Raw genomic sequence first — 44,371 nt, 5'->3', positions numbered from 1 at the left:
CTCCGGGTCGGCGGGGGGGGGGGGGGGGGGGGGGGGGGGGGGGGGCGGCCCCCCCCCCCCCCCGCGCGCGGGGGGGGGGGGGGGGGGGGGGGGGGGGGGGGGGGCGGGGGGGGGGGGCGCCGCCGCCCCCGGGGGGGGGGGGGGGGGGGGGGCCCCCCCCCCCCCCCCCCCGGCCGGCTCCGAACTACCGCTCCCTCACCTGCCGTTGCGCAGCAGGGTGCGGATCACCCGCATGGCGACGGAGAGGCTGGACAGCTCGTAGTTGCCCGAACCCCTTATGTCGTCGAGGGTGGTGCGGGCCCGGCTGAGCAGGGTGCTGTTGAGGTCGGCCCAGGCCGTGTAGCGCTCGTCGGTGCCGGAGCCGGCGGGCCCGGCGGCGAGCACGTCGGCGGTGAGGGCGGCGTGCGCGGCGAACAGGTCCTCGCGGATCGCGGCGCGGGCCATCGAGGACCACCGGTCGGTGCGCGGCAGGTCGATGATCCGGTCGAGCAGGTGGCTGATCTGGAGCCGGTCGCCGAGGTCGTAGTACAGCTCGGCGACCTCCATCACGTCGGCGTCCGAGCGGTCCGCGACGCCGACGATGTCGAGGGTCGGGAACGCGGAGGACAGGCCGGCGATCCGGGTGGCCAGGTCGTCGGGGACGCCGGCCTCGGACAGCTCGCGGTGGACGGACTCGAACCAGGCCAGGTCCTCGCCGGCCAGCGGCTTGGGCAGCGCGTCCCAGACCTGGTTGACCCGGTCGTGGAAGAACGCGATGGTGTCGGCGATGTCCAGCGGCTGGCGGTTGTTGAGCATCCACCGGGTGGCGCGCTCGACCAGGCGGCGGGCGTGCAGCCGCATCCGGGTCTGGACCCGGGCGGCGACCTTGTTGTCGAGCCGCTCGACCTGGTCCCAGATCTGCTCCAGGCCGAAGACCGCGCGGGCGGCGGCGTGGGTGCGGGCGATCTCCTCCATGGTCGCGCCGGTCTCCTCGCGGAGCCGGAACGCGAAGGTGCAGCCGCCGCGGTTGATCGTGTCGTTGACGATCAGGGTGGTGATGATCTCGCGGCGCAGCGGGTGGTGGTCGATCTGCTCGGCGAACCGGGCCCGCAGCGCGCTGGGGAAGTACTCGTGCAGCACGTCCCGGAAGTACGGGTCGTCGGGCAGGTCGGTGGCGAGCAGCTCGTCGGCCAGGGTGATCTTGGTGTAGGCGAGCAGCACCGACAGCTCGGGCTGGGACAGGCCGCGGCCGGCCTGCTGGCGGTCGCGGATCTGCTTCTCGGTGGGCAGGTACTCCAGGGCCCGGTCGAGCTGTCCGTTGGCCTCCAGCCGGTTGATCATGCGGGAGTGCACGTTGACCATGCTGGCGGCCTGGGCGACGGCGTTGGCGAGCACCACGTTCTGCGCGTAGTTGTTGCGCAGCACGAGGTGGCCGACCTCGTCGGTCATCTCGGCGAGCAGGGCGTTGCGCTGCTTGACCGTCATGTCGCCGTCGGCGACGACCTGGTTGAGCAGGATCTTGATGTTCACCTCGTGGTCGGAGGTGTCCACGCCGGCCGAGTTGTCGATGGCGTCGGTGTCGATCCAGCCGCCCTCGCCGCGCGGGCCGCCGGTGGAGGCGAACTCGATCCGGCCGAGCTGGGTGCAGCCGAGGTTGCCGCCCTCGCCGATCACCCGGGCCCGGACGTCGCCGCCGTTGACCCGGATCGCGTCGTTGGCCTTGTCGCCGACCTCGGCGTTGGTCTCGGTGGCGGCCTTGACGTAGGTGCCGATGCCGCCGTTCCAGAACAGGTCGACGGGGGCCTGCAGGATGGCCTTCATCAGCTCGGCGGGGGTGAGCTTGGCGGTCTCGATGCCGAGCCGCTCGCGGACCTGCGCGGAGAGCTGGACGGACTTGGCGGAGCGCGGGTAGACGCCGCCGCCGGCCGAGATCAGCGACCTGTCGTAGTCGTCCCAGGAGCTGCGCGGCAGGTCGAACAGCCGGCGGCGCTCGGCGAAGGAGGCCGCGGCGTCCGGGTTCGGGTCGAGGAAGATGTGCCGGTGGTCGAAGGCGGCGACCAGTCGGATGTGCTCGGAGAGCAGCATGCCGTTGCCGAACACGTCGCCGGACATGTCGCCGATGCCGATGACGGTGAAGTCCTCGGTCTGGGTGTCGACGCCGAGTTCGCGGAAGTTGCGCTTGACGGACTCCCAGGCGCCGCGGGCGGTGATGCCCATGCCCTTGTGGTCGTAGCCCGCGGAGCCGCCGGAGGCGAACGCGTCGCCGAGCCAGAAGCCGTACTGCTCGGCGACGCCGTTGGCGATGTCGGAGAAGGTCGCGGTGCCCTTGTCGGCGGCGACCACCAGGTAGGTGTCGTCCTCGTCGTGGCGCACCACGTCGAGGGGGTGCACGACCTCGCCCGCGACCAGGTTGTCGGTGATGTCGAGCAGCGCGGAGATGAAGGTCTTGTAGGAGGCGACGCCCTCGGCGAGCCAGGCGTCCCGGTCGACCGCCGGGTCGGGCAGCTGCTTGGCGACGAAGCCGCCCTTGGCGCCGACCGGCACGATGACGGTGTTCTTGACCATCTGGGCCTTGACCAGGCCGAGGATCTCGGTGCGGAAGTCCTCGCGCCGGTCGGACCAGCGCAGGCCGCCGCGGGCGACCTTGCCGAAGCGCAGGTGGACGCCCTCGACCCGGGGCGAGTACACCCAGATCTCGAAGGCGGGGCGCGGCGCGGGCAGGTCGGGGATGGCCTTGGGGTCGAACTTCATCGACACGTACGAGTGCCAGTGGCCCTCGCTGTCGTGCTGGAAGAAGTTGGTCCGCAGGGTGGCCTTGATCAGGTGCAGGAAGGAGCGCAGGATGCGGTCCTCGTCCAGCGAGACGACCTCGTCGAGGGCGCCGGTGAGCTCCTCCAGGATGCCCTCGGTGAGCTCGTCGCTGCCGGACCGGTGGCTGGGCGAGAGCCGGGCCTCGAACAGGTTGACCAGCAGCCGGGTGGTGTGGGTGTTGTTGCGGAGCGCGTCCTCCATGTAGTCCTGGGAGAACGTGGAGCCCGCCTGCCGCAGGTACTTGGCGTAGGCGCGCAGCACCACGGCCTGGCGCCAGGACAGCTTGGCGGTGAGGACGAGCTCGTTGAAGGCGTCGTTCTCGGCCTCGCCGCGCCAGGTGGCGGCGAAGGTGTCCTGGAAGCGCTCGCGGTCCTCCTCGTTGAGGTCGGTGCCCTCGCGGAGCCGGAGGCCGAAGTCGACCACCCAGGCGGTGCTGCCGTCGGTGCGGCGCAGCGCGTACGGGTGCTCGTCGAGGACCTCGACGCCCAGGCGCTGGAGGACGGGGAGCACCTCGGTGAGCGAGATCGGGCCGCCGACCCGGTAGATCTTGAAGCGGCGCTCGTCGTCGCCGGCGCCGACCGGCTGGTACAGGTTGAGCCGGAAGTCGCCCTCGCCGGTGAGGGACTCGATCTGCTTGAGGTCGGCGACGGCGGTGCGCGGCGGGAAGTCGGCGCGGTAGCCGTCGGGGAAGGCGGTGGCGTACTTGTGGGACAGCTCGGCGGCCCGCTCCTCGCCGAACTCGCTCTGCAGCTGGTCGTTGAAGCCGTCCATCCAGAACCGGGCGGCCTCGGCGAGCCGGTTCTCGATCCGCTCGACGTCGGCGTCGGACAGCTGCGGCAGCTCGGTGCCGGGGGCGACCCGGATCACGAAGTGCAGGCGGGTGAGCACCGACTCGGTGGCGTACACCGTGTAGTCGATGGTGTCGCCGTTCAGCTCGCTCTTGAGGATGTCGGTGAGGGCGAGCCGGATCCGGGTGGTGTAGCGGTCGCGCGGCAGGTAGACGTACGCCGAGTAGTAGCGGCCGTACTCGTCCTGGCGCAGGAACAGCCGCAGCCGGCGGCGCTCCTGGAGGTAGAGGACGCTGGTGGCGATCGACTGGAGCTCGGCGGCGGCGGTCTGGAACATCTCGTCGCGCGGGAAGGTCTCCATGATCTGGAGCAGGTCGCGCCCGTCGTGGCTGTCGCCGGAGAAGCCGGCCCCGTTCATCACCTCCTGCACCTTGCGGCGCACCACCGGGATCCGGGTGACGGACTCGGTGTAGGCGGCGGAGGAGAACAGGCCGAGGAAGCGGCGCTCGCCGATCGGCTCGCCGGAGGCGTCGAACTTCTTCACGCCGACGTAGTCGAGGTAGGCGGTGCGGTGCACGGTGGAGCGGCTGTTGGCCTTGGTGAGGACCAGCAGCTTCTTCTCGTGCGCCTTGGCCCGGACCGGGGCGGAGAGCCGGCCGAACGCCTCGGAGACCGGGTGGTGGTCGCTGTCGTGGCTGAGCGGGTCGGCGCGCAGCACGCCGAGGCCGGTGCCGGCCACGGCCTTGAGCACCTCCTCGCCCTCGTGCTCGACCAGGTCGTACTCGCGGTAGCCGAGGAAGGTGAAGTGGTCGTCGGCGAGCCAGCGCATCAGCTCCCACGCCTCGCCCACCTCCTGCTCGGGCAGGTGCGCGGGGGGCTGCTCGGCGAGTTCGTCGGCCAGCCGGAGCGCGGAGTCGCGCATCTTCGACCAGTCCTCGACCACCTCGCGGACGTCGCCCAGCACCCGGCGCAGGCCCGCCTCCAGGGTGCGCAGGTCGTCGCGGTCGGTCTCGCGGTCGATCTCGATGTGCATCCAGGACTCGACCACGGCGTCGGCGGGCCACTCAGTGCCGGCGGCCTGCGCGCGGTTGCACGCGTCGGTGTCGAGGATCTCCAGCAGCTTGCCGGTGATGTCGCGGCGCACCGCGAGCTGCGGGTGCACGACCAGGTGGATGGCGCGGTCCAGGCGGGTCAGCTCGTTGGTGACCGAGTCGACCAGGAACGGCATGTCGTCGGTGACGACCTCGACCACGGTGTGGCCGCAGGACCAGCCGTTCTCCTCGACGCTCGGGGTGTGCACCCGGACCTCGGCGGTGCCCTGCGGGCGCTTGAGGCCCAGCCGGTAGTGCGAGGCGGCGGCCCCGTACACGTCCACCGGGTCCCGGTTGACCACGTCCTCGGGGGCGGTGTGGAGGTAGTAGTGGTGCAGGTAGGCGGCCAGAGCACCGTTGCTCAGGCCCTCCCCCGGCGCCGCTCCCCCCACCTGGCTGTTCTCAGCGGCTGCTGCTGCTTTCCTGAGCAGGTCGGCCTTGGCTGCGTCCAGCTTGGTCTGCATGGCTGTTTCGGCTCCCGTCGCGCGCCGTTGCGTGACTCGGTGATGACTGTGGGTGCACCGCCGGGCCCCGTCGGCAATCCTCCCGTACGCGTGGGGTGAAAAGCGCTCAAGGCACGCATGAGTCGCGTTCCGCCCGGGTACGACAGTACGTTTGGCCTGCCTGACCGATAACCGGCGACGTCGTCAGCCTAGCCTGACGAAACGAAGGTGTCAGGGGACACTGAGGAGCAAACCTGCAGGAAGATCGGGCCTTCCTGGACACCTTGTCCAACGCATGCCCACTCCGCTGTCCGTCATTCGGGTGACCACTCCATGTGCGGGTGGACGTAGTCGGTCGGCGGGGTGAACGTCTCCCGGATCGAGCGGGTGGAGGTCCAGCGCAGCAGGTGCTCGGCGGTGCCCGTCCCGGCCGCGGCGGACCGGCCGCCGGACGGCCACCGGCCCGCCGGGCCGGCCGGCTCGTCGTTGACGTGGAAGTCGCCCGCGGCGAACCGCAGCCGCTCCACCGCCCGGGCGATCGCCCGCCGGTCCCGGGCGACCACCGAGCCGCTCAGGCCGTGCGGCGCGCCCCGGCCGATCCGCTCCAGCGCCTCCTCCCAGCGGAGGTCGTCGTAGACCTGCACGGCCAGCAGCGGGCCGCCGTACGCGGTGGAGAAGATCTCGCCGTCGCGGTCGCCGCCGAGCAGCACGGTGGGCCGCACGAACCAGCCGATCGCGTCGTCGTACTGACCGCCCGCCAGCAGTTCCACCCGCGGGTCCGCCTTGGCCCGCTCGATCGCGCCGGTGACCTTGGCGAACGCCCGGGCGTCGATCAGCGCGCCCATGAAGTTGCCCGGGTCGGTGGCGTCGCCCACCGCGAGCGCGTCCACCTCGCCGAGCAGGTCGTCCTTGATCCGCCGCCACAGGCTCCGCGGCAGGTACGCCCGGGACAGCGCCGAGCAGCGCTGGCCCTGGTACTCGAAGGCGCCGCGGATCAGCGCGGTGCGCAGCACCGCCGGGTCGGCCGAGGGGTGGGCGACCAGGAAGTCCTTGCCGCCGGTGGTGCCGACGATCCGCGGGTAGGTGCGGTAGCGGGCGATGTTCACCCCGATCTCCCGCCACAGCCGCTGGAGGACCTCGGTGGAGCCGGCGAAGTGCAGCCCGGCCAGCGCCGGGTCGCGCAGCGCCACCTCGGTGAGGGCCTGCCCGTCGCCGGTGACCAGGTTGACCACGCCGGGCGGCAGCCCGGCCTCCTCCAGCAGCAGCACCAGCAGGTGCGCGGTCAGGGTCTGGGCGGGCGCGGGCTTCCACACCACGGTGTTGCCCATCAGGGCGGGCGCGGTGGCCAGGTGCCCGGCGACCGCGGTGGAGTTGAACGGGGTGACCGCGCAGACGAAGCCCTCCAGCGGGCGGTGGTCGGCGCGGTGCCAGCCCCCGGGCGGGGAGGGCGGCTGCTCGGCCAGCAGCCGGCGGGCGCGGTGCGCGTCGAACCGCCAGGAGTCGGCGAGTTCGCACACCGCGTCGGCCTCCGCCTGCCACACCGGCTGGGACTGGCCCAGCACGGCGGCGGCCACCAGGGTTTCCCGCCAGGGCCCGGCCAGCAGGTCCGCGGCCCGCAGGAACACCGCGGCCCGGTCGTCGAACGGGAGTTGCCGCCAGCCCTCGGCCGCCGCCAGCGCCGCGTCCACCGCGGCCCGCACGTCGGCGGCCGTCGCGTTGCCCAGCACGCCGAGCCGCGCCGCGTGGTGGTGCGGCTGCACCAGCTCGGTGCGCTCGCCGCCGCCGAGCCGGCGCTCCCCGCCGATCACCATCGGCAGCGAGGTGTGCCGCCCGGCCAGTTCGGCCGTCCTGCGCTCCAGCCGGGCCCGTTCGGCGCTGCCCGCCGCGTACCCGCGCGGCGGCTCGGTGACGGGCGGGGGGACGTTGGTGACCGCGTCGATCGGCATGGTGCTGAGGTGCTCCGTAAGGGTGCTGGTACCTGCTGGGACTTCCCCAGCCTGGACGCGCCTGCCCCCGCCGCGCGCCGTGACACGCCTACCTGTCGTACCCGGCGAGTTCCTCCGCCACCGCGACGGCCTCGGCGAGCGAGTCCACCACCGGCACGCCCAGGTGCGTCAGCTTCTCCCGGGTGTGCGAACCCCCGGTGTAGAGCACCGACTTGATGCCCGCCGCGAGCGCCGCCTCGGCGTCGTCCGCGGCGTCCCCGATCAGCACCGTCCGCCCGCGGTCGATCCCGTCGCCCAGCGCGTCCAGGTGCACCGCCAGGTGGCCGGCCTTGCGCCCGCCGGACTCGCCGCGCCGGCCGTCCACCCGCGCGAAGTGCGGGGTCAGGCCGAACGCGTCCACCGCGGGCACCAGCTGCTCGTGCGCGTACATCGACAGCACCGACTGGCTGCGCCCGCCCGCCGCCCACCGCGCCAGCAGCGCCTCGACGCCCGGGGTCAGCCCGCACCCCGGGAACAGCTCGGTGTACTTGACGTGGAACGCGTCGTCCAGCGCCAGCCACTCCGCCGGGCTGGGCGCCCGCCCCAGCAGCCGCTCGTAGAACCGCGGGATCGGGATCTCGTACTGCGCCCGGTACTCCTCCAGCGTCAACGGCGGCAGCCCGACCGTCGCGAACGCGGCGTTGCTGGCCCCGACCACGGCCGCCATGTCGGACAGCAGGGTGCCGTTCCAGTCCCAGACTATGTGTGTGCGCACCCGGCAAGGGTACGCGGGGCTAGGCCCTGTCCGGTCGGTCTTGCCGGATCAGCGCGCGGCGTCGGGGGCCCGGCTGGGAGTGCCGGCGGAACGCCCTCGTACTGGATGTACTCGGGTGTTTCGCCGGTGCTTCCAGGCGGGATGCCCGGCGTCGCGCGCCCGGCAAGACCGACCGGACAGGGCCTAGTCGGCGGCCCGGCGGAAGGTGCGCAGGCTGAGCCAGGCGGTGCCGGCCAGCAGGGCGGCCAGCCAGAGGGCCGCCACCAGGTGGGGGTGCTGGCCGGGGAAGCCGCCGTCCGGGACGTAGGGGTTGCCCCAGAGGCGGCGGCAGGAGTCGGAGACCGCGCTGATCGGGTTCCACTGGACCACCGGGTGGAGCCAGGACGGCATCGCCTCGGCCGGGAAGACCGCGTTCGACAGGAAGGTGCAGACCACCAGGACCAGCGCGCCGATCGAGTCGATCGACTCGACGTTGCGCACCACCAGGCCGATGGTGATGCCGACCCAGACCATCGCCAGCACGAACCCGGCCGCCACCGCGAAGCCGGCCAGCACCGACAGCGGGCTGCCGTGGGTGCGCCAGCCGACGGCCAGGCCGGCCGCGCAGACCACGGCCAGGACGGCGAGGCTGACCAGGAAGTCGCCGATCGCGTGCGCCACCAGCACCGAGGCGCGTGCGATCGGCAGCGAGCGGAACCGGTCCATCAGGCCGGCCTTGAGGTCGAGGGCGACGCTGATCGCGGTCGGGCCGATGCTCGCCAGGCCGACCTGCATCGCGATGCCCGCCATCAGGTACTCCTGGTAGCTGCCCCCGGCCGGGGCCTTGATCGCGTTCTTGAACAGGTAGCCGACGGCCAGCAGCATGACCATCGGGTTGAGCACCACGCCGATCAGCCGGCCGGGGGCCCGGCGCAGGTGGCGCAGCCGGCGTCCGGCCAGGGCGAGTGTCTCGACGGCGGAGCCGCCGATCGGGGCCGCGGCGAGCGGTCCTGCGGCGAGAGTGCTCATGAGGTCCTTTCCGAGCGGGGGTTCCGGGCGAGCCGGCGCAGCCGGGCGTCGACGAGGGCGCCGATCTCGGCCTGCGGGGCCGGGTGCATCAGGTATTCGTGGGCGTGGTCGATCCCGTGGACCACCACGCCGCCCGCCACGTGCGGGGCCCAGCGCCGGGCGGCGTCGGCGACCTCGCGGGCGGTGCGGCCGGCCGTCGCCACGAACAGCGTCATCTCGCCGTCGAAGCGGCCCGGGGTGAAGCGTTCGGCGAGTTCCACGTGGTGGCGCATGACGGCGACCAGCCGTTCCACGTCGGCCTCGGTGAGGGTGGCGAACGGTCCGCCGTGCCGGGACAGCACCCGGGCGACGGCGGCCGGGTCGACCGCGTCCGCGGCGGCCGCGGCCTGCTCCTCGCCGAGGTACTCCAGGAAGCTCGTCAGCAGCCCGTCGCGGCCCGGCATCTCGCCGTCGAGCGCGCGGTCGTACGGGAAGGCGTCCAGGTTGGCCAGGTAGGCCACCCGCTCGCCCGCGGCCCGCAGCCGCACCGCCACCTGGTGGGCCAGCAGCCCGCCGAAGGACCAGCCGAGCAGGTGGTAGGGGCCGTGCGGCTGGATCGCCCGGATCCGGGCCAGGTACGCGTCGGCCTGCTCCTCGAGGCTCGCCGACGGCCCGCCCGCGCCGCTGACCTGCGGCGCCTGTAGGCCGATGACCGGCCGCCGCTCGTCGAGGTACCCGGCCAGGCCCAGGTAGGGCAGGCTGGTGCCGAGCCCGCCGTGCACGCAGAACAGCGGCGGCAGTTCGCCGGTCGGGCGGATCGGCAGCACCGGGCCGAACGGGTCCGGGTCGTCGGCCAGGCCGCTCGCGCGCAGCTGGCCGGCCAGGTGGGCGGCGCCGTTGGGCCGTTCGCCCCGGTGGTCGAGCAGCGCGCCGAGCGCGGCGGGGGTGCGCTGGGTGAAGACCTCCGTCACGGCCAGCCGCAGCCCGCTCTTGGCGGCCCGGGCGACCAGTTGGACGCTGCCGATGCTGTTGCCGCCCAGGGCGAAGAAGTCGTCCTCGGCGCCGACCGACGCGCGGCCGAGCACCTCGGCGAAGGCGGCGGCCAGCGCCCGCTCGGTCGCGGTGGCCGGGGCGCGCCCGGGGCCGGCCGTCCGGTCGGGGGCGGGCAGGGCGTCCCGGTCGAGCTTGCCGTTCACCGTCACGGGCAGTTCCGGCAGCGTGATCAGCACCGGCGGCACCATGTAGTCGGGCAGCCGCCGGGCCAGCCGGCTGCGCACCTCGGCGGGGTCGACCGCGGCCCCCGGGGCGGGCACCAGGTAGCCGGCCAGGGTCTGCAGGCCCGGGTGGTCCTCCCGGGCGACCACCACGGCCTGGTCGACCAGCGGGTGCTCCAGCAGCACGCTCTCGATCTCGCCGAGCTCGATCCGGAAGCCGCGCACCTTGACCTGGTGGTCGGTCCGCCCGAGGTAGTCCACCGTGCCGTCGGGCCGCCAGCGGACCAGGTCCCCGGTGCGGTACATCCGGGCGCCGGGCGGGCCGTACGGGTCGGCGACGAAGCGTTCTGCGCTCAGCGCGGGCCGGTTCAGGTAGCCGCGGGCCAGGCCGGTGCCGCCGAGGTAGAGCTCGCCGGTGACGCCGACCGGCACCGGGGCCAGGGCGGCGTCCAGCACGTACGCGCGGTGGCCGGCCAGCGGGCGGCCGATCGGCGGGCGGCCCGCGGTGACCCGGTCGCTGACCAGGCAGACCGCGGTGGTCTCGGTCGGGCCGTAGATGTCGTGCAGCCGCACCGCCGGGCCCCAGCGCTCGACCAGTTCGGCGGTGACCGCCGCGCCGCCGACCGTCATCACCAGGTCCGCCGGGAGTTCGGCGTCGGCGGGGAAGGCGGCCACCACCACCGGCGGCAGCAGGCAGAGGTCGATCCGCTGCCCGGTCATGAAGTCGGCCAGCGGCCGGCCGGCCCGCAGCTCGTCGGGGACCTGCACCAGGGTGGCGCCGGCCAGCAGCGAGCAGCACAGCTCCCAGACCGCCGCGTCGAAGCTGAAGGTGGCGAACTGCAGCACCCGGGTGTCGGGGCCGATCGCGAACCGCCGCCGGTGGTCGGCCGCCAGCTCGGCCACCGTGCGGTGCACGACCAGCACGCCCTTGGGCTGGCCGGTGGAGCCGGAGGTGTAGATCACGTAGGCGGGGTGGTGGTCGCGCAGCGGGCCGCGGCGCTCCCGGTCGGTGAGCGGCGCCGGGGAGCGCCCGGCCACCCGGGCGGCGGTGGCCGGGTCGTCCAGCAGCAGCACGGCGGTGGCCCGGTCGGCGGCCCCGGCGGGCAGCGCGCCGGCGGGCAGCGCGCCGGCGGCGAGCGTCCCGGTCGAGGTGAGCAGCAGCCGGGCGTCCGCGTCGGCGAGCATGTGGGTGATCCGGTCGGCCGGGTAGGCCGGGTCGACCGGCAGGTAGGCGGCGCCGGACTTGAGCACGGCCAGCAGGGCGACCAGCAGCTCCTCGGAGCGGGGCAGCATCAGGGCGACGATCGCCCCGGGGCCGGCGCCCCGGTCGGCGAGTTCGCGGGCCAGCCGGTTGGCCCGGGCGTCCAGTTCCCGGTAGGAGAGGGTGCCGCGGGCGGAGACGAAGGCGGGGTGCCCGCCGCGGCGGGCCGCCCAGCCCTCGAACAGCTCGGGCAGGGTGGCGCCGGTCGGCGCGGCCGGGGGGAGGGCCGGGACGGCCCAGTCGTCCAGGATCTGCCGCCGCTCGGCCTCGTCGAGCACCGGCAGGCCGCTCAGCGGCGTCCCGGGCGCGTCGACGGCCGCCGCCAGCAGCCGCAGGAAGCGGGCCGCCATCCGCTCGGCGGTCGCGCGCCCGTACAGCTCGGTGGCGAACTCCAGCCGGCCGGCCAGCCCCTCGCCGGGGCCCTGCTCGGTGAACTCGAAGACCAGGTCGAACTTGGCCGCGGTGCTGCCGGTCTCCCGGAAGGAGGAGCGCAGGCCGGGCAGGTCGAACCGGGGGGCCTCGGTGTTCTGGAAGGCCAGCATCACCTGGAACAGCGACTGCCGGGCGAGCGAGCGGACCGGGGCGAGCGCGTCCACCAGCCGTTCGAACGGCAGGTCCTGGTGCTGGAAGGCGGCCAGGTCGGTGTCGCGGACCCGGTGCAGCAGCTGCTGGAAGGTGGGGTCGCCGCCGAGGTCGGTGCGCAGCACCAGGGTGTTGACGAAGAAGCCGACCATCGGGTGCAGCGCCTCGTCGGCGCGGCCCGCGACCGGCACGCCGATCGGGATGTCGGCGCCCGCGCCGAGCCGGCCCAGCGTGGCGGCCAGCGCGGCCTGGACCACCATGAACGGGCTCACCCCGGACGAGCGGGCCAGCCGCACCAGCCGCCCGTGCAGGTCGGCCGGGACGGCGAAGCGCACCACGTCGCCCCGGTAGCCGGCGATCGGCGGGCGCGGGTGGTCGAGCGGCAGGCCGAGCTCCTCCGGGATGCCGCGCAACGCCTCGGTCCAGTAGGCCAGTTGGGTGTTCTGCAGGCTGTCGGGGTCGTCCTCGGCGCCCAGCATCCGGCGCTGCCAGAGCGCGAAGTCGGCGTACTGGAGCGGCAGCGGCTCCCAGTCGGGGAGGGTGCCGGCGGTGCGGGCCCGGTAGGCGAGGGCCAGGTCCGCGGCGAGCACCGGGGTCGACCAGCCGTCGAAGGCGATGTGGTGGACGACCAGCAGCAGCACGTGCTCCTGCGGGCCGAGCGCGAACAGCCGTACCCGCAGCGGCAGGTCGCGGGCCAGGTCGAAGGTCCGGTCGGCCTCCTCGGTCAGCCGCCGCTCCAGGTCGGCGCCGGCCACCGGCTCCGGCTCGGGCGCGGGGCGGGCCTGCTCGGCGGCGAGCACCACCTGGCCCGGCTCGTCCCCGAGGTCGGGGAAGACGGTGCGCAGGATCTCGTGCCGGTCGGTCAGGTCGCCCAGGGCGGCGCGCAGCGCGACCGGGTCCAGGGCGCCGTCCAGGTGGACGGCCAGCGGGACGTGGTAGCCGCCGGCCTCCGGGTCGAGCCGGTTGACGAACCAGAGCCGGCGCTGGGTGTGCGACAGCGGCAGGAAGTCCGGCCGGTCGGCGGCCCGCAGCGGCGGGCGGGGGGCCGCCGGGGCGGCGTCCAGCCGGGCCGCCAGCGCGGCGGGCGTGGGGTGCTCGAACAGGGTGCGCACCGACACCTCGGCGCCGAGCGCGCCGCGCACCCGGCCGGCCAGCCGGGTGGCCAGCAGGGAGTGGCCGCCGAGCTCGAAGAAGTCGTCCTCGGCGCCCACCGCGGCCAGGCCCAGGACGTCGGCGAACAGCCCGCAGAGGATCTCCTCGACCGGGTCGGCGGCCTCCCGGCCGGGGGCCGCCGCCGGGTCGGGGGCGGGCAGCCGCGCGCGGTCCACCTTGCCGCTCGGGTTGAGCGGGAAGGCGTCCAGCCAGACGAACGCGGAGGGGACCATGTACCCGGGCAGCGTGCCGCGGACGCCCTCGCGCACCGCCGCGGTGTCCGGCGCGGCGCCGGGCGCGGCCACCAGGTGGGCGACCAGCCGGGTGTCGCCGGGGGCGAACTCGCGGGCCGTCACGACGGCCCGTTCGACCTCGGGCCGGGAGGCCAGCGCGCTCTCGATCTCGCCGAGTTCGATCCGGTAGCCGCGCACCTTGACCTGGTGGTCGGTCCGCCCGAGGTAGTCCAGCGCGCCGTCGGGGCGCCAGCGGACCAGGTCGCCGGTGCGGTACATCCGGGTGCCGGGCGGGCCGTACGGGTCGGCGACGAAGCGTTCGGCGCTCAGCGCGGGCCGGTTCAGGTAGCCGTGGGCCAGGCCGGCGCCGGCGATGTGGAGTTCGCCGACCGCGCCGACCGGCACCGGGCGCAGCGCGTGGTCGAGCACGTACACCCGGGTGTTGGCGATCGGGCGGCCGATCGGCGGGGCGCCGGCCGGGGTGTCGTCCAGCCGCTCGGCGGTCGACCAGATGCAGGTCTCGGTGGGCCCGTAGACGTTGAACACGGCGCCCGCGCGGCGGCGCAGTTCGGCCGCCAGGGGTTCGGGCAGCGCCTCGCCGCCGACCAGCACCCGCAGCCCGGCCAGGCTCTCGGGGGCGGTGGCGACCAGCGCCTGCCAGTGGCTCGGGGTGGCCTGCATCAGGGTGGCCCGGCCGGTGGTGACGGCCGCCGCCAGCGCGGCCGGGTCGACCGCGGTGGCCCGGTCGGCCAGCAGCAGCCGGGCGCCGGCCAGTTGCGGGACGAACAGCTCCAGCATCGCGATGTCGAAGCCGAAGGTGGTCACCGCGAGGAAGCGGTCGTCCTCGGTGACCCGGAGCCGGCGGCACATGTCGTCGACCAGGTTGGCGAACGCGCCGTGCGGGACGACGACGCCCTTGGGCCGGCCGGTGGAGCCGGAGGTGTAGATCACGTAGGCGGGCAGCGCGGCGCTGAGCGCGGCGCCCCGTTCGGCGTCGGTGAGTTCGCCGTCGGGGAGCAGGGCGCGCTCGGCCTCGGCCACCGGGTCGTCCAGCAGCAGCGCGGTGCCCGTCCAGCCCAGTCCGGCGAGGGCGGGCGCGGTGCTCAGCAGGACGGCGGGGGCGGCGTCGGCGAGCATGTGGGCGATCCGGTCGGCCGGGTGCTCGGGGTCGACGGCGAGGTAGGCGGCGCCGGTCTTGAGCACCGCGAGGGCGGCCACCACCAGGTCGGCGGAGCGCGCCAGGGCCAGGCCGACCACGCTGCCGACCCGGGTGCCGCGGTCGATCAGCTGGCGGGCCAGCCGGTTGGCCCGGGCGTGCAGTTCGCCGGCGGTCAGCTGTTCGTCGCCGCACTGCACCGCGACGGCGCCGGGCCGGGCGGCGGCCCGGTCGGCGAGCAGCCGGGGCAGCAGCGCGGCGGGCGCGGGCGCCTCGGTGCGGTTGCGGGCGTGCAGCAGTTCGTCGCGTTCGGCGGGTTCCAGCAGGTCCAGCCGGGCGAGCGGGAGGTCGGCCGCTTCGGCGATCCGTCCGAGCAGGGCGGCCAGCCGGTGGGCGAGCCGTTCGGCCTCGGCGTCCGCGAACAGGTCCGGGCGGTACTGGACCCGCAGTTCCAGTTCCCGGCCGGGCAGGGCGACCAGGCTCAGCGGGAACTCGGTGGCGTTGCGGATCTCGGAGCCGTGCAGGGTCAGGCCGGTCAGCTCGGCGAAGGCCGTCGCCGCGGGCATCGGGTAGTTCTGGAACATCACCGCGGTGTCGAACAGGCCGCCGAGGCCGGTGAGTTCCTGGATCTCGGCGAGGCCCAGGTGGCGGTGCGGGAGCAGCTCGGCCTGCTGGTCCTGGAAGTCGGCGAGCAGCTGCGCCACCGTCCGGGCCGGGTCCGGCCGCAGCCGGGTGGGCAGCGTGTTGGCGAACATGCCGACCATCGACTCGACGCCGGGCAGGTCGGCGGGGCGGCCGGAGTCGACCACGCCGAAGAGCACGTCGGAGCGGCCGGTCAGCTGGCCGACCAGCAGGCCCCAGCAGCCCTGCACCACGGTCCCGAGGGTGAGTTGGCGGGCGCGGGCCCACTCGGCCAGCCGGGCGGTGTCCCGCGGCGCCAGCGCGGCGACCGCCGTCCGGGGCAGCAGCGCGGCCCGGGCGGCGTCCGGCAGGACGGTGTGGGTGGGCTCCTCGACGCCGGCCAGCGCGGCGCGCCAGGCCGCCCGGGCCGCCGCGCGGTCCTGCCGGTCCAGCCAGGCCAGGTACTCCCGGGGGTGCGGGACGGGCGCGGTCGGCGCCGGGCCGCCCGCGTACCGGGTGAAGAGCTCCTCCAGCAGGATCGGCATCGACCAGCCGTCCAGCACGATGTGGTGGACGGTCAGCAGCAGGCGCAGCCGGCCGCCGCCGAGCCGCACCAGGGTGGCGCGCAGCAGCGGGGGGCGGGTCAGGTCGAACGGCTCGACCCGGTCGGCCTCGGTCAGCCGCTCCAGCGCGGCGGCCCGCTCGTCCCCGGCCGTCCCGGACAGGTCGTGCTCCCGCCAGGGCGGTTCGACGGCGGCGGGCACCACCTGCACCGGCTCGCCGGAGCGGCGGGCGCGGAAGCAGGCCCGCAGGCCGGCGTGCCGCTCCAGCAGGCCGGACAGCGCCGCCCGCAGCCGCCCGGCGTCCAGGTCCCCGGCGAGGTCGGCGACCAGTTGCAGCACGTGGACGTCGACGCCCCGCTCCACGAAGTCGGCGTGGAACACGAAGCCCTGCTGCAGCGGTGAGAGCGGCAGGAACTCGCTCGTGCGGCCACGTCCCACGGTGCGTCCCATCATGACTCCAGCTCGATGTCGAGTTCGTCCATCTCGTCCTCGCTCAGCTCCAGCAGCGGGGCGGGCGCGGCGGCGCGGGCCGCTTCGGCCGGCGCGGCGGCGGCCACCGCCGCGAGGGCGGCGGGGGTGCGGTGCCCGAAGACGTCCCGGGGGGTGATCCCGAGGCCGCGGGCCCTGGCCTGGGCGGCCACCCGGATGGAGCTGATCGAGTCGCCGCCCAGGGTGAAGAAGTTGTCGTCGACGCCGACCTCGGCCAGGCCGAGCACCTCGGCGAACACCTCGCACAGCACCCGCTGCGCCCCGGTGGCCGGCCGCCGGCCGGCGGCGGGCGCGGCCTGGTCGGGCGCGGGCAGCGCCTTGCGGTCGACCTTGCCGTGCGCGGTCAGCGGCAGGGCCGGCAGCGGCACCCAGGCGGTGGGCACCAGGTGGTCGGGCAGCACCCGGGCCAGCTCCTCCCGCACCCCGGCCGGGTCGCCGCCGCCCACCACGTACCCGACCAGCCGGGTGGCCCCCGACCGGTCCCCGACCGCGGTGACGGCCGCGTCGGTGACCCCGGGCAGGGCGCGCAGCGCGGCCTCGACCTCGCCCAGCTCGATCCGGTGGCCGCGCACCTTGACCTGGTGGTCGCGCCGCTCGACGAACTCCACCTGCCCGTCGGGGCGCCACCGGACGTGGTCGCCGGTGCGGTACATCCGGGCGCCGGGCTCGTCCGGGTCGGCGACGAACGAGGCGGCCGTCCTGACCGGGTCGTGCAGGTAGCCGCGCCCGACGCCCGCGCCGCCCACGTACAGCTCGCCGACCGTGCCCAGCGGTACCGGCCGCAGGTCGTCGCCGAGCACGTACAGGCGGGTGTTGCGCACCGGCGCGCCGATCGGCACCCGGACGTCCACGCCGTCGCCCGGCCGCAGCACGGCGTGCGTGACGTCGTCCGAGCACTCGGTCGGGCCGTACGCGTTGACCAGCGGAATCTCCGGGCAACGCGCCCACCAGCGGTGGCAGAGGTCCGGCGGCATCGCCTCGCCGGTCACCACCAGCCGCCGCAGCCGGCCGGCGGGGGCCGTACCGGCCGCGTCCCAGGCGTCCAGGGCGGCCCGCAGCAGCGAGGGGACCACCTCCAGCACCGCCGCCCGGTCGGCCTCGGCCACCGCGAACAGCGCGTCCGGGTCGGCGGCCGTCGCCCGGTCGACCACCCGGACGGTGCCGCCGACCAGCAGCGGCGCGAGCATCTGCCAGACCGACACGTCGAAGGTGACCGGCGCGTTCTGCACCACCGTGTCGCCCGCGGCCAGGTCCAGGTCCTCGACCTTGGCGAGCAGGTGGTTGGCCATCCCGGCGCGGTGCACCATCGCGCCCTTGGGCTTGCCGGTGGAGCCGGAGGTGAAGATCACGTAGGCGAGGTCGTCCGGTCCGCCCAGCGGCTCGGCGAGCCGGTCGAGCGGGACGGCGCCGGTGCTGAACTCCCCGTCCAGCGACCGGACACGCGGTGCGGTGCCGCCGGTCGGGGCGGCCCGGGCGGTCAGCTCGACGGTCAGGTCGGCGGCCAGGTCGTGCTGTCCGGGGCCGACCAGCAGGTGGCCGACCCGGGCGTCGGCGAGCAGCGCGGCGGTCCGGGCGGGCGGCGCGTGCACGTCCAGCGGCAGGTAGGCCGCGCCGCTCTGCAGCACGCCCAGCACCGCGCCGACGAAAGCGGTCCCGGGTTCGGCCAGGACGCCGACCAGGGTGTCCGGGCCGACCCCGTCGGCCGCCAGCGCCACGGCGAGTTCGTCGGCCCGGCCGACCAGTGAGGAGTAGGAGGCGGCGGTGCGGCCGTCGCTCACCGCGAGCGCCGCCGGGGTGCGCAGCGCGAACTCCCGCACCTGCTCGACCACTCCGGCGCGGATCGCCCCGGTGGCCGGGCGGGCGGTGTCGTTCCACTTGCGCAGCAGGCCGGTCTCGTCCTCGGTCAGGACGTCCAGCTGCCCCAGCCGTGCGGCGGTTCCGGCCGCCAGGTCGAGCAGCAGCCGGCGGAACCGGTCGGCGATCACCGCGACCTGGTCCTCGGTCAGCAGGTCGGGGGCGTAGTCGAAGCGCACCTCCAGCCGTCGGCCCGGCAGGACCACCAGGCTGAGCGGGTAGTGCCGGGCGTCGCGGGCGGAGACCTCCTCGATGCGCAGGCCGGTGCCGTCCGCGGCGTCGGCGGCCCCGTCCACCGGGAAGTTCTCGAACACCAGGGCGGTGTCGAAGGGTTCGCCGAGGCCGGCCAGCGCGGGGTTGCCGTCGAGCATCTCGGCGAGCCCCAGGTGGTCGTGGTCGCGCAGCGCGGCCTGCGCGTCCTGGACCCGCTGGAGGTGGGCGTCGACCGGGTCGGCGGGGTCGAGCACGGCCCGGACCGGCAGGGTGTTCAGGAACGGGCCGACGATCTCCTCCACCCCGGGCAGCGCGGCCGGGCGGGTGGAGACGACGGAGCCGAACAGCACGTCCGAGCGGCCGGTCAGCCGGCCCAGCAGGATCGCCCAGCCGCCCTGGAAGACGGTGTTGACGGTCAGGCCGCGGCGGGCGGCGAAGCCGGTGACCGCGGCGGTCTCCTCCTCGCTCAGCAGCAGCGGCAGGCGGGCGGGCGGGGCCGGGCGCCGGTCGGGGGCGGCGGGGCGGAGCAGGGTGGGCTCGGCCAGTCCGGCCAGCGCGGCGCGCCAGGCGGCGCGGGCCCGTCCGCGGTCCTGGCCGGCCAGGTGCGCCAGGTAGCCGCGGAACGGGACGGCGGGGGGCAGCGCGTCGGCCGCGCCGCCGTGCCGGTAGCAGGTGAGCAGTTCGCGGACCAGCAGCGGCATCGACCAGCCGTCCACCAGGATGTGGTGGAGGGTCCAGATCAGCCGGTGCCGGTCCTCGTCCAGGCGCACCAGCGTCCAGCGCATCAGCGGCGGGCGGGACAGGTCGAAGCCGCGTGCGCGCTCCCGGTCGGCCAGCCGGTCCAGCGCGGCCGTCCGCTCGGCCGTGCCGAGCCCGGAGAGGTCGTCGGCGGCCAGCGGCACCCGGACGCCCGCGCGCAGCACCGCCACCGGGGCGCCGGCGGGCCGGTGGTGGAAGGCCGCGCCCAGGTGGGGGTGGCGTTCCAGCAGGGCGGCCAGCGAGTCCTCCAGTGCCGTCCGGTCCACCGCGCCGACCAGGTCGGCGGTGACCTGGAGGGTGTACGGGTCGGTGCCGTCCGGGTCGAACTCGGCCTGGAAGAGCAGGCCCCGCTGGAGCGCCGTCAGCGGCAGCACGTCGGTGACCGGGCCGCCCTCGCCCCGTTCGATCTGCTCGATCTCGGGCTGGCCGAGCGCCACCAGCGGCAGGTCGGACGGGGTGCGGCCGCCCGCGCCGGGCGTCGCGGCGTGGTCGGTCAGGGCGCGCAGCACGGCGAACCAGGTCTCGGCGAGGTCCCGGACCTCGGCCCCGGTCAGCACGCCGTCCGCCCAGAGCCAGTCGGCCACCAGGTGCGGGCCGTCGGCGCGGTCCTCGGTGACGGGGGTGACCGCGAGGGGGTGGCGCAGCGGCATGTCGGGGTGCACGCCGGTGCCGACCACCGCGCTGCCGCCGTCCAGCGTCCACGGGCCGGTGCCGCCGTCGACCCGGAACCGGCCCAGGTAGTTGAAGCCGAGCGCGGGCGCGGGGGCGGCCGCCAGCAGGCGGGCGGTCTGCGGGTTGAGGTGGCGCAGCAGGCCGAAGCCGATGCCGCGGTCCGGGACGGCGCGCAGCTGCTCCTTGACCCGCTTGACCGCGGCGCCGAGCGCCGGGCCGCCGGCCAGGACCTCCGCGCGGTCGTGGCGGCCGGGGTCCAGCCGGACCGGGAAGACGGTGGTGAACCAGCCGACCGTGCGGGCCAGGTCCGCCTCCTCGGCGATCTGCTCGCGGCCGTGGCCCTCCAGCTCGATCAGCACCGGCGCGCCGCCGTCGGCCCCGTGCCGGGCGCGCCAGTCGGTGACGGCCAGGGCGAGCGCGCCGAGCAGCACGTCGTTGATCTCGCCGTGGAAGGCCGCGGGCACCGCGGTGAGCAGCGCCGCCGTCCGGTCGGCGGGCAGTTCCAGGCGCAGCCGGCCGGCCGTGCCGTAGGTGTCCCGGGCCGGGTCGGGGGCGCGCCGCCCGAGGAGCGGCTGGTCGTCGGTCAACTGCTCTCGCCAGTAGGGGAGTTCCGCGATCCGGGCGCTGCTGCGGGCCTGTTCGCCCAGGATCGCGGCCCAGCGCCGGTAGGAGGTCGGGACGGGCTCCAGGACGGGCGGGCGTCCGGCGGCCAGGGCGGTCCAGGCGCGTTCCAGGTCCGCGACCAGGATGCGCCAGGAGACCCCGTCGACCACGGTGTGGTGGCCGAGCAGCAGCAGTCGGCCGTCCCTCGCGGGGCCGCCGTCCAGCAGCACCGCCCGCAGCGTCCCGGCCTCGGCCGGGACGAGCCGGGCGCGGGCGGCCCGGACCTGCTCGGCGACCAGCGCGTCGAGCGCGGCCGGGTCGCCGAGCGCCCCGGTGGCGTCGACCGCGTCGACCAGCCGGGCGGCGTCGACGGCGCCGGGCGGCCGGGTGCGCAGCGTCCAGACGCCGGGCGCGGTCGCGGTGACGGCCATCCGGAGCGCGTCGTGGCGGGCGAGCAGGGCCGCCAGCAGCTCGGTGAGCCGTTCGACGGTCAGCCCGGGCGGCGTCCTGACCACCACGTACTGGCTGAACTCGCTTGCCGGGCCATCGAGTTCGCCGAGGTCTTCGGTGAGCTGGGCGATGATCGGGGTCGGCTCGACCTCGCCGACGCCGTCCTCGGCGTCGGCGTCGGGGCGGACGGTCCGCCCGGCGGTGGGGCCGGCGGCGGTCGCAGCCAGTGCGGCGGGGGTCTTGAGGGCGAAGACGTCCCGCGGCAGGAGCACGACGCCCCGGGTCCGGGCCCGGCTGACCACCTGGATGGAGCTGATCGAGTCGCCGCCCAGGGTGAAGAAGTTGTCGTCGACGCCGACCTCGGCCAGGCCGAGCACCTCGGCGAACACCTCGCACAGCACCCGCTGCGCCTCGGTGGCCGGCCGCCGACCGGCGGACGCGGCGGCAGCGCCCCGGCCGGGGTCGGCGGCGGGGGCGGGGGTGCCGGGGGCCGTCAGCGCCTTGCGGTCGACCTTGCCGTGCGCGGTCAGCGGCAGGGCCGGCAGCGGCATCCAGGCGGTGGGCACCAGGTGGTCGGGCAGCACCCGGGCCAGCTCCTCCCGCACGGCGGCCGGGTCGGTGCCCGGCGCGACCAGGTGGGCGACCAGCCGGGCCCGGCCGGCGGCGTCCCTGGGCGCGGTGACGGCCGCGTCCAGCACCCCGGGCAGGGCGCGCAGCGCGGCCTCGACCTCGCCCAGCTCGATCCGGTGGCCGCGCACCTTGACCTGGTGGTCGCGCCGCTCCAGGAACTCCACCTGCCCGTCGGGGCGCCACCGGACGTGGTCGCCGGTGCGGTACATCCGGGCGCCGGGCGCCCCGTACGGGTCGGCGAGGAAGGCGCCGGCGGTCCTGACCGGGTCGTGCAGGTAGCCGCGCCCGACGCCCGCGCCGCCCACGTACAGCTCGCCCGCGCCGCCCGGCGGCACCGGCCGCAGGTCGTCGCCGAGCACGTACAGGCGGGTGTTGCGCACCGGCGCGCCGATCGGCACCCGCGGGCCCACCTCGTCACCGGCGCACAGCAGCGCGTGGGTGACGTCGTCCGAGCACTCGGTGGGTCCGTACGCGTTGACCAGCGGGATCGCCGGGTAGCGCTGCCACCAGCGGTGGCAGAGGTCCGGCGGCATGGCCTCGCCGGTCACCACCAGCCGCCGCAGCCGGCCGGTGGCGGGGGTGGCGTCGAGCGCGTCCCAGGCGTCCAGGGCGGCCCGCAGCAGCGAGGGGACCACCTCCAGGACGGTGACCTGCTCGGTGGCGGTGACGGCGAACAGCGCGTCGGGGTCGGCGGCCGTCGCCCGGTCGACCACCCGGACGGTGCCGCCGACCAGCAGCGGCGCGAGCATCTGCCAGACCGACACGTCGAAGGTGACCGGCGCGTTCTGCACCACCCGGTCGCCCGCGGCCAGGCCGAGGTCGTCGATCTTGGCGTCGAGGTGGTTGCGCAGGCCGTCGCGGTGCACCATCGCGCCCTTGGGCTTGCCGGTGGAGCCGGAGGTGAAGATCACGTAGGCGAGGTCCTGGCCGGCGGCCCGCGGCGGCAGCGGGTCGAAGAGCGGGACGGGGTGCGCGGTGAGCCCCGGCGGCAGCGGGTGGAGCCGCGTCCCGGCCGGGGTGGTGGGCTCGGCGGTCACCTCGGCGGCCAGGTCCCGCTGCCCGGGGCCGACCAGCAGGTGGCCGACCCGGGCGTCGGCGAGCAGCCCGGCGGTCCGGGCCGGCGGCGCGTGCACGTCCAGCGGCACGTAGGCCGCGCCGGCGGTGAGCACCGCCAGTACCGCGCCGACGAAGGCGGTGCCGGGCTCGGCCAGGACGCCGACCAGGGTGTCCGGGCCGACCCCGTCGGCCGCCAGCGCGGCGGCCAGCTCGTCGGCCCAGCCGACCAGCGAGGAGTAGGAGGCCGCGGTGCGCCCGTCGCTCACCGCGAGCGCCGCCGGGGTGCGCAGCGCGAACTCCCGCACCCGTTGCGGCACCGAGCCGCCCGGTGCGCCGGCCGGTCCGGTGCCGGCCCGCGCGAGGCGGGCGCGTTCGGCGTCGGTGGCCAGGTCCAGGCGGCCCAGCGGGGTGTCCGGGTCGGCGTCGGCCAGGCGGCGCAGGAAGGCGCCGAAGCGGTGCAGGTGGTCGGTGACCTCCTGTTCGCCGTAGAGCGCGGGGTTGCCGTTGAGGTGCAGTTCGACGCCGTCGTCGGGGCCGTCCAGGACGGTGATCATCAGGTCGTCGACGATCCCGGTGGAGAGGTTGTTCAGCCGGGCCTCGCACGGGCCGAGCCGGAACTGCGGGGTCTGCGGGAGCACGTTGACGAACGGGCCGAACGGCCGCCGGTCGTCGGCCCGCAGGCCGATCGAGCGGCGGATCCGGTCGGCCGGGTAGCGCTGGTGGCGCAGCGAGCGGGCCAGCGTCCGGGAGGTGTCGCGGAGCAGTCCGCCCACCGTGGTGGCGGGGCCGACCCGGGCCGGCAGCGGCAGGTAGTTGGCCACCATGCCGGGCACCGAGCGGGCGGTGGCGGTCAGCCGGGCGGTCATCGGCAGGGTGAGCAGCACGTCCGACAGGCCGGCGGCCTTGCCGGTGTACGCGGCGGCGGCGGCGATCGCGAAGGTCGGCCAGGTCACCTCGGCGGCGCGGGCCGCCGCGCGCAGCGCCCGGGCGGTGGGCGCGTCGAGCGCGAGGCTGCCGCGCAGGAACGCGGTGCCGGGCACCGGTGCGCCCGCGGCCAGGCTGGTGGGCCCGGCCGGGCCGCTCAGGTGGCCCTCCCAGAACGCGCGGTCGCGCTCCACCGCGGCCGACCCCAGGTAGTCGGCCTCCTCGCGCAGCAGCAGTTCCAGTCCGGGCAGCGCGCCGTCCGCGACCGGCTCCCCCGCGGCCTGCGCCCCGTAGACCTCGCTGAGCCTGCGGTAGACCGCGAGGCGGCTGTAGCCGTCGGAGAGCAGGTGGTGCATGGCCAGGTAGAGCAGGGAGCGGTCGGCGGCCACCCGGAACAGGACGGCCCGGAACAGCACGCCGCCGAGCAGGTCGAAGGGCCGGTGCAGGTCCTCGTCCATCAGCCGCAGCGCCTCGCCCACCGGGTCCCGGTGGTCCGTCAGGTCGACGGTGCGCAGCGGGAGTCCGTCCAGCGGTTCGATCCGCTGGACCGGCAGGCCGTCCGCCTCGGAGAACCTCGCCCGGGTGCACTCGGCCTCGTCCGTCACCCGGGTGAGGGCTCCGACGAGCAGCCGGTCGTCCAGCGGGCCCCTGATGTCCAGGTAGTCCGCCATGTTGTAGGCGAGGCGTCCGCTGGCGAGCTGCTCGTCGAACCAGATGCCGGTCTGGGCGCCGGTCAGCGGGAGGGTCGAACGGGTGGGCGAGGTCATGACGTCTCCATCGGGGTACTGCGGGCTGGTGAGGACGGTCCGGACCGGGGTGTCAGCGGGCCTCGGCCCGGAGCGTGTCCTGGAGCACGTCGGGGCCGTACAGGTCCGTCACCCACGTGTCCTGGTAGACGGTGTCCAGGTAGCGGTCGCCCAGGTCGGGCGCGATGGCGACGGCCGACTCGCCGCCGTCCAGCGGGTGTTCGGCCAGGAAGGCGACCGCCCCGCTCACCACCGTCCCGGTGGACCCGCCGAACAGGAAGCCGTGGCGGGCCAGCCGGCGGCAGGCCCGGATGGTGTCGGGCTCCGCCACCATCACCACGTCGTCCACCACGGACTCGTCGAGCAGCGCCGGCCGCACGCCGGTGCCGAGGCCCGGGATGTGCCGCGGCTCGGGCGGGCCGCCGAAGGTGACCGAGCCGACCGCGTCGACCGCCACGATCCGCACCGACGGCTTCTGTTCGCGCAGGTAGCGGGCGCAGCCCATCAGCGTGCCGGTGGTGCCCGCGCCGACGAACAGCACCCCGAGGTCGGGGAAGGCCTTGAGGATCTCCGGGCCGGTCAGCCGGTAGTGCGCCTGCCAGTTGTTCGGGTTGGCGTACTGGTTGAGCCAGAGGAAGCCCTCGTTGTCCGCGCAGAGCCGGCGCACGTGCCGGATCCGCGCCCCCAGCAGCCCGTCGACCCGGTCCGGCTTGGTGATGACGTGCACCTCGCTGCCGAACACCTCCATCAACTGGCGGGCGCCGAGGGTGCAGCGGGAGTCGGTGACGCAGATGAACCGGTAGCCGCGGCTGGCGGCGACCAGGCTCAGCGCCACGCCCAGGTTCCCCGAGGAGCTCTCCACCAGGGTCGACCCGGGCCGCAGCCGGCCCGACCGCTCGGCGGCGCTCACCATCGCGTGCGCGGCCTTGAGTTTGATGGAACCGGCGAAATTGAAGCCCTCGCACTTGAGCATCAGGCGTTGTCCGACGACCGTTTCGAGATTGACGAAAACGTCCTCGGCATTGAATTCGTACGGAGCGGAGATGACTTGAATGGGACACCGTCCACGTCGATATCGCCGGCGGGATGATTTTCGGGCCGGCTCGGTTACAGCGGTGGATGCCTTCGTCGGTCACGCGTCGTGGAATCCCTTGCAGCGCCTGACCTCACGATCATTTCAAACGGCGCTGACAGGCAGTTGACCAGGCGCTGACCGATTGCGGCTTGCTTGCTTGGCCATGGGGGCATTGCTAGCTTGTGGCCGGAGGGTTTCCGGCCCGGCGGCCGGGACTGACGGGGAGACACGGGGGACCGATCATGCGCCTGGTACTCGCGGAAGACCAGTTCCTGCTCCGTGAGGGCCTGTCCCGGCTGCTCGAACTGAACGGTTTCGACATCGTCGCCGCGGTCGGGTCGGGTCCGGAGCTGACCAGGGCGCTGGCCGAGCACGAGCCCGACGTCGCGCTGGTCGACATCCGGATGCCGCCCACCCACACCGACGAGGGGCTGCGCGCCGTCCTGGAGGGCCGCCGACTGCGGCCCGGACAGCCCTCGTTGCTCCTCTCCCAGTACGTCGACCAGCTCTACGCGCAGGAGTTGCTGGCCGACGGCGACGGCGGGGTCGGCTACCTGCTCAAGGACCGGGTCTTCAACAGCGACCAGTTCATCTCGGCCCTGCACCAGGTCGCCGCCGGCGGCACCGTGATGGACCCGAACGTCGTCTCCAGGATGCTCAGCCACAGCTCGCAGGACCAGCAGATCGCCCGGCTCACCGAGCGCGAGCGCGAGGTGCTCGGCTACATGGCCGAGGGCCGGTCCAACGCCGCCATCGCCGCGGCCCTGGTGATCACCGAGAAGGCCGTCGCCAAGCACATCAACAGCCTGCTCGCCAAGCTCGACCTGCCGCCGTCCAGGGACGACAACCGGCGGGTGATGGCCGTGCTCGCCTACCTCAACCGGGTCTGACCGGGCGGGGTGCGCGCCGCCGCCAGCGGGGCCGGCTCACCCGTCCGCCCGGCCCGACAGCAGGCCCTGGAACAGGTTCAGGTGCTGGATGTTGCGGGTGCCCTCCATGAACTCCACCCCGCGCGCGTCGCGCACCAGCTTGTCCAGCAGCGGGTGGGTGGCCCGGGCGGCGGGCGCCAGCAGTTCGCCGGCCTCCAGCGTCACCTCCTCGGCCAGCCGGCAGGCCCGGGCCTTCGCCGCCGAGGCGAGGTACCCGTCGCCGGTGGCGTCCACGGCGGCCGCGGCCCGGTGGACGAGGGCGCGGGTGGCCCCGATCCGCCGGCCGATCCGCTCGATCCGCTCCCGGGCGGTGCCCCGGGCCGCGGCCCGGTGCTCCAGCAGCAGGTCGTGCGCCGCGCCGGCGACGCCGAGCGCGAGGGCCGCCACCGAGGGCCGCAGCCGGTTGAAGACCTGGACGGAGGCCCAGATCCCGCGCCGGGTCGGCGACAGGTGCCGGCCCAGCACCCGCTCCGGGTCGACCCGCACCCGGTCCAGCGTGACGGCGCAGATCCGGGCGCCGCGGACGCCGAGCGAGTCGAGCGGTTCGGCCCGGTAGCCCGGGTCGCCGGTGTCCACCAGGACCGCCGTGACGCCGAGCGGACCCGGCCGGGTGCGGGCGAAGACCGCGGCGACCCGGGCCCGCGAGGCGTTGCCCACGTACCGCTTGGCGCCGGTCAGTTCGAGCGTGCCGTCCCCGGCCGGGCGCAGCGCGGTGTCCAGGGCCGAGGCGTCGGAGCCCCGGTCGGGTTCGGTCAGGGCGAAGCAGGTCCAGGTGGGCTCCGCGAGCACCCGCCCGTAGAACCACTCCCGCTGGGCCCGGTCGCCGAGCTGTTCGACCAGGACGCCGGACATCGAGGGGCCGGGCGCGGCCAGCGTCATGCCGATGTCGCCGCGGGCCAGTTCCTCCAGCACGACCGCGCGTTCCAGCGCGGTGGTGCCCTCGAACCGGTGCGGTCCGATCCGCAGCGGCGGCCGGCCGAACTCGGCGGGGACGCCGAAGGTGCTCATGAAGCGGACGCCGGGCAGGTCGAGGTGGTCCGCGATCCGGTCGGGGTCGCGGTCCAGGTCGAGCGCGGCCGCCGCGAACCCGGCGCCCCACTCGCGGGCCCGGTCGCGCAGCGCGGCCAGGCGGCCGTCCGGCGCGGTCACCGGTCCTCCTCCGCGGGCAGGTGGACGTCGGCCAGCAGCTCCGAGACGTGCGCGGTGGCGCCGGGCCCGTCGGCCAGGTAGCCGTGGGCGCCCAGCAGCCGCAGCAGGGCCCGGCCGGTGTCGGTGAGCTGGCGGTGCAGGTCCCGCAGCGCGGGGCCGGTCAGGTCCGGCGGCGCGGTGGCGTCCAGCAGCGCGGCGAGCTCCAGCTGGTGCCCGAGCGCCTCGGCCAGCTGGCCCTTGACCAGCTGCTGCATCAGGACGGTGCTCCCGCCGCTGGCCCGTCCGGCCAGGTGCGCCAGGCAGGCGTCGCGCAGGCCCTGGACCAGGCCGAGCCGCAGCCGCAGCAGCGCCGTCCGGTCGACGGCCGCCCCGGCGCGGGCCGCCCGCGGGTCGTGGACCAGGACGACCGCGCCGCCGGGCAGCGGGTGGCGGCGCACCGGGTCCGGGCCGGCGGCCGGCTCGGGCAGCAGCGTGTGGCCGGTCGGCCCGAACGGCGGGGTGTCGCCGTGCGCCTCCAGCAGCAGGCGCAGCGCGGGGAGCAGCCCCTCGGTCCGCGCGACCCGCTGGAGTTCCGGCGCCAAAGCCGGTGCCGGGGCCGGGGCCGGGGCCGGGGCCTGCGCCGCCAGTCCGGGGGCCTGCGCCGCCGGGGCGTGCGCCGCCGCGGTCACGGTGCCGGGGCGGGGTCGACGCGGCACACCGACAGGTCGCCCAGGGCGGGGTCGTACTCGGCCAGCAGGACGGGCACCCCGGTGGGCAGCCCCTCGGCGAGCAGGCTCAGCGGGGCGGTGCACGGGTAGCCGGCCGCCGCCCGCCGGGCGACGGGTCGGCCGGGGTCGGGTTCGGGGCCCGCGTCGGGGCCGGCGTCGAGGCCGGGTCCGGCCAGCAGCGCCGCGGTGCCCCGCGGGTCCAGTTCGGCGGCCAGCTCGCGCAGCGCCCGGCCGGCCTGCCGCGGGTCCAGTCCGCAGACCTGGCGCACCTGGTAGCCGTCCGGCCGACCGGCGTCGACGGCCTCCAGGACCAGGGCCGCCGCGCTGTCGCCGGCCAGGCGCAGCGGTCCGTCGGCCGGGACCCGGTAGGGCAGCACCGTCTGGTCGAAGGCCAGCACCAGGGCCCGCCGGAAGCCGTGCCGGTGGGCGTAGCTCTGGGCCAGCGCGAGGGCGCTGAACGGCGCGGAGCGGCCCTGGTCGGTGACCGCGAGCAGCAGCGGGCGGCCGGGGAGCCGTTCGGCGAGGGTGGGCGCGGTCAGGGTGGTGGGCAGCAGGTCCGGGGTGGCGTAGGCCAGGACCATCAGGTCGGTCGCGGGCTGGGGGCCGAGCCGGTCGAGCAGGTCGGCGCCCATGTCCTGGAACCGGTTGCCGGTGGCGCCTTCGAGCACCGCCCGGTCCAGCGCGAGGCCGGCGTGGCCGGTGTGGTCGAGGAGGTAGCCCCGGTCGACGGGGTTGTCGAGCCGGGCGGTGCCGGTCGGGAAGAACCGGTGCGCCGCCGCGGTCACCGCGAGGCCCGGGTGCCGGGCCGGGCCGCGCGCGGCGGCACCGGCCCGCTCCGGTGCTGAGACGGACATCCTCAGGCGTCCAGCTCGGCGGTGATGAAGTCGGCCAGCGACCGGACGGTGGCGAAGTGGCTCATCTCCAGCTCGTCGGTGTCGAACTCCCCGTCCAGCAGCTCCTCCAGGCGCAGCAGCAGGTCGAGCACGCCGGTGGAGTCCAGGCCCAGGGTGTCGAAGAGCTTGGTGTCGGGTGCCAGGTCGCCCAGGTCGCGCTGGAGCACGGCGCCGAGCGCCTCGGTGATGGCGGCGACCACCCTGGTGCGGTCGGTGGTCTCGATGGTGTCGGTCATGTGGATCGCGCCCTTTCGTGGCGTGGTGGCGTGGTGGCGTGGTGGCGTCGCGGTGGGGTGCCTCGGTGGTGCGGTGCCGTCGCGGCGGAGTGCCGTCGCGGTGCGGTGGCCCGGGCCGCCGGGTCGCGGGTCAGTCCTGCTCGACCAGGCGCTGCTTGCGCAGCAGGTCCTCGGTGCTGTCGGCCTCGCGCACCAGGTGGGCCCGGCCGTCCTGGACGAGCACCTCGGCGGGGTGGCCGTGGCTGAGGAAGAGCACCGGCGAGGCGCTCGGCCCGTAGGCCCCGGAGCGCTCCACCCCGAGCAGGTCGCCGGCCCGCAGGTGCGGCAGGCGGACCTTCTTGCCCAGGGTGTCGTTGGGGGTGCAGAGCGGGCCGGTGACGTTCCAGACCTCGTCGGCCGGCTCGTCGTAGCGGTTGAGCAGCCGGATCGGGAAGTTGCGCTTGACGAAGGAGCCGATGCCGACGGCGGCCATGTGGTGGTTGGTGCCGCCGTCCGCGACCGCGAAGTTCTCGCCCATCGAGGTCTTCGTGTAGCGGACCCGGACCACGTACGTGCCGCTCTCCGCGGTCAGGTAGCGCCCGAGTTCCATGATCATCCGGGTCCGGGGGTGCGCCTCGGCGAACTCCGCCAGCACCGGGTTGACCTCGCGGGCCAGCAGGGCCAGGTCCAGGTCCCGCTCGCCCTCGAAGTAGGAGACGCCGAGGCCGCCGCCGATGTCGACCATGTCGAGTGCGAACTCGTGGTGCGCGGCGATCCGCCGGGCCAGTTCCAGGATGCGGACGGTGTTCTGCACCACCGCGTCCTCGTTCAGGATCCGGGTGCCCATGTAGACCTGGACGCCCATCAGCCGCACGTGCTCGTACTGCTTGCCGAGCGGGGCGCCCTCCAGCAGCCGGGCCTCGTCGATGCCGAACTGGCGCGGCTTGCCGCCCATGGTCAGGCCGGAGCCCTTGACCGCGAAGCTCGGGTTGACCCGCAGGGCCACCGGGGCGACCAGGCCGAGCCCGGCGGCCAGTTCCTCGATCAGCTCCAGTTCGGGCAGCGACTCGCAGATGACCGCGTAGACGCCCTGGGTCAGGCACTCGGTCAGCTCGGCGCGGCTCTTGCCGGGCCCGAGGAAGACGATGTCCCGCGGCGCGACGCCGGCCCGGCGGGCGGTCAGCAGTTCGGCGAGCGAGGAGACCTCGGCCCGGGCGCCGTGGCGGTGCAGCAGCGCGCAGACCGCGATGTTGGGGTTGGACTTCATCGAGAAGAACACCTCCAACCGCGGGTGCAGCAGCGCGCGCAGGTCGGTGATCCGGCGCCGCAGCGCCTCGCCGTCGTACACGTACAGCGGGGTGCCGAACTCCTCGGCGAGGGCGGTGGCGTCCAGGCCCTGGACCTGGAATTCAGCGCTCATGCTGGTCCCTTTCGACTGCGGCCGGGGACGGGCCCTGGGGCCGGGCGGGGGTGGGGGCGGAGGCCGCGGCGCGGCCGAGCCGCTCGGTGACGGCGGCGTCCAGCGCGGCGAGCTCCTGCGCGGAGCCGCCCATCAGGAGGCCGTAGAGCCGGCCGTTGAACGGCGTGCCCGCGGCGGCGCCGGCGTTGACCGTGGCGAAGTTGTTGACCACCAGGCCGGTCCCGCCGGGTTCCCGGAGCAGCAGCCCGTCCAGCAGGTCGCGGACCGCGCCGAACGGCAGCGGCGCGGTGAGCGTCAGCGGGTAGTGGCGGGCCAGCGCGGTGCGGCCCGGGCCGAGCAGCTGCTCCTGGAGCCGGACCTGGTAGGTGGACATGTTGTTGCGCGCGTTGATCTCGATGACCGGGTAGAGGCCGCCGTCCGGGTCGGTCATCGCGTCCACGCCGACCACGCCGTGGAAGCCGTCGGCGGCGAGCCGGGAGCCGAGCAGTGCGGCGGCGCGGCCGAGTTCGGCGAGCTGTTCGGGGCGGAGGTCCGGCGGGAAGCGGTGGCCCAGGTGGACGCCGTTGGCGGTGATGGCCTCCTTGACGAAGTCCAGGTGGACCGAGCCGTCGCGGCCGATGGTGAACTGGTAGTTGAGGTCGGCGGCCTTGGCCACCCGCTCCTCGATCACGAAGGCGATCCGGTCGGTGCCGGCGGCCTTCGCGGCGTCGGCCACCATCCGCCGGGTGCGCTCCAGCCGCCGGGCGCTCTCGATCACCGAGATGCCCTTGCCGGAGACCCCGAGCGCCTCCTTGAACAGCAGCACGGCGCCCTCGTCCAGCAGCGCCGCGGCGGCGGCGACCGCCTCGTCCAGCTCGGCCGTCGTCGCGCAGGCCCAGCCGCGCGGCTGGCGCAGGCCCAGCTCGTCGGCGATCCGCCGGCTGTGGACCTTGCTGTTGACGGCCTTGCACAGGGCGGCGGGCGGGCCGGCGATCCCGATGCCCGCCTTGGCGGCCAGGTCCTCCTCCAGTTCGGAGACCCCGTGCGGGAGCAGCAGCGCGCCCTGTTCGCCGAGCCGGGCCAGCACGGCGAGCAGCCCGGGGTCGGCCAGCGCGTCCCGGGTGACGGTGTTGCCCGGCAGCTGGTCGGCCACCACGTGGACGGTGGGCAGGCGCAGGCCCAGTCCGCGCAGGTAGTGGAGGTACTCCCGGTCGGGGGCGGTCTTCAGCACCACGTGGTCGTCGGCGCCGCCGAGCAGCAGCGCGAACTCGTCCATCCGGTTGACCACCGCGGTGTTGCCGGCCGAGGTGAGCCGGGGCAGTCCGATCTCGCCGCGCGCCCACTGCTCCTCGACCTCGAAGTTGCCCAGGAACACCAGGGCGGTGCGGTCGTCCTCGGTCACCGCGGCCTTCAGCCGCTGGTTGAATCCCGGTTCGGTCATGCCCTGTCCTCCCGTCGCGTTCACGTTCAGTGCTCCACGACCATCGCGGCGAAGCTCGCGCCGACCCCGACCGAGACCATCAGGTAGCGGTCGCCGGGCCGGAGCCGGCCGAGGGCCTGGGCGCTGGCGTAGTTGATGAAGGGGTCCGCGCCGAAGCAGTGGCCGGTCTGCGGGATGTTGTCCAGGAAGATCCGGTCCACCTCGACGCCGAGGCGGTCGCTGAAGCGCACCCAGGCGATCCGGTTGACGTTGTGCGGCAGTACCAGGGCGATGTCGGCGACGGTCAGGCCGGCGTCGGCCAGCGCCTCGTCGATGACGCCCATCAGCATGTCGGGGTAGATGTCGCGGAAGGCGGCGAAGCCCTCGTCGGACATCACCAGGCCGGGGTCGCCCACCGAGACGGTGCGGGTGGCGAAGCCGAGCACCCGGTCGCGGGTGGCCGCGGCGGAGACCAGCACGGCCGCCGTGCCCTCGCCGGTGATGCCCATGCCGGCCAGCACCTGGGCCACCTGGGTGTACGCCTTCTCGCCGACCAGCACCAGGGCCAGCGCCTCCGGGTCGGGGTCCTCCGCCAGCAGCATGCCGGCCACGTCGACGGCCACCAGGCCGGAGGCGCAGGCCTGTTCGGTCAGGGCGAAGGTCTTCGCGTGCCGCAGTCCGGCCTCCCGGCGCACCTCGTGCAGCGGGCTGAGCGGGTACGGCGAGAGGAAGCGCTGGGTCCGCGGCCGGAGCACGTAGCGGACCTTGTCCTCCCGGCCGCGCAGCGCGGTCAGCTTGCCGACGGCGGCCAGCAGGCTCTCGGTCTCGCTCTCGGTCTCGTCCCAGCAGACCTCGGACAGGCCGAACCCCCGTCCGTAGCGCCGCAGTTCGGTGTCTGTCAGGCCCAGCGCCCGCTGGCGGTCCGCGATGGACACCTGGGTGGGCCAGTGGGTGGATACCTCGATCAGTGAGGTCACGGCTAGCCGGCTCCTCTCAGCCGCAGTCGACGGTTCGGCGTGGTGATCCGGGGCGGACACCGTCGTGGGTGCCGGGCGGTCGCCTGGACAGGCACCGGCCGGGTGCCGTGCCCCTGCACGGCTGGTCCCCCGGGCGGTACGCCCAGGGGGACGGGGATCAAGCTAGTGGACCGAATTGACAAACGACTGACCGAATACTGACCACGCGACGATCGAGGATGACCACTGTGCCGGCCGCCCACCGGACCGCCGGGACGAGCTAACGCACCCTCAACTCGCTTGCCTGCCAAGGAAGATGATCAGCTAAGCTGCGATGGCTCATCGGACGAGGCGGGCCGGAGCCGCTCGCCGGCGCACGCGCGCCCCCGACCCGGCCACCGCCCGGACGCCGCCACGGAGCACCCCACACCCCCTTCGAACCGAGGAACGCCATGTCCCAAGAGAGCCTGCTCTTCCTCAACCGACCGGCCGTGCTCGCCTGCCTGGAGAAGCTCGACCCGGTCGAGGTGGTGGCGGAGGTCCTGCGCGACCAGGCCGCCGGGCGGACCGAGATCCCCGCCGAGGGCTACCTGCCGTGGCACAACAGCAACGGCGCCTACAGCCGGGCCATCGCGATGCTGGGCGCCCTGCACCGCGAGGAGGGCTCGGTCTACGGCATGAAGCTGATCAACGCGGCCGTCGACAACCCGTCCCGGGGCATCGAGCGGGCCGGCGGCCTGAGCTTCGCCTTCGACCCGGAGACCGCCCGGCCCGGGCTGATCGCCGAGGCCGGCTACCTGAGCGCGATCCGGACGGCCGCGTACACCATGGTCAGCCTGCGCGAAATCGGCCCCGAGCGGTGGGACGGCCTCACCCTGCTCGGCACCGGCGCGCTGGCCCGGGCCCACCTGGACCTGCTGGTCCGCACCTTCCCCGAGGCCCGCCGGGTGACGGTGTTCGACCTGTCCGCCGAACGCTCGGCGCAGCTGGTCGCCTGGGCCGCCGAGCGGCACCCGGGGCTGGCCGTCACGGTGGCCGCCACCGCGGCCGGGGCGGTCGCCGCCTCCCCGGTCACCGTCACCCTGACCACCAGCGACGACCCGTACGTGCCGGCCTCCTGGATCCGGCCGGGCAGCTTCCTCGCGCACGTCTCGCTGGGCGACCTGACGGAGGAGGTCTTCCTCGGCGCCGAGGCCGTGTACGGGGACGACCTCGACCTGATCGAGGAGAACCCGCGCCGCATCCTCGGCCGGCTGCTCCAGGAGGGCAGGGTGACCCGGCCGGGCACCGCGTCCGCGCCCGGCACCGGCCCGGGGCGGCCGATCGACGGCACCCTGGGCCAGGTGCTGCTCGGGCGGGTCCCGGCCGTCCGGCCCGGCACCGGCTACGTGGTCAGCAACCCGTTCGGGATGTCCATCCTGGACGTCGGCATGATCGACGCCGTCCGGCGCACGGCCCTCGAACTCGGCGTCGGACAGCGGCTCGACCTGCTCTGACGGTACGCCGACACTCCAGCACCCCCGCGTGGCACTGCCTGACGGGGCATCAGGTAGCGTCCGCGGGGCGGGTGTTGGAGGTTTACCGGGGCCCTGGAATCGGCAAGGAATTCGACCGATCGTGTTAGGTTGATCCGGGCCGCATTGCCGACTGCGGTCGGCGCCGGCGGTCGGCCCACGCCTGCTCACCCAGGAAATACTCGGTACACGTCCGCCCCTCGGAAGGGCGCGGGCGATTCGGACGGACACGACGGGGGAAATCAATGATCAACCGCTTGGTCTTTTCTCCACCCGGGCGCCTGGGCCGCCCGGTCCCGCTACCGGGGCAATGTCACCTTCTGCCGTAGCGCTGCGCCACGAAAGCACGCTACGGGCGGGCCATTGGCCCGCCCGTCGGCCTTAGGCCGCATCCCACCGCACACCACCCCATTGACCGGTTGTAGGGATCAGCGCCGCCCAGTGGAGACAGGCCGGGCGACGCATGCGCAGACGTGTCCTTATGCGGTCAGAGCCTCGGAATCGGGTCGCAGAAAATGAGATATTACCACCCAGTAGAAAGCCGGTTCGACGCCAGGAACCGGGTATCCATCGAAATCCTCGGATCGCTGCGGGTGTCGATCGAGGACCGGCACGACAGCATCGGCGCGAACCGGGTGCGGACCCTGCTCGCGGTGCTGAGCTTCAGCCCCGGCGAGGTCGTCTCGATGGACGTCCTGATCGAGGAGCTCTTCTCCGACCAGGCCTCGAAGAACCCCAAGAACGCCCTGCAGGCGAACATGCGCCGGCTGCGCACCTCCCTGGAGGCGGTCACCGGCGTCCCCGGGAACCTGCTGGTGCCCACCTCCGCCAACGGGTACCTGCTCGACCTGCCCCCGGAGGCGGTCGACGCCCGAAGATTCGACGCGCTGGCCGCCCGCGGCGCCGCACTGCTGCGCGACCAGCCGTACGAGGCGGCGCAGCGGCTGGAGGAGGCGCTGCGGCTCTGGCGCGGACCGGCCCTGCTCGACGTCTCCGGCGGGCTGCGCTGCCACAGCCAGGTCAACCGGCTCAACAGCCGCCGGCTGGACGCCCTGGAGGACCTCTACGAGGCCCGCCTGAGCGTGGGCGCCGAGGGCAACGCGGTCAACGAGCTGGAACAGCTGGCCTGCGAGCACCCGGAACGGGAGCGGATGTCCGAGTTACTGATGCTCGCGCTCTACCGGGCCGGCCGCCAGGGCGAGGCGCTGGCGACGTTCCAGCGGGTCCGTTCCTGGTTGAACAACGAACTCGGACTGGAACCCCGGAAGAAGATGCGCGGTCTCCAGCAGGCCATCCTGGCCCAGGACCCGTCGATCGACGCCGGCCTGGTCTGGGCCGACGCGCGGTGACCGGCTGAGTTCCCCCCTTCCGTTCGGCGGGCCCCTCCGGCTGTTGCGGCAGCCGGAGTGCTCACGGCACGTCCAGCGGGCCGTCGAGGTCCCACTCGGCCAGTTCGATCCGCCCCGGGGTCTCGACGGCCAGGGCCGCCGCGTACCCGGGGCCGGGATGCAGGTCGGCCATCGCGATGGCCGGCGGGCCCGCGCCCCCGGCCCCGGGGACGCCGCTCCAGGACAGCAGCGCCGCGCGCTGCCCGGGCGCGGCCAGGGTGAGGCCGCGCAGCGGCACGGAGAGCCCGCGGCCGACCGCCTTGAGGACCGCCTCCTTCCTGGTCCAGTAGACGTGGTAGGCCGCCGGCCGGTCCTCCGGGCGGATCTCCCGGAAGTCCGCCAGCTCCCGTTCGGAGAGCACCCGGGGCGCCAGCCGGTCCACCTCGCGCGCGGCGACCCGCTCCACGTCCACCCCCGGCTCGGCGTGCTCGGTGACGGCCAGCACCACCCGCCCGCCGGAGTGCGACAGCGAGAACCGCGCGGCGGCGCCGGGCACCCGCGGTTTGCCGTGCGGGCCGCCGCAGTACCGGCACCGGCGGCTGAACGCCACCGCCCTCGGCGCCACCCCGGTGGCCCGGCCCAACGCGGTGCGGACCAGGGCCCGGGCGGTGGCGTACCGGGCCCGGTCCTCGCGCGCGGCCAACTGCCCGTACCGGGCCCGTTCCTCGTCGGACATCAGGGCGCGCACCCGGGCCCGGTCGACCACCGGCGACCAGAGCACCCGGCAGCTGACCGCGTTCGGCTGTGCCATCGCGCTACGCGGCCTGGTGGCCGGTGAGTTCCAGGAACACGTCGTCCAGCGAGGGGCGGCGCTGGGCGAGGCCGCTGACCTGGATGCCGGCCGCGTGCAGCGCGGCGGCGGCGGCCGAGACCCCGGCCAGCCCGTCGTTCAACTGCACGCCCAGCACGCCCCTGCGGTCGTCCCGGGTCAGCTCGCCGACCATCAGCGGGTTCAGCGCGGACAGCGCCGCCGGCAGGTCGGCCGGATCGGCCACGGTGACCTCCAGCCGCTCCTGGCCGACCTTGCGCTTGAGCTCGTCGGCGGTGCCCTCGGCGGCCACCACGCCCTTGTCGATCACCACGATCCGGTCGGCCAGCTCGTCGGCCTCCTCCAGGTACTGGGTGGTCAGCAGGACGGTCACGCCGTCGGCCACCAAGTCCCGCACCACGGACCACAGGACCAGCCGGCTGGACGGGTCGAGCCCGGTGGTCGGCTCGTCCAGGAAGATCACCTCGGGGCCGCCGACCAGGGTGCTCGCCAGGTCCAGCCGGCGCCGCATGCCGCCCGAGTAGGCCCGCAGCGGCTTGTCGCCGGTGTCCGCGAGGTCGAACCGCGCCAGCAGCTCGTCCGCCCTGGCCCGGGCCCCGGCCCGGCCCAGGTGCAGCAGCCGGCCGAGCAGGACCAGGTTCTCGCGGCCCGTCAACTCCTCGTCCACCGCGGCGTACTGGCCGGACAGGCCGATCCGGCGGCGCACCTCGCGCGGCGCGGCGGCGACGTCGAACCCGGCCACCGCGGCCCGGCCGCCGTCCGGTCCGAGCAGGGTGCTGAGGATGCGGACCGTCGTGGTCTTGCCCGCCCCGTTGGGGCCGAGCAGCCCGAGCACGGTGCCCGCCGGGACGTGCAGGTCGATCCCCTTGAGGACCTGCTGGTCCCGGTAGTTCTTGCGGAGGCCCTCCGCCTCGATCGCCGCCTGGGCCGCCACGGCTCAGGCCCCGCGCTCGATCAGGCTGAGCGGCCGCAGGTCGGTCCAGTTCTCGTCGACGAAGCGCACCGCCTCCTCCCGGGGCACCGAGCTGAGCGCCTCGCGCCAGCCCGCCGGGACCTCGGCGAAGGCGGGCCACAGGCTGTGCTGGTTCTCGCCGTTCACCAGTACGTGGAACGTGCCGTCGGGATCGTCGAAGGGGTTGCTCATCGAGGTTCCGTCCTGTCCGTCTTCCAGGGTCAACTCCGTTGACCACTATGCTCCATGGCTGCTGACGCGGAACTGACGAACGGCTGATCGCCGCCGTCCGCCGGGGCCGCGCCGGGACCGGGGCGGGGTCCTCGCGACCCCGCCCCCTCCGACGTCCGCCGGGCCGGTCAGACGTCCACCGGCTCCTGGTACGCCCCGTCGCTGCGCCGCGGCAGGTCCGCGGTGACCGCCCGGCCGGTGCGCGAGGGCCACCAGTTGGCCCGGCCCAGCAGGGTCATCGCGGCCGGCAGGACGAAGATCCGGATCACCGTGGCGTCCAGCACGATGGCCACCGCCAGCCCGACGCCGATCTGCTTCAGCTCGATGAAGGTCAGCGTCCCGAAGGTGGCGAACACCGCCACCATGACCGCGGCCGCGCCGGTCACCACGCCGGCGGTCCTGGTGATGCCGTCCAGCACCGCGTTGCGGGTGGTCATGCCGGCCACCACGCCCTCCCGGATCCGGCTGACCACGAAGACGTGGTAGTCCAGCGACAGGCCCGACAGGATCACGAAGAGCAGCACCGGCACCCAGGAGACCACGTGCCCGGTCGAGTGGTAGTCGAGCAGCCCGTCCGCCCAGGTGTGCTGGAAGACCAGGCACAGGAAGCCGAACGAGGCGGCGACCGAGAGCAGGTTGAGCACCACGGTGGTCAGCGCCACCACCACCGAGCGGAACGCCAGCACGATGATCAGGAAGGTCAGGGCGAACACCACGCCCATCACCATCGGCAGCCGGTCCTTCAGGTTGGCGGTGTAGTCCATGTCGTCCGCCTGGTCGCCGCCGACCGCGTACTCCACGCCCGGCAGGTCCTTCAGCGCCGCCGGCACCAGCACGTCCCGCAGCCGGTCGACCGAGTCCCGGGCCGGGGAGGTGCCCGGCGGCGTCGGCGTGCCCGCCTCCAGGACGGCGCCGCGCCCGTCCGCCGAGACCCGGACCGTCGGCGGGATGTCCCTGGCGAACAGCGGCTCCCGCCCGAGCTGTTCGGCCAGCTGCTCCAGCCGCCCGCGGACCGCCTCCTGCTGCCCGGCCGGCGCCTTCACCGCCACCACGTCGGTGTTGGCGTTCGAGGGGAACTCGGCGAGCAGCCGGTCGTAGCTCTGCATCGTGGCCAGGGTGCGCGGGTAGTCCGCGATCTGGGTGGCCTTCAGGTCCATCCCCAGCGCGGGCAGCGCCAGCGCCACCAGCGCGCCGACCGCGAGCACCAGCGAGACCAGCGGGTGCCTGGTGGCCGGGCGCAGCAGGAAGTTCCAGGCCCGCGGGTTGCTCCGGCTCCGGGTGAGGCGCCACACCAGCGGGATCCGCGGCCGGTCGACCGCCCGGCCCAGCTTGACCAGCAGGGCCGGCAGCACGGTGACCGCCGAGAGCATCGCCACCGCGACCACGATGATCGCGCCGGTGGCCATCGAGGCCAGCATCAGGTCGCCGGCCAGGTAGAGCCCGGCCATCGAGACCAGCACCGCGACGCCGGAGACCACCACCGAGTGGCCGGAGGTCGCCGCGGCGATCTCCACCGCCGAGGTCGCGCCGTAGCCCTTGGCCGTCTCCTCGCGGAAGCGGCGCAGGTAGAAGAGGCAGTAGTCGACGCCGACCGCCAGGCCCATCAGCACGATGACGTCCGTCACCGTGCCGGGGTCGGGCACCACCTGGGAGGCCAGCGCCCACAGGCCCAGGGTGGAGGCCACCGCGGTCAGGCCCAGCAGCACCGGCACGCCGGCCATCACCACGGCGCCGAAGATCAGCGCCAGGATGACCAGGGTGACCGGCACGCTGATGGTGGTCGCCTTCTGCAGGTCCTTGCCGAGCCAGTCCTGGAAGTCGCTCTTGATCGAGGCTTCGCCGACCTCCTCGACCCGCAGGTCGGGGTGCGCCTGCTGGACCGCCCGGGTGGCCGCCAGCAGCGGCGCGACCCGGTCGTTCGCGGTGTCGGGGTCGCCCTCGACGGCGACCTGCAGCAGCAGGACCCGCTGGTCGGCCGAGGGGATCGGGTCGGACACCGAGGCGACCCCGGCGAGCGCGCCGAGCTGCTGCTTGAGCTCGGCGGCGGCCGCGGCGGACGCGTCGTCCAGCCGGCCGTCGAGCGGGCCGACCAGCACGTTCTCGGTGGCCGGGCCGCGCAGGCCGTTCTCGTTGACGATCCGGTCGGCCGTGGCCGCCTGCCCGACCAGGAGTTCCTGGTTGGTGGCCTCCCGGCCCTTCACCACCGTGCCGATGGAGAAGGCGACCACGGTCAGCAGCAGCCAGACCAGGACGGCCCACCACGGATGGTTGGCGCTCCACCGGCCCATCCGCGAGGCGAAGTGGCGTTTCTTGCCCGTCATGTCGATCGGTCCTTCGGTCAGGAGCGGAAGAGGAGTCGTGTCTTCGGCGGGCGGGGACCGCCCGGCGGGCCGGGGGGAACGGGTGCGGGCCGCTTCCGGGCATGCCGGGGGAAGGGCCGTCGGGCACGCCGGAGGAGGAGCCGCCGGGCATGCCGGAGGAGGAGCTGTCGGGCATGCCGGAGGAGGGGCCGTCGCGGGGCCCTGCGGCCGGGGAGGGGCGCCGCCGGCCCGCGGCGCCCCCGTGTGGCCGGTGGCGGGGGCTAGTCGCCCTGGGTGGTGCCGGTGTCGGGCAGCAGGTCGCAGCCGATGGAGAAGGCCGCCATGGTCGGGCCGCCGGCGGGGCTGTTGATCGCGAGCAGGCCGTCGAAGGCGGCCAGCCGCCGCTCGACCCCGCGCAGCCCGCTGCCGCGGCCGGCGTCGGCCCCGCCGACGCCGTTGTCGTGCACGGAGACCCGCAGTTCGCGGTCGACGTAGTGGATGTCGACCGTCACCTCGGTGGCCTTGCCGTGCTTGGTCACGTTGTTGAGCAGCTCGGCGATCGCGAAGTAGGCCGCCGACTCCACCGGGGCGGGCAGCCGGCCCGGCACCGAGCCGGTCAGCTGGACCCGCTGCGGCAGTTCCAGCGTCAGCGTGCGGACGGCGTCCACCAGGCCGCGGTCGGCCAGCAGCGGCGGGTGCACGCCGTGCACCAGGTCGCGCAGTTCGTTGAGCGCCTTGGCCGAGTTGTCCTTGGCCTCGGCGAGCAGCGCGCGCACCGCCGCCGGGTTCTGCTCGATCAGCGACTCGGCGGCCGACAGCGTCAGCCCGAGGGCGACCAGCCGGACCTGGGCGCCGTCGTGCAGGTCCCGCTCGATCCGGCGCAGCTCGTTGGCCTGCATGTCCATCGCGTCCGAGCGGGAGTTGGCCAGGTGCTCGACCCGGTTGGTCAGGTCGGCCCGGGTGGAGCCCAGGACCAGCCGCACCCAGCGGCCGTGCAGCCCGAGCATCAGCCTCGGCAGCAGCAGCACGCCCACGGCGAGCTCCACCGCGCCCAGGACGGCGGCCAGGATCGCGGTGCCCTGGCTCCGGACCGGGACGAAGGTGAACCAGATGCCGTCCCAGGACTCGCTCAGGCCCTTCCACGCGAACGGCAGCGCCAGGCCCCAGAGGCCGCCCAGGATCGCGACGGCCGGCAGCAGCGCCAGCACCGGACCGACCACCGGGTTGACCAGCGTCCAGAGCAGGTCCCGCCAGGTCGCGCGCTCACCGAGCATCCGGTGGGCCCGCCGCAGGCGGGTCCGGGCCGGGCCGTCGGCGGGCTCCGGCGGGTAGGCCGCGTCCACCCGGACGCCGGACCAGCGCAGCGCCAGCCGGCGCTGCAGGCGGGCGTCCGCCCGGATCGCGTCCAGCGCGCCGGGCAGCAGCAGCAGGCCGACGCCGACGAAGCTGAGGCACACCACGAGGCAGAACCAGAGCAGCAGCAGCGCCTCCCCGAGGGCGATCCCGGTCAGGGACACCCCGCGGAGCACCAGCGCGGCCGCTCCGCCGAGCTCCGGTCGGGTCTTCTCCGTTCCTTCCACACGTGCACTCATGTCCTGGCCCCATTTCGCCTTCACCGAATCACTGTGCTTCCAGCATGACGGCCCGTCAGGCGGATTTCGGGGGTGCTAGTACCCCTCTTGCCCGGGGTACCACCACCCCCGGCGGGGGTACGGCACGGTGCCCCGGACGCCTGGGCGTCCGGGGCACCGTGCCGTGCTCGCGGGGAGGCCGGGTGAGAGCCGGCGGGGTCAGTTGAAGGTGTCCGGGTCCGGTCCGGTGCGCAGGCCCCGGTCGGTGGCCGCGATCGCCGCCAGGTCGTCCTCGGTGAGGGCGAAGTCGAAGACGTCCAGGTTCTGCCGGATCCGGGCCGGGGTGACCGACTTGGGGATCACCAGGTTGCCGAGCTGCAGGTGCCAGCGCAGCACCACCTGGGCGGGGGACTTGCCGGTGCGCCCGGCGATCGCGGTGATCGCCGGGTCGTCCAGCACGGCGCCCTGGGCGAGCGGGCTCCACGCCTCGGTGGCGATGCCGTGCGCGGCGTGGAAGGCGCGCAGTTCGGCCTGCTGGAGGCCGGGGTGCAGCTCCACCTGGTTGACGGCCGGGACGGGGCCGCCGGACTCGATCAGCCGGGTCAGGTGCGCGGGCTGGAAGTTGGAGACGCCGGCGGCGCGGATCCGGCCCGCGGCGGCGAGCTCCCCGATCGCCCGCCAGGAGTCGGTGTACCGGTCCCGGGCCGGGGTGGGCCAGTGGATCAGGTACAGGTCGACGTACTCCAGGCCGAGCCGGTCGAGGCTGGCGTCGAAGGCCCGCAGCGTCTCGTCGTGGCCCTGGTCGGCGTTCCACAGCTTGGTGGTGACGAACAGCTCCTCGCGCGGCAGCCCGGACGCGGCCAGCGCCTTCCCGACGCCGTGCTCGTTGCCGTAGACCGCGGCGGTGTCGATGCTGCGGTAGCCGGCCTCCAGGGCGGCGGCGACGGCCGCGGTGGTCTCCTCGTCCGGGACCTGGAAGACGCCGAAGCCGAGCTGCGGCATCTCGACGCCGTTGTTGAGGGTCACGTGGGGGACGGTGGTGCTCATGTTCCTTCTCCAGTCGGGGAGTTCGAGGGTTCTCAGTGGTTCAGGACCGGAACGCGGGCGGTGGCGGGGGCCGGTGCGCGGCGCTCCAGCACCGCCGAGGCCACGGCCAGCAGCAGCGCGGAGCCGGCCAGCAGCGCGCCCACCCAGTTCGGGGCGGTGTAGCCGAACCCGGCGGTGATCACCGCCCCGCCGAGCCAGGCGGCCAGCGCGTTGCCCAGGTTGAATGCTCCGATGTTGACGGCCGAGGCCAGCGTCGGCGCGCCGTGCGCCTGGTCCAGGACCCGCTTCTGCAGCGGCGGCACGGTGGCGAAGCCCAGCGCGCCGATCAGCAGCAGGGTGACGGCGGCGGTGACCCGGTGGTGCGCGGTGACGGTGAACAGGGCGAGCACGACGGTCAGGGCGCCCAGGGTGGTGAACAGCATCGGCATCAGCCGGCGGTCGGCGAACCGCCCGCCCAGCAGGTTGCCCAGGAACATGCCGACCCCGAGCAGCACCAGCAGCCAGGTCACCCCGCCCTCGGAGAACCCGGCGACCTCGGTCATCATCGGCTTGACGTAGGTGATCGCGGCGAACACCCCGCCGAAGCCGAGCACCGTCATGCCCATCGCCAGCACCACCTGGACGTTCCTGAACGCCGCCAGCTCCCGCCGCAGGTGCGCCCCCTCGGGCCGGGGCAGCTCGGGCACCAGCCGGGCGATGCCGAGCAGCCCGACCACGCCGAGCACGGCGACGGCGGCGAAGGTGGCCCGCCAGCCGACCTGCTGGCCGACGAAGGTGCCCAGCGGCACGCCGACCACGTTGGCCACCGTCAGCCCGGTGAACATGGTCGCGATCGCCCCGGCCTTGCGCTCCGGCGCGACCAGCTCGGCGGCGACCACCGACCCGATCCCGAAGAACGCGCCGTGCGCGAGCGAGGCGACGATCCGCCCGGCGAGCATCGCCCCGAACCCGGGCGCCAGCGCGGACAGCAGGTTGCCCGCGGTGAACAGCACCATCAGCAGCATCAGCATCCGCTTGCGGCTGATCCGGGTCCCGAGCACGGTCATCAACGGAGCCCCGACCACCACGCCGAACGCGTAGCCGGTGACCAGCAGACCGGCGGTCGGGATGCCCACCCCGAAGTCGGCCGCGACCTCGGGCAGCAGCCCCATGATCACGAACTCGGTGGTGCCGATCCCGAACGCCCCGATGGCCAGGGCGAGAAGCGCGAGGGGCATGACGCGAACCTCCATACAATTGCCAGTGCGCCTTACGAGCTTCGACAATAATTGCACACGCACACACTTGCAAGCGCAACGAACTCCCGAGCGCGGCCCCGCCCCGACGCCCCCACCCCGGAGACCCCCGCCACCCACCCCGGGAACGCCGCAGGCCCGCCCCGACCCCGCGAAGCCGCCTGCGGCGAGCCCACAGCGACACCACGGACACCCGCTGACAGAAACCCACCCGCACCCATCGAGCCCCCCAGCACGCACGACAAGGCTCACCCCGGGCAACCGGGCGGCGAAGAACCACCCGTACTTGCCCAGCACCTGCCCCAAAGCCCTCCGCCCCCGCGAAGCCACCTGCGACCGAGCCCACAGCGGCACCCGCCGACAGAAACCGCCCGCACCCACCCGAGAGACCACCGCCCACCCCCGAAGCACCGGGCCCCTCCCCCTCGACGCCCATGGCGAGACCCACTCCCGACAGCACACGCATCCAGCGGCAGCAACCGCCCGCACTTGCCCCCGCACCCGCCAAGCCCACTCCTGACACCCCGGGCAACTGGGCGGCGGAGACCGCCCGTACTTGCCCAGCACCTGCCCCAAAGCCCTCCGCCCCCGCGAAGCCACCTGCGACCGAGCCCACAGCGGCACCCGCCGACAGAAACCGCCCG

General features: G+C 74.8%; 24 protein-coding genes. 3 read left to right on the top strand and 21 right to left on the bottom strand.

All coding sequences use genetic code 11. From position 1 onward, the window contains the following. Positions 1 to 195: 195 nt before the first annotated feature. The 7 genes from ACIQVD_RS32845 to sbnA all read right to left on the bottom strand — a co-directional run bounded on the left by ACIQVD_RS32845 (position 196) and on the right by sbnA (position 25,031). Positions 196 to 5,133: an NAD-glutamate dehydrogenase gene (locus tag ACIQVD_RS32845; RefSeq protein ID WP_402292580.1), complete on the bottom strand. Its 4,938-nt coding sequence runs from the start codon at positions 5,131 to 5,133 to the stop codon at positions 196 to 198. 293 nt (positions 5,134 to 5,426) lie between these two features. After that, positions 5,427 to 7,052 carry an L-glutamate gamma-semialdehyde dehydrogenase gene (gene pruA / locus ACIQVD_RS32840; RefSeq protein WP_402292582.1) on the bottom strand — a complete coding sequence of 542 codons (1,626 nt, stop codon included), beginning with the start codon at positions 7,050 to 7,052 and terminating at the stop codon, positions 5,427 to 5,429. Positions 7,053 to 7,146: 94 nt separating this feature from the next. Then, positions 7,147 to 7,812 (bottom strand): HAD family hydrolase, encoded by a 666-nt coding sequence (locus tag ACIQVD_RS32835; RefSeq protein ID WP_402292579.1) that lies wholly within the window; start codon positions 7,810 to 7,812, stop codon positions 7,147 to 7,149. Between the two features lie 183 nt (positions 7,813 to 7,995). Beyond that, complete coding sequence (locus ACIQVD_RS32830) at positions 7,996 to 8,820, bottom strand: ABC transporter permease (RefSeq protein WP_400692610.1); 825 nt, start codon at positions 8,818 to 8,820, stop codon at positions 7,996 to 7,998. Then, a complete protein-coding gene (locus tag ACIQVD_RS32825; protein ID WP_402292578.1) occupies positions 8,817 to 16,031 on the bottom strand; it encodes an amino acid adenylation domain-containing protein in 7,215 nt (2,404 codons plus the stop codon). Before ACIQVD_RS32825 ends, ACIQVD_RS32830 begins: the two co-directional genes overlap by 4 nt. After that, on the bottom strand, positions 16,031 to 23,998 hold the full coding sequence (locus ACIQVD_RS32820) for an amino acid adenylation domain-containing protein (RefSeq protein ID WP_402292577.1): 7,968 nt from the start codon (positions 23,996 to 23,998) through the stop codon (positions 16,031 to 16,033). Before ACIQVD_RS32820 ends, ACIQVD_RS32825 begins: the two co-directional genes overlap by 1 nt. 52 nt (positions 23,999 to 24,050) lie before the next feature. Continuing rightward, positions 24,051 to 25,031 carry a 2,3-diaminopropionate biosynthesis protein SbnA gene (gene sbnA, locus ACIQVD_RS32815; RefSeq protein WP_100838049.1) on the bottom strand — a complete coding sequence of 327 codons (981 nt, stop codon included), beginning with the start codon at positions 25,029 to 25,031 and terminating at the stop codon, positions 24,051 to 24,053. A gap of 263 nt (positions 25,032 to 25,294) precedes the next feature. Here sbnA and ACIQVD_RS32810 point away from each other — a divergent pair, with 263 nt between their 5' ends. Further along, complete coding sequence (locus tag ACIQVD_RS32810; RefSeq protein ID WP_100838048.1) at positions 25,295 to 25,942, top strand: response regulator transcription factor; 648 nt, start codon at positions 25,295 to 25,297, stop codon at positions 25,940 to 25,942. Between the two features lie 36 nt (positions 25,943 to 25,978). On the opposite strand, the gene ACIQVD_RS32805 is transcribed toward ACIQVD_RS32810, so the two are convergent. The 7 genes from ACIQVD_RS32805 to ACIQVD_RS32775 form a co-directional block, all read right to left on the bottom strand. After that, the gene (locus tag ACIQVD_RS32805) at positions 25,979 to 27,130 is read right to left on the bottom strand and encodes an acyl-CoA dehydrogenase family protein (protein WP_402292576.1); all 1,152 of its coding nucleotides are present in this window, start codon (positions 27,128 to 27,130) and stop codon (positions 25,979 to 25,981) included. Further along, on the bottom strand, positions 27,127 to 27,825 hold the full coding sequence (locus tag ACIQVD_RS32800) for a hypothetical protein (RefSeq protein WP_402292575.1): 699 nt from the start codon (positions 27,823 to 27,825) through the stop codon (positions 27,127 to 27,129). The genes ACIQVD_RS32805 and ACIQVD_RS32800 overlap by 4 nt, the downstream gene beginning before the upstream one ends. Beyond that, positions 27,795 to 28,691 (bottom strand): hypothetical protein, encoded by an 897-nt coding sequence (locus tag ACIQVD_RS32795; RefSeq protein ID WP_402292574.1) that lies wholly within the window; start codon positions 28,689 to 28,691, stop codon positions 27,795 to 27,797. The genes ACIQVD_RS32800 and ACIQVD_RS32795 overlap by 31 nt, the downstream gene beginning before the upstream one ends. Before the next feature lie 2 nt (positions 28,692 to 28,693). Further along, on the bottom strand, positions 28,694 to 28,966 hold the full coding sequence (locus ACIQVD_RS32790) for a phosphopantetheine-binding protein (protein ID WP_100838045.1): 273 nt from the start codon (positions 28,964 to 28,966) through the stop codon (positions 28,694 to 28,696). 130 nt (positions 28,967 to 29,096) lie between these two features. After that, the gene (lysA, locus tag ACIQVD_RS32785; RefSeq protein WP_402292573.1) at positions 29,097 to 30,365 is read right to left on the bottom strand and encodes a diaminopimelate decarboxylase; all 1,269 of its coding nucleotides are present in this window, start codon (positions 30,363 to 30,365) and stop codon (positions 29,097 to 29,099) included. Continuing rightward, on the bottom strand, positions 30,355 to 31,785 hold the full coding sequence (locus ACIQVD_RS32780; RefSeq protein WP_402292571.1) for a hypothetical protein: 1,431 nt from the start codon (positions 31,783 to 31,785) through the stop codon (positions 30,355 to 30,357). The genes lysA and ACIQVD_RS32780 overlap by 11 nt, the downstream gene beginning before the upstream one ends. A 26-nt stretch (positions 31,786 to 31,811) precedes the next feature. Further along, a complete protein-coding gene (locus ACIQVD_RS32775; RefSeq protein WP_400692589.1) occupies positions 31,812 to 32,741 on the bottom strand; it encodes a 3-oxoacyl-[acyl-carrier-protein] synthase III C-terminal domain-containing protein in 930 nt (309 codons plus the stop codon). 431 nt (positions 32,742 to 33,172) lie between these two features. Between ACIQVD_RS32775 and ACIQVD_RS32770 the strand changes: the two genes are divergently transcribed. Further along, a complete protein-coding gene (locus ACIQVD_RS32770) occupies positions 33,173 to 34,216 on the top strand; it encodes a hypothetical protein (protein WP_402292570.1) in 1,044 nt (347 codons plus the stop codon). Positions 34,217 to 34,827: 611 nt separating this feature from the next. After that, positions 34,828 to 35,583, top strand: a complete 756-nt coding sequence (locus ACIQVD_RS32765; protein WP_402292569.1) for a BTAD domain-containing putative transcriptional regulator — start codon at positions 34,828 to 34,830, stop codon at positions 35,581 to 35,583. 61 nt (positions 35,584 to 35,644) lie between these two features. Here the strand turns inward: ACIQVD_RS32765 and ACIQVD_RS32760 are convergent, their stop codons facing one another. The 7 genes from ACIQVD_RS32760 to ACIQVD_RS32730 form a co-directional block, all read right to left on the bottom strand. Then, entirely contained in the window at positions 35,645 to 36,373 is a 729-nt protein-coding gene (locus ACIQVD_RS32760) for a 4'-phosphopantetheinyl transferase family protein (protein WP_400692581.1), read from the bottom strand. Positions 36,374 to 36,377: 4 nt separating this feature from the next. After that, entirely contained in the window at positions 36,378 to 37,325 is a 948-nt protein-coding gene (locus ACIQVD_RS32755) for an ATP-binding cassette domain-containing protein (protein ID WP_400692578.1), read from the bottom strand. Between the two features lie 3 nt (positions 37,326 to 37,328). Beyond that, entirely contained in the window at positions 37,329 to 37,535 is a 207-nt protein-coding gene (locus ACIQVD_RS32750) for an MbtH family protein (RefSeq protein ID WP_100838039.1), read from the bottom strand. 167 nt (positions 37,536 to 37,702) lie between these two features. Beyond that, positions 37,703 to 39,895 (bottom strand): MMPL family transporter, encoded by a 2,193-nt coding sequence (locus ACIQVD_RS32745; RefSeq protein ID WP_402292568.1) that lies wholly within the window; start codon positions 39,893 to 39,895, stop codon positions 37,703 to 37,705. Between the two features lie 260 nt (positions 39,896 to 40,155). Beyond that, entirely contained in the window at positions 40,156 to 41,466 is a 1,311-nt protein-coding gene (locus tag ACIQVD_RS32740; protein ID WP_400692572.1) for a sensor histidine kinase, read from the bottom strand. A gap of 198 nt (positions 41,467 to 41,664) precedes the next feature. Beyond that, positions 41,665 to 42,492 (bottom strand): aldo/keto reductase, encoded by an 828-nt coding sequence (locus ACIQVD_RS32735; protein ID WP_400692569.1) that lies wholly within the window; start codon positions 42,490 to 42,492, stop codon positions 41,665 to 41,667. Between the two features lie 32 nt (positions 42,493 to 42,524). Further along, entirely contained in the window at positions 42,525 to 43,709 is a 1,185-nt protein-coding gene (locus ACIQVD_RS32730) for an MFS transporter (protein WP_400692567.1), read from the bottom strand. Between the last annotated feature and the right edge of the window lie 662 nt (positions 43,710 to 44,371).

It is taken from the genome of Kitasatospora sp. NPDC090308, from assembly GCF_044769485.1.
GTDB classification, from domain to species: domain Bacteria; phylum Actinomycetota; class Actinomycetes; order Streptomycetales; family Streptomycetaceae; genus Kitasatospora; species Kitasatospora fiedleri.
This window is presented reverse-complemented; position numbering and strand designations above follow the sequence as displayed.

What these genes read in the sequence shown, in the direction of transcription:
- lysA (WP_402292573.1), bottom strand. Translation starts at nt 30,365, where the DNA reads ATGAGCGCTGAATTCCAGGTCCAGGGCCTGGACGCCACCGCCCTCGCC.
- ACIQVD_RS32735 (WP_400692569.1), bottom strand. Translation starts at nt 42,492, where the DNA reads ATGAGCACCACCGTCCCCCACGTGACCCTCAACAACGGCGTCGAGATG.
- ACIQVD_RS32825 (WP_402292578.1), bottom strand. Translation starts at nt 16,031, where the DNA reads ATGGGACGCACCGTGGGACGTGGCCGCACGAGCGAGTTCCTGCCGCTC.
- ACIQVD_RS32750 (WP_100838039.1), bottom strand. Translation starts at nt 37,535, where the DNA reads ATGAGCAACCCCTTCGACGATCCCGACGGCACGTTCCACGTACTGGTG.
- ACIQVD_RS32820 (WP_402292577.1), bottom strand. Translation starts at nt 23,998, where the DNA reads ATGACCTCGCCCACCCGTTCGACCCTCCCGCTGACCGGCGCCCAGACC.
- ACIQVD_RS32810 (WP_100838048.1), top strand. Translation starts at nt 25,295, where the DNA reads ATGCGCCTGGTACTCGCGGAAGACCAGTTCCTGCTCCGTGAGGGCCTG.
- ACIQVD_RS32830 (WP_400692610.1), bottom strand. Translation starts at nt 8,820, where the DNA reads ATGAGCACTCTCGCCGCAGGACCGCTCGCCGCGGCCCCGATCGGCGGC.
- ACIQVD_RS32745 (WP_402292568.1), bottom strand. Translation starts at nt 39,895, where the DNA reads ATGACGGGCAAGAAACGCCACTTCGCCTCGCGGATGGGCCGGTGGAGC.
- ACIQVD_RS32740 (WP_400692572.1), bottom strand. Translation starts at nt 41,466, where the DNA reads ATGAGTGCACGTGTGGAAGGAACGGAGAAGACCCGACCGGAGCTCGGC.
- ACIQVD_RS32760 (WP_400692581.1), bottom strand. Translation starts at nt 36,373, where the DNA reads ATGGCACAGCCGAACGCGGTCAGCTGCCGGGTGCTCTGGTCGCCGGTG.
- ACIQVD_RS32845 (WP_402292580.1), bottom strand. Translation starts at nt 5,133, where the DNA reads ATGCAGACCAAGCTGGACGCAGCCAAGGCCGACCTGCTCAGGAAAGCA.
- ACIQVD_RS32790 (WP_100838045.1), bottom strand. Translation starts at nt 28,966, where the DNA reads ATGACCGACACCATCGAGACCACCGACCGCACCAGGGTGGTCGCCGCC.
- ACIQVD_RS32770 (WP_402292570.1), top strand. Translation starts at nt 33,173, where the DNA reads ATGTCCCAAGAGAGCCTGCTCTTCCTCAACCGACCGGCCGTGCTCGCC.
- ACIQVD_RS32730 (WP_400692567.1), bottom strand. Translation starts at nt 43,709, where the DNA reads ATGCCCCTCGCGCTTCTCGCCCTGGCCATCGGGGCGTTCGGGATCGGC.
- ACIQVD_RS32780 (WP_402292571.1), bottom strand. Translation starts at nt 31,785, where the DNA reads ATGACCGAACCGGGATTCAACCAGCGGCTGAAGGCCGCGGTGACCGAG.
- ACIQVD_RS32795 (WP_402292574.1), bottom strand. Translation starts at nt 28,691, where the DNA reads ATGTCCGTCTCAGCACCGGAGCGGGCCGGTGCCGCCGCGCGCGGCCCG.